Genomic DNA, 53,402 nt, shown 5'->3' with positions numbered 1-53,402 from the left:
AAGCTCATAGTTGTCATGTATTATATGACAACAAAGCATATATATTTTTTGGTCGAAATTCTAATAAAAAGGTTACTGCCTTAGGAAAAATAATTTTTCTTAGATTTTGTTGTCAGAGGATAGGGGTAAAGTTGGGTAATCCAACGAGCACTGATATGTTCTTGTCAAAATACGTACACACTGTGAGATCGGAACATCGATCCAGATGTTCAGGTAAAATGCTATCTTACTTCGATCACTTTATCAAATACCAGACTCTCGAATGGATATACGATGATTTTAACTTCATAGTTGCCTGATTTCATCGTATCAGCAGAACCCTCGATCGAAATAGTATTATTTGTTACGATGTAATTTCCTTTCCCGTTGGTTAATATTGCCGTAATTATCTGGTCGCCAACGCTGAACCCGGTGCTTGAACGCTGGTAATTCGGGGATTCTCCAGCCGGAACAATTGAGATCCACCAGTCCCCAGCCATCAGCGTATCTCCACCCCTGTGCTGGATTTTGATATCCTGAACAGGCGTTTCTGCATTGGATTGGACAGAAATCGAGCATTGCGGCGGTTTTTCATCTGCAGTAGCAAGTCCTGATGATATGGTAAATACTATTATCGAAAGCAGCAGTGCAATTCCAACCATCAGGAGCACTCCCGAGATTGGCGAAACTGCGCTTTCATTTTTTACCGGGCTATCCATCAATCTTATACACAGGTCTGTGATACAATATATTTATGCATATAAATAATAATACTTCTTATGATTATAATCAGATATCATTGGCAGCCATAATGACCGCGACAACATCCGATATTTCGTGATAGCGCACTACCGTTTATAAATCTCTCCGGGATCCAACTAATTATTATTAGGATGCTAATGATCTTCTATCGATATGCCTGATCTTATTGTTTGAATTAGATCACTTGAGTTCGGGTAAAGTTCGGGCAAAGTGATTTAAATATATAAATTCAATAACCTAAGTGGTAAAGAAAAGAATAGGTGGGTTGGGGGGTGGGTTATCTTTCAGGTTGATAATATGAAAATTTCTTGAGATTGAGCAACGACTTCCTTTTATTTTGCTGAAGCCCGCGTCGCTCCCGCCATATCGAAGTAATACTTCAATTTGCAGCTTTGCTCCATCAGCGCCGTAACAAAATAAGCTTCATCCAACTCATTTCCGATCGCGAAGGTGCCGTGCCTGAAAACGATAAGGCCTTTGCGGCCGCGTAAAGCCAGTGCTGTGTTGTCTGCAAGTTCGCAGGTTCCCGGATCACCTCTTACCACAGGGATTTCATGCAGGAAGTGCTGTCCTTCGATATTTATTGGAACGATAACATCTTCTACGAGCAGCGATTCGATAACCGCAAATGGAGGATGGGCATGGATGATCGCAAGCGCCGGGGTATTCTGGTATATAGTTCTGTGCACGACCGTTTCCGATGACGCGATACTGTCAAGGCTTGAAGGCGTCTCAATATTCACCTCCACGACGCTATTTTCGGTTATCTCGTCAAGATCTGCCCCGCTTTTTGTGATGAGCATTTTGCTGCCGGCGCGGAGGCTGATATTCCCGAAATGCGATTCCACAAGCCCGTGATCTACAAGTTTTTTCCCGAATCTGGCTATATCCTGCCACATGTCATTTCCTCTTAAAGAAAAGCCACGAATCCTTACCTCTGAACTTTGTTCTGATCAGCGCATACCTCCCTGCCAGCTTCCTCCCCTTCAATTCAAAGAAAAGTTCTTTCTCCGTCTCTTCATCCATAATGAACTCGCCCTTATCCCAGATGCGCACTGTCCCTGCCCCGTACATCCCTTCGGGTATCGTGCCTTCAAAGTCCGCGTATTCGAGAGGATGATCCTCTGTCTGGATCGCCAGGCGTTTAATTCCTTCTTTATCAGGCGGTTCCTTTGGGACTGTCCATGACCGCAATACCCCGCCTATCGAAAGGCGCAGGTCATAATGCAAATGCCTGGCATCATGTTCGTGCACCACGAAAATATTTTCCGCACTTTCTCTTGCGCTGCCCTTTGGCTCAGGTGTTCTTGCAAAATCCCTCAATTTCCTGTATTCTTCAATCGCCATTGAAAATCACCCAAAAGTAAATGCACTCGGGCAGACCCTGTTCAAAAAGCATATCTCACATCTGGGCTTTTTTGCGACGCATACTTGTCTTCCATGTTGTATGAGCATAAGTGCAAAAATATCCCATTCCATTTTTGGAATTATTTTCATTAAATCTTTTTCGATCTTTTCCGGGTCGGTGTTATTTGTCAGGCCGAGCCTTGCTGCAACCCTTTTCACATGCGTATCCACCGCTATTCCTTCGATTTTACCAAAAGCGCCTGACAATACGATGTTCGCTGTCTTTCTTGCCACACCGGGAAGCGTGACAAGTTCTTCCATGGTCTCTGGAACTCTGGAATTGAAATCATTCACCAGGATCTCACAGAGTTTTTTAATGTTCTTTGACTTGTTCCTGTAAAAACCTGTGGAGTAGATATCTTTTTCAAGCTCTTCCTGCGGGACTTTGATATAATCCAGAGGCGTCCGGTACTTTTTGAATAGCTTCTTTGTGACTTCGTTTACCCTTACATCAGTACACTGGGCAGAAAGAATAGTGGCGATCAAGAGTTCCAGGGGATTTGAATACTCAAGTGCGATTTTTACATCCGAGTAATTCTTTTTTAAGAGTTCAATGATTTCATTAACCTTTTCTTCCACCATATTATACAATTATAAGATGCAAGATAGTTAATACTTTTGACCGGCTGTGGGACAGAATTAAGTGGGGTACAAGTTTAACAAATTATGCCAGAGACCAGTGCAGGTTAAAGCAGTACTAATTCTATCATCCCTTTTTTGTCCCACCGTCCATCCAAACATTCTTTTATCTGCTGAAAATCCTGATTCAGAATTGTTTCTACGAAAATACTGTCCCAGATATGAAAACGTATTATTTACAAAATCTTCCATCGAATCCTTCCATTTCCACGAACCTCTTACCGTGGCATTTTTTCTTGGAATGACATAGACTTTCGCGTCTCCAAATTTATCGACATAAGAAGAAAAGCTATAATATTTGTCAAGCCTCATGCTATCGATTTTTACATCAATCTTCTTTATCATTTCTATAGCTCTATCGAAAGCTTCTTTTTCACTTTTTAAACTCATTCCAAATGCTACATACATCTTTGATTTGAGATCGAGCAACTTGAAAGAATAAACAAAAGCCTTGGTTCCAGAATACTCTTTTACTTTATCTTTTCGTATTTGAGTCTCAGAAGCATAATGCTTTTTTATGGTCAATGAATAACCAGTTCCATCTCCGCATGCATCAATATTCTTAACTCCTTTTTCCCTTAAAATGAGTATGTGAAGATTATGGATCGCCATTTCAACGTCATGATTCGAGTACAATCTTTCTACAGTTTTATAACCGACATCAATTCCTGAAAGGAGAGAAAATAAACCAAGCATTGAAGCCATCATTCTATTGCTTTGTCCTAATAGTTCTTTCAATAAAAGGATAATAACTCTCTGTTTAAGTTCTAAATCTGGAGGTCTTCCTGGGCCTCTATGAATTTCAATATTTATTGATTGATCTATCAATGGTTCAAGATTACGGATTGCTCCTTTAATCCTATTCAACAATTGCTGTTCATAGGTCCGCCAATCTCGTTTATTCTCTACCTTTCTTTCCTTGTATTGCTTTAGTAGAAAATCATCTATGTCTTTTATCCTGTCTCTAATATCATCACTTTTAAGCATAACCCTCTAATGTACCGCAAAGTATATAAGTATTTACATGTATATACTATAACATGAGAGAAATCAAAGCTGTTGCAGGCGGAAAAGTGATAATTAAAGATAATGTTGAAGAAATATATGAGAAAAAAGTTACACCTTATGGAAATGGTGCCAAAATTGATGCTCAAAAAAAGCACATAGGTAAAAGAGTATTTGTTATTGTTCTAAAGGACTAATGGTTCGAATGGAGGGGGTGTCTTTCAATTTTGTCCCACAGCCCTTTTGACCGATATGTATAAATCTCATTAATGCAAGAATTATAATAAAGATAAAGTGGAGGTAAATTAATGGCAAAAAAAGCAAAGTCTAAATCCACTACACCGTCTTCTTCGTGGTGGAAAGAAAGGAGTAAAATAGCGGCAGTGGCAAAAACCACCGGAACAAAACCCCCCAGGGCAAAACCGAAGAAAACCAGGGCAAAGAAGGAAAAGGGTGCGGAAAAAGGTGATATATACTATTGCGAAACATGCGGATGCGAGATGGTATGCATCGAACCCAGCGAGGAAGCGATTGTATGCTGCGGTGAAACGATGTGTGTAACGGTTTAATAATTTTTTTCTAATTTTTTTATTACACCTTTTTTTCTAAAATAGTTTCCAGCTACTCTGAAACTTCAGGCCAGAGAGTTCTTTACATGTAAGTCCCTTCCTCTGTATCAGGATTTTGAAGGTTTCACCCATTTCCATAAGGAGAGTTTTCACAGCAAGCATTTCTTTTATGGAATTCCTTTGGTCGATTTCCTGCAACTTCTTCATGTATTCTTCGATGCCAAGCCCCAATAAGAAATGCACCTGGTCCGTGAATCCACAGAGCTGCAATCCATTCTTATTGCCCCAGCGTGCAAGCGCCGAAAAATTCACATGAGACGTGATATCCTGCTCCCCGATATGCACATATGGATTGTCGCTTGCTGTGTGCCTGTAATAGCACATGAGGGTCCCGGAATTTCTATAATCCTGATACAATTCCCAGGAAGGATAGCCGTAATCAATGGTTATGACAAATCCTTTTGTGAGAATGGAAGCAATTTCTCCGATCCATTTTATCGCATCAAGATTGATCTCGGTCCTGTATCCCTGGGGCAAAACCACACCCATTTCCGCAAGATAATCTTTAAGTTCGCTTGAGGCAGGTCTTAGCGTTTCATAAAAGCGATCGCTATAATCCACGCAGATCTCCATGAGTTCTTCTTCCATCACCACCTGGTGCACGGGAAAAGCATCCACAACTTCATTGGAAAATATGCATCCTCTCATCTTGCCAAGTTCTTCAAGAGAATCAAACCAGCTTACCTTTTCTCCCAATCGCTTCTTCTGTTCTTCCCGCATTGCAGGGCTTTTTTCGATTATGCAATAATTTAAGTCGTGATTCAATTCAGGGTTCTTGCTGAGATAGGTATGAACATCACCTGAAAGGAGCCCTGTTCCTGCCCCCATCTCCACCACAGTGAACTCATTTTTTCCCAATATTTGCCACATCTCCTCGATCTGCCTTCCCAGCATTTCCCCGAAAGCCGGACTCAGGTTGGGACTTGTGTAATAATCTCCGGTCTTTCCTATTTTTTGTCTGGTTGAGGTATAATACCCGAGTCCCGGGTAATATAGGGCCATTTCCATAAAATCGCGGAAGGAAATCGCGCCACTTTGCCGGATTTTTTCTATAATAACCTCTGATAGTGACATTAGCTCGTTATTTATCTGCCGGCATAATAAATCCTGTATATTTTACTAAAACTTAATAGATATATTTTTACATTTATATCTGTGGATATGCTCAAGAAGAAGCTTTCAGGAACGCTTAGAATGAAACCTGGAAGACACCCGAAGATGGATTATTTGGAAAAGTGAACAAAACCCACATTTTATAATTTAACTCTGTTTCTTTTCAACATCTGCGACCTTAATAAACGTCTCAAATGTATTCGTGCCCTCATTTGTGATTTCAATATACGAAGAGCGTCCTTTCCCCTTTTTCACAGCCCATCCCTTTTCTTCGAGTTTCTCAAAAAATTGTCTTTTGGCTTTGGCATATCCTTTTTTAGTGACTTCTTTCCTTTGCCCACGCCCTATTCCAATCGCATCATCTATGAATCCACGTTTCTCAAGCTCGAAGATATACTCTTTCTGGGATATCCGTCCACCTTTATCTGAAAGTATTGCGAGAGCATTGATTAGTTCATCTGGCGGTCTCTCGATAGTGTAGGAAGGTATCTGCAATATCTTATTTACTCCGCTTGTGATACCACAAATTTCTCCACTTTTGATGCCTGGATTCTTAATATTATATTTCTTGGCCTGTGCATAATATGGAATTGCCCCATACATAAGTGAAGCCAATGTACCCGCTATTGCTGATAGTTTACTTCCAGAGGACACATTTATATAGATAAAGTTTCCTGCCAATTTCTCCTTCCTAACAAGTTCACATATTAGAGACATAAGATTTTGAAAATCCCACATAGGGCAACCTATTACCTTGAAATCCTCTACATCTATAATTGTTTTAATTCTGCGTTCGAGTTCTTCAAGATAACGAAGACCAATCTCTTTTTCTTTCTCATCTGTTAGTAAGAATACCTTGTCAGCACCAATCATTTTCAGGGGAAGTTCAATGCGGTCTATCTCAAATCCCATTGGAACAATGTGCACTTTTTTCTGTCCTGTCAATTCCATAATTTATCATATTAGTAACATTATTAACGTTACTAATAAATGTAACGGCGAAAAATTGATTTAGACTGAAAACAATATTTAGTTGAGGGGAAAAAAATAACTGGAAGAAAATTAATATGCCCCCTCTACTTAACTCAAATTTGGATAATAAGGTTTTTAGAATAAGTCGTAAATATATTTTATCAACTATCTGTATAATTTTATCTTTCACTCTATTATTATCTATAATTGGTACTGCTGAAGTTGAAATAAATGCAACTTTAGAGGATAATCTTGTAATTTTGTTGGACTACTCAGGTAGCACTGCTTCGTTGAGACCATATATCCAATCAAACGCCATATATTCCATCCATAATATTGAAGCTGATAGCAATGTTTCGGTTGTGGTTTATGGAGATGGTATTAAAAACTCAAATGTTTATTCTACCAATACTCAAGATAATAGGACAATCCTCGAAAGATTTGTTCGTAATATTACTGGTAAAGAAGGAGATGTAGCCAGAGATAACATTTATGAGGGTTTTGATGAAGCCAGAAAAATACTATATAATTCCACAGGCACGAAACAAATAGTGCTAATTTCTGATGGAAATCTGGATGGAAATACAAGTGGAAAAATATACAACGCTCAATTAATAGAATTAATAAAAGACCTTAAGAAATACAATGTCACAATAAATTTTTATCAAGTCCTTGACACAAATATAAGCCAAACTTTAAAACCAACATGGGTAAGAGAACCCTATAGGGATTTAGGCGATAAAATAAATACTCAAGTTATAGTTCTTAATCAAAGCGAAAAAATACGATTTTTTAAACCAATGGTATATCCTGAAGAATCTCCCGAAGTATCTCCTGAATCATATCGGGGGCAACTTGAAACGGATGAATATCTAAACGAGTTTAACAATAGTGGCGAAACACCTTCAATTACATTTTCGATGAATTATGACCAAAATGAAGCATTGTTTTATGATGGTGAAAGAGATTTGTCTTCTGCACCAAAGATTAATTTTTATTCTTACTGCGACCAAAACCAAACTTGTATTATTATCCCTTTTGATATCCAACAAAGAAAATTTTTTGACAGCCAAACATTGGAGGATGTTTTCAGGAGTAAAAATGCCATTGAATTGGTTAATTCGGGAAACATAACAGAATCAGCCTATATTTTTTCAAATAGTGTTTCTGGTATATTATGCGGTTTTTTTGATTCTGATACTTTCAATGCTGAGAGTACAAATTTATTGGGAAAAGCACTACCATTGATTGAACCAAAAACTACAAAAGCGATAAAAGTATTGAAATGGGGTGGGCTAATATCCGAAGTCGATTATCCAATGTTGTTAGTTTCTGGGGAGTGTAAAATATCAAGTGATGATAAACTTCTTATCGAAATTATTAATGGAGGAAGATATACTTACAGTCTTAAAAAGGGATATGCTTATAATGGTATAACACAAGATTTTCAGATTTACAATAAAGGGATTATGGACGATATTGAGTATAGGAAAAAAGCCTACTTTGGTGTTTTGAGTTTAATATATTTGCTCAATGTAGGTGTTATCGATAATGCAGAACCTATGGTTAAAAACAACAATGTGAAATTGAAACAACTCTTAACCCAAGACTATAAAGAAGATGCAGGATCAGCATCCAACCGAATTAATTACAAATCTGAAGAATCTCAAATTTTTATAAATAACGCCACAAGTGAACTTAATGATTTGAATTCCCAAATCCCTAACTCATTCAGAGAAGTGGTCCTTAATTTTATCGAAGAACCAGAAACGGATTATTCGATGGCGAAATTAAGACAAGAAAAAGCCGATGATTATCTAAATAAAGCAAAAGAAAACCAGGCAGCGTATAAATTTAATAGTGCTAATCAGAATTCAAACTATTCTATGGTTCAATCTAGGGAAGGAATGGTGTTTGCAAATATGGAAAATTCGAAACAAAGGCATCCTAATGAATGGGCATGGCTGTTTGCGGGTACTGCTATTTTATTGATAGTTATCGCAATAATAAAATTGAGTAGTCCGCCATAGCTACATCACCCAGGAAATTATTTCAACTCTACATTTGAAGAATACAGAGCTTGAATAAGACAACAGGAGAACTTGCGGCACATTATTATCGGTATATCTATGAATTTTTGTATGAAATCCTGTATATCTTCCCCGCATTATCATCACTCACAAACAGCGACCCATCCTCCGCAACGACTACATCCACAGGTCTGCCGAGAACGATCCTCCCCTGAAGCCAGCCTGTCGCGAAATCTTTTACTGAAAAGCTGGTCATATTTATGCTCACGATCTTGTAACCAGTAGGTTCCTTGCGGTTCCATGATCCGTGATATGCGACGAAAAGGTTACCTCTGTATTCCTCCGGGAAGCTGTCACCATAATAGAAAGCAAGACCAAGGGGCGCCGAATGTGCCTGGAGGTCTACAAGGCCTGGCATCTCAAATGGTTCCATGCAGGGATTGCGGATATACGTATTCTTATCGAAATCCGCGTCATGGATATTATTGCCGTAGCATATCGGCCAGCCATAGTTTTTACCTTCTTCGATCAGATTGATTTCATCCGGCGGCAGGTCATCGCCAAGCCAATCGCGCCCGTTATCAGTGGCATACAATTTACCCGTAACTGGATGGAAAACAAAACCTACAGCATTTCTCAAACCTTTTGCGAAAACATTGCAGCCGCTTCCGTCAAGGTTGCACCGTGTTATCGTAGCTCTCCTTTCATCCTGTTCAATGCAGACATTGCATGAAGAGCCGATGCTCAAAAATAAGCTGTTATTATGGATTTTGATAGTCCTGGTAAAATGTCCCCCCGTCGGCAGGTTGTCGATAAGGACTTCAAGGGTATTCATGTCAGCGACACTGCCATTTGACTTCACCCGGATCACCCTGTTTTCCTCGGCGATATAAAACCAGCCGTCGAAGTAATCAATTCCATGCGGATTGTTGAGTTTGTCGATAAAAGTAATGACTCCGTCTGCTTTTTTATCATTATTCCTGTCAGGAAGCGCTACAATTCTCCCCTGGTTCGTTATGGTGACAAACAGAACATTATCCTTCAATAACATCATTCTCGGGCCGGGATATGAAACCGGGCTTCCTCCCAGATCACCTGCATAAACATCTATCCTGAATCCCTGCGGCAGGCTGATATTACCTGAAGCACTGGATTTCACGGATGGCTGCAACCCAAAAAGTACGAACACCACGACTAAGAAGATCACAGCAATAAGTCCAGCCAGCATCCATCCAAATCTCATGATCAACTCTTACTGCACATATACCAGTATTGCGATCCGATAACAATTAACGACAACATGACAATCATCTATCCCCCTATGTGATTAAAGGCAGCCCTCTTCTCCCACATCCACCGTTATCGAATCCCCCTCTATCTTAACCGGATATGTCTTTATTCCGCAGGTCTTAATGTGTGACATGAGCATGCCAAGGTACTGAAAATGTTTATTCAGGTCTTCAGGGAATGGTTCATTTCCAAAATTCCGGGGAACCGGCTCACTCAAAACTTCGCCTGTAGTTATATCGAATTGTGAACTGTGCATCGGACAGGTTAAAATATAGCCTTCTAAAGTCCCCATGTCAAGAGGGGCATTCGTATGGCCGCATCTTCTGTTGACGGCATATATTTTTCCATCATAGTTGCACAGAACGATCTCTATTCCATTCAATTCAACAGCCTTCATTCCTGCATGCAATATTTCGCTCATTTTTGCGGCTTTAATGAACATTTGAACCTCTGATCTCATTTAGGGGTATCTGTCTCAGTTCATCAGGATTGGTAACGTCCTTATGTACATAGAGCCCACACCAGCAGCGTTTCATTAAGTCAAAGTGCTCCCGGTGGAAAGGAATGCAGGGACAGACTATTTTCATGTTTTCTTCTCTTTTCCTTGTAAGGCCCTGGCACGGGCAGTATGGGATGCCGTGTTTTCTTTCCAGCAAGACTTCCTGCTCAAGTAAAAAATCAACAAGTTCCCCGTCAGGACTGAATTTATACCCGAGCGGGTCTATTACTCGTTGAAACAGGTATCTTAAGGCCTTCTTTCTTGATTCGGTGTTCATTCCGTTATTTCAACCCCAACAATTCCAGATACTTTTCTGGATTATATCCCACTACTATCATCTCGCCGATTTTTACATACGGAAAAGCGCTGCCCCCGGACCTGGACATTTCATCCATTATTTTCTCCTGCTTTCCCTCATCCTGCAAGTCGTAATCTACATATTCGAATGGAATATTCCTTTCTTTGAAGAACTGTTTTGTTTTCCTGCACCATGGGCATGTGCTGAGAGTATACATGAATATTTTCATAGCTGATTTTCATCTCCTAGTTTTATAAGTATTTTCCCTTCAGACGACTTCCATTCATAGACCGGGATCCTGATTTCCTTTGCATCCAAAAACTCACCTGTTCGGATATCATATCTCCAGTCATGACAGGGACATTCTAATATATAGTCCTTTAATCTGCCACCAGCGAGCGCACAGGCCATATGAGCGCATTTATTAGAGACAGCGTAAATCTCCCCTGCCTTCTTTATAATGAGTATCGGTAACCCTTTCGGAAAAACGGGACTCATGCTATTTTCGTGAAGTTCTTTTTCCTCAATTGCAAATGTCCACATTTTCCCACCCTGGATTAGATTCTTATATCAATTCTTATACTCTATGATATTTAATTATTTGTACGTAATCAGAGGTAAAAATGCCCACAGGAAAAGATTTTGATTTTGAAAGAGCAGGTGATGACGCAAGGGAACTCATCCTTCTCGGCGCCGCCTACAAGGCTGGAATTTTCTCAGCACTTGCTGAGAGCAAGGATATTTCAGCGCTTAAGCAAGAGCTTCGGGCAGATGAGCGCGCCCTGCATATTGTGCTCGAGGCGCTCTGTTCATTGGGATATGTCAATAAGGAAAACAGCAGGTATATCATTGCAGATAAGGCGCGTCCTCTTTTTCTGGAACGCGGCGAGGATTATGTCGGAGGCTACCTTCCTCATTTGATGGACATTCTTGGGACATGGCTTAAACTTCCTGATATTATCAAAGGGATAAAATCTGAAAAAAGTACGCCGCGTGATGTGCCATCTTTTATGCATGCAATGGCGTCCAAGCCTGATGCGTTTGTAGATGAGGTCATAAGCCATTGCCTTGCAAGAAAGAGGGATGCAAAGTACGCTCTTGACTTGGGAGGAGGACCAGGCAAATACGCTAAAGCTTTCATTAACAAAGGCCTGGAGGCAGTCCTCTACGATATGCCGGAAACCATAGATTACGTAGGAAAGGAATTTGGACTTTCCAAAATCCGGAACCTGACACTGAAGAAGGGCGATTTTACAGATAGTGAATTTGTGAAGGATTTTAAGGCAGGATCTTTTGACATCGTTTTCATGGGTAACATATGTCACATCTATTCTGAAGAGGAGAACAGGAAGCTGGTAAGGAATGTCAGGGTGCTTTTAAAAAGGGGAGGGTTGATCGCCATAGAGGATTTCGTGCGCGGAAGGAGCCCGAGGGCAGAATTGTTCGGGGTGAACATGCTGGCGCACACGGAGGAAGGCAATACATGGACCGAGGAACAGTACCGAGCATGGCTTGAAGATGCGGGATTGCACAGCATCGAAGTAGTTGACCTTGATGAGAGGGAAAGCCAGCTTATAACCGGGATAAGATGAGGTTTGCGCTCAAGCTCGCATACCTTGGCACGGGATACCATGGCTTCCAGACCCAACCTGGTGTGCCCACGGTAGAAGGGAAGCTCATGAAAGCGCTGAAGGATAGCGGCGCGGTTAAAAAATCATCAAAAGCAAGATATTCTGCGGCAGGAAGAACAGACCGTGGCGTCCATGCGCTCTGCCAGGTGATAGCATTTGATACGGATAATCCGGAGGCTTCAATGCCCAGGGAGCTGAACAAAGGCCTCAGCGAAATATGGGCATACGCATGGGCGCAGGTGGATCCAAATTTCAATGCAAGGACATCTGCTGTGGAACGGGAGTACAGATATATGCTCTGGGGCAATGGACTTGAGCTTTCTAAAATAAAAGATGCTTCATCGATCTTCCTGGGAAAACACGATTTTCGGAACTTTGCTGATGAAGAGAAAGAAGAATCAACATTTTGCGATATTAGAAGAATCTCGATCCAGGAAAATGGCAGCTGGATTTTTCTTGATATTGCCGCGAACAGGTTCGTGATGCATATGGTCAGGAAAATCGCTATGGGCCTGAAACTAGTCGGAAAGGGTGAAATGGATATAGAAAGGCTTAGAAAAATGCTTGACTGCACTTTGAATGGTAGGCTTGAGCCCCTTGATGCCCGTGGTTTGATTTTGAAAAACGTAGAGTATCCCGGAATAAAATGGAATGTCGATACTCATGCCCGGGACAGGGCGCTGGAGGAGATCCATGATCTTTTTATGAGCCATGAATTGACGGCAAGAATACTGGAGGAAATAGTGGGTGGAATGCGATGAATTCGTTTTAAAAGATTCGTTTAGCGAAGCCAATTGCTCCAGGATTTAAAGCTGTCATATTCGCTGCAGATATTTCCCGGCGGCAAATATCTTGGAAGGCATTTTCTATAGGAAAGAGATAGCTGGAAAAATCAAATATCTCTGCAGATCTAAAAATCCTTATAAAAAGACCAATGGAATCAAAAAGCACCAAATAAGCCTGATCAACACTGCAGTTTGGCCGCTTGCAGCGTATGCTCCATCAGAATCGCTATCGTCATCGGTCCCACGCCACCAGGTACGGGCGATATCAATTTCACCTTCGGCAGAACATCATCAAAATCCACATCCCCGTACACTCTTTCATCCTGCCATGTAATGCCTACATCGAACACGACTGCGCCTTCTTTCACCATATCGGCTTTAATAAGATCGCGCACGCCTGTTGCCACTATGAGAATATCAGCTTCTCTTGTGTGGCTTTTCAGGTCTTTTGTGTAAACATGACAAATCTTTACTGTGGCATTGCGGTTGAGGAGCATGATGGCAGCAGGTTTGCCCACGACGTTGCTGTGACCCACAACCACTACTTCCATCCCCTTTGGGTCGATATTGAATTCTTCCAGGGCCCGAATGATACCTTTGGGTGTGCAAGGCACAAAGCCCTCCCTCCCGATCAGCATCCTTCCCATGTTGAGAGGGTTGAAGCCATCTACGTCTTTCTCGGGAGCTATGCGGGTCATGACGTCGCGCTCATCTATGTGTTTTGGCAGTGGCAATTGAACGAGTATTCCATGTATTTCGGGGCGCCTGTTAAGCTTTTCGATCAGGTCTATTATCTTTTCCTGTTCTGTTTCCTGCGGGAACTTGTGGTCTTCTGACACTATTCCTACGCGTTTGCATGCCCAGTGTTTGAGCTTGACATATAATTTCGAAGGGGGATGTTCTCCCACGAGAATCGTGGCAAGTGCCGGTTTTATTCCATGTTCCTGAATGAACATCCCAACCTGTTTCTTGACTTCTGCCTCAATACCCTGCGCGATTTTCCTGCCATCTATCACGCGGGGATCCGTTACCTCAGGAAGCGGTTCCATAAAAAATCTCACTCGTACGGAATGGGGAACTGACCGCAGAGTTCAAGGATTATTTTTTTGACTTCCTTTAATTTTTCAGCATCATTCATGTTATGGATTATTTCATTTATCGCCCAGGCGATAGTTATCATTTCCGTTTCCTTCATACCGCGTGTGGTCGCGGCAGGAGTACCTATCCTTATGCCGCTTGTAATGAACGGGCTCTTTGTCTCAAAAGGAATGGTATTCTTGTTCAGGATTATTCCGGCCTCACCGAGCCTTGCCTCGGCATCCTTGCCTGTGATGCCAGGTGGGGTAAGGTCAACGAGCATAAGGTGATTATCAGTACCACCGGAGACGAGTTCGTTGCCCCTCGATGTAAGCTCTAACGCGATCTTCTTTGCGTTCTTCACTATTTGCTTCTGGTAATCATTGAAATCGGGGTGCATCGCTTCCTTGAAGGCCACTGCTTTTGCTGCGATAACATGCATTAACGGGCCACCCTGTATTCCCGGAAAAACAGTCTTGTCTATCTGCTTGGCAAATTCCGACCTGCACATTATCATGCCCCCCCGCGGTCCCCTCAGCGTCTTGTGCGTGGTAGTAGTAACAAAATCCGCATAAGGTACAGGGTCGCAATGTATGCCCGCTACGACCAGACCTGCTATATGAGCTATATCTGCCAGCAGAAGTGCATCAACTTCATCCGCAATTTCCCTGAACCTCTTGAAATCAAGCTCTCTTGGATATGCACTTGCACCCGATATTATAAGTTTTGGTCTGTGCTTTTTTGCAAGTTCAGATAGAGTATCGTAGTCTATGGTTCTGGTTTCCCTTGATACCCCATATGGCACGATGTTGTACAGCTTTCCAGAAAAATTGACGGGGCTACCGTGGGAAAGATGTCCCCCGTGCGATAGATCCATGCTCATTATCGTATCCCCGCACTTGAGCATAGCAAGATAAACTGCCATGTTCGCCTGGGAGCCTGAATGGGGCTGAACATTTATGTGTTCCGCTTTGAAAAGTTTTTTCGCGCGTTCTATAGCAAGGTTCTCTGCCGCATCCACGAACTCGCATCCGCCGTAGTACCTTTTTCCAGGATAACCTTCAGCATACTTATTCGTCATCACCGAGCCCTGCGCCTGCAGGACTGCCCGGCTTGCATAATTCTCCGAGGCGATGAGGTTTAATTTATTCCTCTGCCTTTCTATCTCATGTCGCATTACTTCATAAATTTCAGGATCTATTGTTTTTAACGGCATAACGATTCCTTTTTGATAGTTTAAGATTTTATGATTCTCACTTTTCTTCCTTCTATCTGCAATCGATTTTCGACGAATAATTTCACAGCTTCGGGATAAATCTTGTGTTCCAGCGCGAGTATCCTGTTAGCCAGCTTCTCAGCCGTGTCGTCTTCCTTCACTTCAACACATCTCTGAAGGATTATGGGGCCTCCATCGAGAGCCTCATCCACAAAATGCACAGTGCATCCCGATACTTTCACGCCATAATCAAAAGCCTGCTCTTGCGCATGAAGCCCCTGAAAAGCAGGAAGCAGGGCTGGATGGATGTTGAGTATTCGATCCTTGTATGCGTCGAGCAGGGTTTTCCCAATTATCCTCATGTATCCCGCAAGCAGTACAAGGTCAGCGCGATGTTCTTTTATAACCCTGAGGACATCTTCCTCGAACAATTCCTTTGATGCGAATCTCTTTGGATCTATGAAAAAAGATTCAATGCCATGCTTCCGTGCCCTCCCGAGAGCATATGCATATTCATTGTCGCTTATTACTACTGTGATCCGCGCCTTCACATATCCACTATTGATACTATCTATGATCGCCTGAAGATTTGAACCTCTTCCTGACACGAGCACTGCTAGATTCATCACGAGATGCCCTTATACCGCCAGGAATATAATAGGTTTTGGTTTATCTGTGTTTATAAAATTCGGTTAATAGATCATTGGTGCAGCCAATTCGTGCTTTTGCCATCCCCACGGGACAATCGGGTTGGTGTTTGTCACCGCACTGCATGCATGCATTTTCAATGGCTCTTAAATAATCAATTTTAGATGGAATATGTTCGGTCAAACAATTCACCTCTTTGTTTCTTACAACCTGAAAATGAATAAAGTTTTTGTTTTGCAAGATTTTGGAAAAACTGCAATAAACCCGCAAGATTTAATACATACCTCGTTTATTTAGTTTATTGGGAATATGTCCTCTGAACTCAAAAGTGATGAATATACCCTCTCGGCAGTGAATGCAAAGAATGAAGTCATAGATGTCGTGGTCTGTAAGTGCGGGCATTGCAATGAGCACGTCCCCAAAGTGGGGACATGTCCGGACTGCAATACCGAATATGTACACACCAAAACGGTTGAGAATCCGGAAACCGGTTTTCTCCATTTTATTTATGAATGTGGATGCCCCCCCGCAAAAAGGAAAGCCCAGAAGATAATCAAAATAAATGACGGGAACAATAAGGCTTCAAATGAACCATCGTCAACGGATGAACTCAGAAAAGGTTTCTATTAATACCGACATTTGAATACCATAACAGATAGAAAATACGCAGGTGTGTTCAAACAGGACTAATCAATAAATAACGGAAAACGGGACCCTGGAATCAAATGCAATTCCTCAGCCGTCGTTAATAGCTTCTCAACAGCCACTATGCCATCCGCAATGTCCAGCGTATATTCATTCACGTAAAGGCTTATGTGCTGGCCTATCACATCATTCTCCATTTCCTGTGCATTTTTTTTAATATATTCTCGCGTAAGTGGGCGATTCCGGAATGCAAACTCGACACTCTTTTTGAGCAGAAAATCGATTTCACCTATTACTTTTGCGCCCAGCTCTCTTTTTGCGAATATTCCGCCGAGAGGTATAGGCATACCTGTTTCTTTCTCCCACAATTCACCGAGGTCCAGTATCTGCACAAGACCGTATCTGGGGTAAGTGAACCGCCCTTCATGGATGATCAGACCTGCGTCCACCTTTCCCAGACTTACTGCGTTCAGTATGCGATCAAAAGGCATCTCGATCACATTTTTTAAATGTGGCGCAAATAACCTTAAAAGAAAATAAGCCGTGGTCATCTTCCCGGGAATAGCTATAGTTTTCAGGTCAGAGCCCTGATTCCTGGCCACGATCAGCGGCCCGCACCCTCTCCCAAGCGCGCTGCCAGAATGAAGAAGACAGTAATCCTTCCTCAACAGGCCAAAGGCACTAAATGAGGCTTTGGTAACGTCCAGCTTTTTTTGCAGGGCCATCTTGTTCAGGGTTTCGACGTCACGCAGTATTTCTGAAAACTCAATATCCCCTTTCACTTTTTTATGCACCAGCGCATAAAAGATGAACGTGTCATTGGGACACGGAGAATAACCTAATGAGATCTTCTTCATTTTAACCTTTTGACAAATTCAATTACAACCTTATTGCAGTTTGAGACTGCCAGCGGTATATTCCATTTTTTCAGGTCTCTATCCTCGATGATGTTGCTTATACCCCTGATCTCGATCATGGGAATCCTGTAGAGAGCACAAATATGCGCCACGGCAGCTCCTTCCATATTCTCGCATATGCCATCAAAACGCTTCATCAGGAGTTCCCCGCTTTCACGCGTTCCCGAACATTGCGATACAGTTACAAAATTGCCGATCATTGCATTAAAACCTGCCTCTTTAGAGGCTTTGATTGCATGCTCTTTCAGCCCTGCGTCCATAGGAAAAGTATTGTAATATTCTCTTTCATTCTTCAGCAAAGGGAATCCTGTGAATTCCATGGATTTCCAGCCTTCCCTTGTCATTACTCCTTCCTCGCCGTAATTTTCGCTTTCCGCAATGGCAATATCACCAATGCTTTTTGAATATGCTCCCCCGATACCGAAAAGGACCAAACAGCCTATATCGTAATTTTCGAGAATTAAAGTTGTGGAATGCGCTGCATTTACCTTGCCTACCCCGGAATGTGTAAGGATAACAGCTTTTCCATGCAATTTCCCTTCATAAATGACTTTGAGCTCTTCACCTGGTCGGGGTTCAATCTCTCGCCTCAGTTCTTTTGATTCAAGGGGTGTGGGCGTGATCAGTGCAAGATTCATTAATCGTTAATATGTTTCATAGAATAAAGCTTTTATATTCTACCACTTACCAGAGCGTAGTATCGAAAAAAGCAATCCCATCCCCAAAAAACCTGCAAGCAAAAACCCGAAAATCCCGAGCACCGGCACACCCCAGATGCGTGGTGCCATACCAGTCTGAATAATAAGAGATGAACCAACTATAAGCGCAGAAATTATCATACTGAATGAGAGCCTGTTGCTTATTATATCCAGTTCCTCGACATATGTCTCAAGACCCTGGTGTTCCAGTTCAAATTTCAGCATTCCCTTTTCCACTTTAGTAAGTATATGACTGAATTTCTTTGGAAAAATTTTAATTAAATGGATAAGGTCACTTACCACTATTTCAGTTTCTTTCAATATATGAGTAGCTTTGGCCCGCTCTTCAAGCATCCTTTTAACATAAGGCTCGGTCAACTCCCCAAAATTATGTTCGGGGTCAAGTTTGCGGCTGATTTCATCCCTTATGAAAAGCGTTTTTGATAGCAGCATGAGATTTGTGGGTATCTTTCCTCTATTTTTTGCAAACAAATCAATTATATCGCGTAAGAACGCAGTCGGGTCTATGAATTTAGAGGATAGATCGTAATATTTATTCAAAATTTCTTCAAGTCCTATTCTGAGTATTGGGCTTTCACCTCCCTCATCTCTGATCAATCCCATTTCTGCAAGGGCTTCCATGAGGAAATCTACATCATTTATCTTAATTGCTATTATGAGATTGGCAAGGTTTTCATGAAGTACTGGGTCGATGTGACCCGCCATCCCGAAATCGAGGAAGATAACGACTCCCTCCTGGGAGACCAGAATATTGCCAGGGTGGGGGTCGGCATGATAAAAACGGTCTTCGAATATCATTTTTAGATATGCGTTCGCAAGATCCATTGAGATTTTTCTCCTGTCAAGCCCCATTGCCTCGATTTGTTTGATATCAGAGATCTTGATGCCTTCCGAATATTCCTGGGTCATAACGTGTTTTGTTACATAACTCCAGTATACCTTTGGGATTTTGACTGTCGTGCTCCCTTTAAAGTTGACGTAAAACCTTTCCGCATTCTGGGCTTCATGGGCATAATCGATTTCTTGCCTTATTATGCGAGAAAATTCATCCACGAACCCGACTGGATTGAAAAATTTACTTTCTTTTATATGCTTTTCGGCGAATTTTGCAAGGCTCATCAAAATAGCAAGGTCGGTTTGGATGACATCTTCCACGCCAGGGCGCATCACCTTAACTGCAACTTCTTCACCTCCAGCAAGCCTGGCACGATGGACCTGCCCAATCGAAGCCGCAGCAAGAGGTTCTGGATCGAATGATAAAAAAATCTCTTCAATATTTTTCCCAAACTCCCTTTCGATCACTTTTTTTACCTCTGCAAATTCAAAAGGTGGAACACGGTCCTGCAGCTTGGAGAGCTCTTCTATATATTCAGGAGGTATAAGATCATGACGCGTGCTCAGTATCTGCCCGAACTTGATAAATGTGGTCCCGAGCTCTTCTAAAGCAAGACGCAATCGTTCTGCTTCCGATAATACGAGCAACTGTTCTCTGAGAGGCCTTGGCCCGAATACTTTCTCCCGAAACGAGCGGAAAGGACGAAGTCCAAACCTGTCCACGAGATAACCAAAGCCATGCCTTATCAAAACATCGACGATTTCCCGATATCTCTTGGCGTAGGCAACGCCCTTATTCAGAAGGCTCACATCATCCTACTTCCATTATTTTTTTGAGAGGGATTTGACTGTTTTTTCAAGGGAATCGATCTTCCGCTCAAGAGCTTCAAGATCGCTTTTCATTACAACCCCGCTCTTTTCCATTGTCTCTTTGACTTTTGCATTGATCTTATCTTCAAGATCTTTGACCTGCTGTTCCTTCTGGGATAGGACCTCTTTGACGAATTTCTTACCTTCGTCCCTGCTAATTTCCCCTTGTTTTATCATTTCCTGGGTAAATTCTTCGGCTTTTTCCTGTGTCAGGGAAATTACCCCGATGCCGAACAATCCCATTTTCTTAAACATCTCCGACATTTCTGACATTTCATTCCTCCTTAAACAATCCTCGTCGTTGACCGATTGATGATTCCCAGTCCTTTTCAGGCGCAAGATTTAAATAACGCCCCAGTATGAAATTAGTTTATTAACTGATAAATCTTTTTGAAGAAGGAGAAATATGAAATTGATTTTTAGTGGTGTAGTGATCCCGGTGTCGACGATAGACTGGTACGGGAGGTCTGTTACCGTCGTGTTCTTCAACGGATGTAATTTTAAATGCCTTTATTGTTCCAACAATAAATTTATTGAAGTGTCGAACCAGAGACTTGAGCCGCTCTACAAGGGAGGGAACGTAGTCAATATCGAAGAAATTGAGAAAAATATCCTTGATTCAAGACCTTTCATAAGTGCGGTGGTATTCTCAGGGGGTGAACCCACAGCGCATCCTTTGGAACTGGAGCATCTTGCGAAATTCGTGAAGGAACAGGGTCTGCTTGTGGGCATTGAGACAAACGGATACTATCCTGAACGCCTGAGGAGATTGATCGAGGCAAAACTCGTTGATAAGGTTTTCCTCGATATCAAATCCCCGCCTGATGATGTCTTGAGATACAGCATGATCACAGGAGGAATTAAAGACGCAGGTGAACATGCTCTCAAGACTCTGGATCTCAAGGGTGTTGATATTGAGGTCAGGACGACAGTTTTTCGGTCCTTTTGTGAGGTTCCGGGATTTATTTCCGGGATTGCCAGTACTCTTGCAGGACATAGTTGCACTTATGTCATCCAGCAGGGCATCCCCGAATATGCACCGGATGAAAAATTACGCAACGAGAAGCCTATTACCAGGGATGAACTTGAAGCTCTTGCCCGAAAAGTTTCTTTCTTGAAGGATGTAAGGATAAGGACCAGGGAAAAAGGGGAAGAAAAGATAACTTAGTTCCATTTTTCCATAACTTCAAATCCGTTTGAAGTTAAAGATAAGTTTATTTATATATAAGCCTTATTTATGTTCATCATGGCAGGTGAATGAGATGGTAAAGAGAATGCTTTTGGTAGGCATAATGCTGTTTATTAGCGCAGTGGTTTTCACTGGATGCCTGGATAATAAAAAGGTAGACGTTAACGTTACAAAAGATTCTGTTATACAAAATTCAAATACAAAAGTCTTGAACATATCTGGATTTGAGACCACACAGGGTCTTAAAAAATTCTCCTCGGTCCAGGAGATCCGGGATTTTCTCAATACGAACGCTAACAGTCAAAATTATAACACATTTGGAACTGTTCTTGATATACGGGGGAATATGGCTATGGTGACCCCAACACCTGCATTGATGACCGGATATATTAATGGCGTGGCAATACCAGCTGCACCGCCGACCGGAGGAGCAACGCCTATTTCGAAGGAAGCCATATCAGTCCCATCGGCAGGCGGCCAGGGAACAGCCGACTATTCAAAAACGAACATCCAGGTTGAGGGAGTGGACGAGGCTGATTTCGTAAAGAACGATGGCAAGTATATCTATGTTATTTCACAAAATAAACTGGTCATCGTTGATGCATATCCGGCTGAGAAAGCAAGTATTCTTTCCGAGACTGAAATACCGGGAAGGCCCAAAGATCTTTTCATTAATGGAGACAGGCTTGTGGTTTTCACAGAGAACGACCATCAGGTGACGCTTTATCCCGAATATGAATACAGACCTATACAGAGATATACCCAGAATACGAGCGCATTGGTCTATGATATCTCGGACAGGACAAAACCTGAGCAGGTGGAGAGTTATGACATCAATGGGAATTACTTCCAGTCACGGATGATAGGTGATTACGTATATTTCATAGTAAAGGACAGCGTTTATTATTACGCCAACGTCGTTGATGTCCCTGCGATCAGGCAGGGTTCAGGGAGAATTATGATACCTGACGTGTATTATTTCGATAATCCCGAACAGAATTATGTATTCCACACGATCGCATCCATCAACATAAGATCAAAAGGAATTAATGCAAAATCATTCATGATGGGCTATTCTGACAACCTGTATGTTTCCAGCAACAGTATTTACTTGACATACAACAAGAACCTTCCGTATATGTATTACCAGAAGGAGCAGGAGGAGAGGTTCTATAATGTTATCGTGCCGCTGCTTCCAAAAGATGTTCAGGATAAGATTAGAGGAATAAAAGACAGCAAGCTCAATTCCCAGGAAAAGTGGGACAACATCTCATCCATACTGGAAGAAAATTACAACCGCATGTCTGAAATAGAGAAAAATGAATATTTCAGCAATATTGAAAAGGCGGTTGAGGAATATGAAGTAAAACAGGCGCAGGAAAGGGAGAAGACAGTCATCCAGAAGATAAGTATCGATAAGGGGGATATTGAATACAGGGCAAAAGGGGAAGTGCCAGGCAGCCTGCTAAACCAGTTCTCCATGGACGAATCCGGGGATTATTTCAGGGTTGCCACAACAACGCAGTTCTGGACAGGACATGGATCTGTGCAATACAACAATGTTTACGTGATGGATGGAGAACTCAACATAACCGGGAAACTGGAAGAGATAGCGCCGGATGAGAGGATATACTCGACCCGATTCATAGGAAACAGACTTTATATGGTAACCTTTAAGCGGATGGATCCATTGTTCGTAATAGACCTTGCGAACCCTGAAAAACCTGATATACTCGGGAAACTCATGATACCAGGTTTTTCCGACTATTTGCACCCGTACGATGAAAACCATATCATTGGGGTGGGCAAGGAAACAGGAGATAACGAATGGGGCGGAGTATCCATAAAGGGTGTTAAGCTTTCCCTGTTTGATGTTTCAGATGTCAATAATCCAAAGCAGCTTGACAAATACGAGATCGGCACTGCTGGCACTGATTCTGAGGCGCTGAGAGACCACAGGGCATTCCTCTTTGACAGGAAGAAGAACCTGCTCGTGATCCCGATAAGGGAAGTTTCTGAGGATCGCGTATATGGAAAGTATGGCGACTACTACAACAGGCAGAAAGTATGGCAGGGCGCCTATGTTTTCGGGATTACCCCTGAGGACGGGTTCAAGCTGAAAGGCAAAATCTCGCATCTGGATGACTACGAGGACCAGAACTATTACTGGAACTCACCCAGCGCAGTAAGGAGATCGTTATACATGGATGATGTGCTTTACACCATCTCTGCACGAATGATCCTTATGAACAACCTAAGTGACATGAGCAAGATAAAAGGCATTGACCTGCCATTTGAGATCAATAAATACTATAATTACATGTGGAATTGACCTTATTAGGATGCAATGCGTAAAGCATCGTTCGGTAATGGCTTAATGCGTGTTGCATCCACTTTTCAATTTCTTAACCTCTATTCATAGAAAATTTTATTTTTGGAACAGCAATTAATAGCATTATAGTTCCGGACCTCGTTCATTTAATAAAAAGGCGGGAATTAATGTCAAAAATAATCGATGAAATAGTCAAAAACCCAAAGCTTTTAGAGTATTTTAAGAAAAAACCTGAAAATAACCTCGTCAAGATCCAGACTTTAACAGGTTCGACATATGTGGGATATATCAAGGAAAGCGATGAGGATGGCGTCTGGTTCGAACCATTATTCAATGACTTTCACCCCGCCTATATTTTCAAGAGCGATATAAAAAAGATCATCGTACCCACCAATCCAGAAGAAGAAAAAGATTCGATAAGCAGACAGAAATCCTGGTTCAAATAGCGATGAATAATAAAGCCAAGTAAAATCTCTCAATCCTTGTTTTTGTGGATGCGCCTCTTGCATGCTGTTGCTGTTGCAATGCTTGCTCCGTTATGCAATTTATAATCTCGATATACTGAGGCTGCATCAGTTTCGTATCAACACCGCAACAGTTGAAAATATTTAAATCAGGGTTAGCATGATTACGAAATACCCGCATCATTTGTAAACTTTCTTTCTATTCTCAAACGTTTCATGCCCAGATTTCATCAAGCTCGTCAGAACTTCTTATCTCATGTATTCTGCCTGCTTTTACATCATTCCTGGACCGCTTTATCCCATTCATAAGAGTCTTATCATTCATTATTTCAATGGTTTCGATCAGAGCTTCCAGTTCATCTTTTAATTTTTTTAAATTATTAAATGTATCAAAGCTTATGACCATCTCATTTTGTGTCATAGTTTCTGGCATAATTATCAACTATCTGGAATCTGTTTGATGTATATATAAACCAATTGCTTGGCTGGATAAATGTGACGTCTTGAACTCTCCCGCCCCCATCGGCGGGCTTCACACAATAAGTTTCGTACTTTGATTCAACTTATCTTTCACAATCCACTCTGATTTGACACCTATGGCGGAGCCATACATCAAGGGTTGCGCCCCTGAGGATACGCCCTCCCGAGGCATGACTCCGGGCGCCTTCATTTGCGGTTTCTTATTCGTAAACCATATATTTACTTCACAAGCAGCTTCATCAACTTATGCCCCTCAACAAGCCCGAAAACACCCTCTTTCGCCGCAAACTCATCGAACCTGTCCACGTAATCAGCGCTTTCATTCGAAGAATAGAGCGCGAAAGGAACAGGGTCTCTTGTATGCGTCCTGATGGAAAGGGGTGTGGGGTGATCAGGCAAAACAAGGATCCTGTAATCTCCGAACCCGGCAAGTTCATTAAGCATCCCACCAACGACTTTCTCATCGAAATCCTCGATGGCCTTGATCTTCGCTTCTATGTTCCCCATATGCCCCGCCTCATCGGGCGCCTCCACATGAACAAGGACAAAATCGCGCTCCTTAAGGGATTCAAGCGCATATGCAGCTTTACCTGCGAAATTGGTGTCCAGGTATCCTGTAGCGCCGGGAACATCTATGACTTCCAGACCTGCATACTTCCCGATCCCTTTCAACAGGTCCACAGCCGAGATAATCGAACCCGATAATCCATAAAGCTCCCTGAATGTAGGCATATCTGGCGCCTTTCCCTGCCCCCAGGGCCATATAAGGTTCGCCATGTTCTTCCCATTTTTTTTTCTCTTGATGTTTATCTCATGGCTCTCAAGGATGGATTTCGATGCCCTGATAAGGTCGATCAGGATCCCGGAATCTTCACCCCTGGGCAGGACATCATCTACCGGCTGTCCGACCACATCATGGGGCGGGGTACATACAGCCCTCTCCCCCTTTTTCATTACCAGTAAATGCCTGTAACTCACGCCCGGATGAAACTTACAATTTCCTCCAAGTTCATTGTCCACAGCATTGATAAGCACCCGCGCTTCATCACTTGAGATATGGCCTGAACTATAATCCGCCAGCAATCCGTTCTTTTCAGTGATCAGGTTGCATCGGAACGCAATGTCATCCTTTTGAAGATCTACACCTATGCTTGCAGCTTCAAGTGGCCCCCGCCCCGAATAATATCTTTCTGGGTCGTACCCCATTATACACAGGTTAGCCACATCGCTCCCGGGCGGCTTATCATCTGGAACTGTTCTCGCAGTGCCGTTCCTGCCGTGCTTGGCGATAAAATCCATATTCGGCTTGTTGGCAGCCTGTAGGGGTGTGAGATCGCCAAGTTCTGGTATGGCATAATCAGCCATTCCATCGCCAATGAGAATGATGTATTTCATGCCGCCCACTAAAGAGAGATAAATACAAGAAAATATCGGTCAAGTTGCGAGTTCCGGCAAATCTTTAAAGAGATTAAATGGATTTTGAAAAAAGGAAAATTAACCTTTGACAAACAACGCAACCAACAGAACCAGAACGATTACGAACTGCGGCATTATATAATATTTAACCATTTTCTGTATCCCATTTACACGATTGTTTAATTCATTCAATTGCACCGTTAGTTTCACCATGGATTCATCAACTTGCGGTGATGGGACGATTTTGACAGGTTCAGACACTGCCACAACGGCCTGCGGCGTTATAGCCTTCACGGTCTGGGCGGTTCTGATAGTTTGATTGAGCGTATACGTTTTCTTGGGTTTGACGATTACCGGTCTTACCTTCTCGATAGGTTTAAAATTCGGATCTCTTCCTTTTCCCAACGTTTGAAATATTTGATCTTCAGTTACATCCAGGATTGACATATTGTACCCTCGTATATACTATAATGATATAACCCTTATATAATTCTTTTTCTATCATATATGATATTGATGTTGATTTTAGACATCGCCGGCAATCCCAATAATTATTTAATTGCTATATTATGCTCACCAGATATGGTTATCTTTAATTAGACCAGAATCAATTAATGGTCATGATCCATATCCTTGAAAATGTCGAAAAGTGGACATGCGAATACAAAAAATGCGGCGCAAAATGCTGCATACCTGGTATCCAGCTTACCGTGGCAGATATAAAAATGATAAAGGCGCTCGGATATTCGCCGGACGATTTCCTGGATTTTGATGAGGCGAAGCAGGTCTTCAGGATAAAAGAAAAGGATGGCAGGTGCTTTTTCCAGGGCAAAAAACTTGAATGCATGATACGGGAGAATGAGCCCCTTGTCTGCCGTCTGCTCCCCTTCAAGATCATGGAAGTCTCGTATTCCGATGAACCTATAATGCGCCTTAAACCAGTAGTTGACTGTCCAGGTGAGGGACATGGTAAGAAAATAGATAAAAAGAAAATCGAAGCTGATGCAGCCTCGTTCATTCGTGAAAATCAAAAACTTATCAGGGATATGAGGACAAAAGGTAAAAAAGGAGTTATGGTGGAACTCTAATTTCCCGCTGGTCCAGTATATAGTTGATGATGCCGACGCATGCGGAAGCCAGATATGCCTTCTGGCCAATTGAGACTTTTTTCCCGTATCTAAGGACGAATTCTTCATCTTTCCTTGGCAGCCCCACCTGGTCGCCGAGAACAAATACCGGGTCTGTTCCCAGGTCAATAGTTCGTATGCTTTCGCCGGACTCTTCCAGGACAAAGATGTTGCTCTTTTCTTTTACCAATTGCTGCAGGCTTTTCTTCTGGACATGAACCCCAGGATGCGACCTGCCTGAAAGGATATTCCTCAATATGTCTTCCCACGTCCTCTCATCCAGCCTTGCATCTCTCAGATCCCTCCCGTCAACAACAAGTTCAAGAGGTGGTGATGGGGGGCCTCCGAGGATGGCATGGAAAATCACATCCCTCCTGATAGAATGCGACATAAAGAGGGACATCAATATGCACTGATACACTACGTCCAGCCTGCCGGCTTCTATGAGGCTCTTGAATCGAGGACCTGTACTGCCTGTCCTGGAGTAGAGGATGAATTCGCGCATAGGGAATCTGGATAGACCCGTTGGCTTATTTAGATTCTGCTATTTTTTACTCGAAATGCTTTACCTCACCGTTTTGAGCGAATTCTCAAATATTTCAAGACCTTTATCTATCTCATCGCTTGAAATCACGAGGGGAGGCACGAATCTGATAACAGAGTCACCTGCAGGGAGCAGGATCAGCCCTTCATCAAGGGCCTGCTTTACGATCCAGTTGCGCTTTTCGGCAGCTGGGTCCTTATTTTCCTCAACGAATTCCACGCCGATCATAAGGCCGATGCCCCGGACATCCCCAATTATCGGATATTGCTCCTTGAGTTCGTTCAGGCGCTTTACCAGGTAATTTCCTTTCTCAACCGCCTTATCGCCGAGCCTGTTGCTTTCCATGAACTCAAGAGTTGCAAGCCCTCCGGCAGACGCAAGCAGATTGCCCCCAAAGGTATTGGCATGGGCTCCTGAAGGCCAGCTCATTATCTTACTGGTAGATAACGTCGCGCCAAGAGGTATTCCCCCGCCGATGGATTTGGACATGCACACGATATCCGCCCGCACGCCAAAATTCTCAAGTGCCATGAATTTTCCTGTCCTGAAACCGCCGCTTTGGACTTCATCTGCTATCATCAGGATGTTGTTCTCATCGCATATCCTCCTTATCTCCTTATGGAACTCGGCAGGCGGTACGATGAACCCACCCTCCCCCTGTATGGGCTCCGTAACAATGGCTGCGGTGTCCTCGGGCGAGAGTTCTCGCTTGAAGATGGTTCGCTCGATCTCCTTTGCGCAGGATATGCCGCACTGCGGATATTCGAGGTCAAGCGGACATCGGTAGCAGTAAGCATAGTCTGAGTGAATGACCCGCAATGATGGGAAATGCTCCTTATGGCGGATTCTGGAACTTGTCAGCGAGAGCGCGCCGAGCGTCCTTCCATGGAAGGCCCGGTAGAACGCCACCATGCTGTTCCTTTTCGTGTACCAGAATGCAAGTTTCATGGCCGCCTCGACTGACTCAGCGCCTGAATTAGATAGAAATACCTTCTCATATCCCGTCATCCGGCAGAGCTTTTCTGACAGCTTGACCGGAATCTCAGCATTGAAATCGGAGAAACCGCAGTGAACCATTTTTTCCATCTGCCCGCATACCGCTTCTCTGACTTTTTTATTATTATAGCCGATATTCATTACTGCCACGCTTGATGCAAAATCAATGTATTTGTTACCGTCAACATCAAAAATCGTTGAGCCTTCAGCATGGTCGACAACCAATTCATAGGGGCGCGTCAGCGCCGACATGACCTTGGCGTCCCTGTCTATGATATCTCTGGATTTTTTTCCTGGTTTCCTCATGATCCCTCCTACTCTATGTCTATCTGCGCTTTCTGAAGTTTTCCGCTGTAATCGAAATATACTGTTTTTAGCTCCGTGAACTCCTCTATAGCGGTTGTACCGGCTTCACGCGTGCCGTTCCCTGTGGATTTCACACCCCCAAAGGGCAGGTGGATCTCAGAACCTATCGTCGGGGCGTTTACATACGTGATACCAGCTTCGATTTTTTCAATCGCCCTGAATGCGCTTGTCATGTTTTCCGTATAGATGGAAGAAGAGAGACCGTATTCCACCGAGTTGGCGATGTTTATCGCCTCGTCAAGGTCTCCGGCCTTGATCAGAGATACCACAGGTCCAAATATCTCTTCCTGCGCTATCCGCATATCAGGAGCGACATCTGTAAAAATGGTGGGCTCAAAAAAGTATCCCGGCAGTGGCTTTATTGTATTTCCTCCAAGCGCCAGTTTTGCTCCTTCATCTTTTCCGATCGCGACATACTTTGCGATTTTTTGAAGCTGCGAACCATTGATGACCGGCCCGACATCAATATTTTCATCAAGACCATTACCCAGCTTTAGCCGTTTTGTCCTCTGAATGAATCTCTTCTGGAATTCGGGCAGTATTTTTTCATGCACTATAACGCGGCTTGCGGCGGTGCAGCGCTGTCCAGTAGTCCCGAAAGCCCCCCACAGGACGCCATCGATGGCAAGATCGAGGTTGGCATCATCCATCACTATAATAGGATTTTTCCCGCCGAGTTCAAGAGAAACTCTTTTCATATCCTTGCCTGCCTCGCCAAGTATCCATTTGCCTGTCGCAAGCGAGCCCGTGAAAGATACCGCACGGATCTTCCTGTCATGGACGATCGCCCCGCCCACGCTCTTGCCTTCTCCCATCACGAGATTTAAAACGCCCTCCGGAAGTCCTGCTTCAGCAAGAATTTTAACGAGTTCAATTGACAGCAGCGGCGTATCGCTTGCGGGCTTGAACACGATCGTGTTTCCGGATATGAGCGCAGGCATTATTTTCCATGCAGGTATCGCTATTGGAAAATTCCAGGGAGTGATCAGCCCGACCACACCTATCGGTCGGCGAACGGTCATGGCGAATTTGTCAGGTAATTCGGAAGGCGTGGTCTCGCCGAGGAGACGGCGCCCCTCACCAGCTGCATAATATGTTATATCGATGGCTTCCTGGACATCACCCCGTGTTTCCTTCAGGATTTTTCCCATCTCAGCCGTCATGAGACGCGCAAGCTCTTCCTTTCGCTCCTCAAGCATCCTTGCAGCGCTGAAAAGTATCTTCGCACGCCTGGGGGCAGGCGTGCAGCTCCACGCGTCAAAGGCATCCTCCGCGCTGTCAACTGCGCGAGACACGTCCTCCTTTGATGCCTTATGGAGTTTCGCTATCACATCGAGGGTTGCCGGGTTGATATCATCAAAAGTCTCTCCCGTGCTTGATTCTGTCCATTCGCCATTTATGAAAAGTTTATACTCATGCAAACACTTCACCCGGTATTTAAGTTGGAGACTATGCTATTTTAAGGTTTTGTGAGTCATTTTTTCACATGAACCTTATCCCTTTCGGCATCTCCCCTACCTTCTCCATGAACTTATCCGGCCAGTCCTTCTGATCAAATCCTTTCTGTGCAAAGAACGTGCTCGCCCACCTCTCAAGTCCGATGCCGGAGCATCCGCTCCATACCTCCTTTCCTGACTGAGATTTCACATTGAAGCCCTTTGGATACTTATCGCCATTGATGCTCAGGTTCTGGAACTCAAGCCACTCGCCGTCTTTTCCGCGATATGGCAGCGGCGCCTCGAAATCAATGGTACCCACATCCTTTTTCTCGGCAAGCCCGGTAAGCCCTTCCTGGGCCATGAACCAGGGTGTGACCCATGCCATTCTCCATTCAAGGTCAAGTATGTCATTGAAGATTCGCTTGTAGCATTCCTGCATATTCTTTGAATGGGCGGTGACCTGCTCCTGGGTGCCTATGAAAACAAGCTCTATCCTGTGGAATTCATCCACCCTCTCCATGCCATGTATGCCGCCGCTCTCATACCTGTGCGATGTGCCGGAGCGGTCAAAAACCTTAATGGGAAGGGAATCTTCTGCGATGGTCTTTCCCTGAAGGAATGGCCAGAATGACGGGCATTGGGCATAGCACATGGCGCCGAGGGGTTTATCGATCTTCTCGGCGATGAGGTCAAGGGGCACTTCAAGTGTGACCTTGTAAGAATCAATAACCTCCTCCCAGAATGCGGGGTCTCTTGTCTTTGGGGGGCAGACGTAATATATCTCAGGATACACGCCCTTTGCATGACCTGAATGTTTCAATACGTCCCACGGGTCAAGCTTTGGGAATAGCATCTCTGTGTAACCAAGGGGCTCTATCACCTCTTCCAGGACGATCTGCTCAAATGTCCTGAAGATGCGGGTCATCTGAGCCCCGTGTATCCACTGGCCGCGGCCAACTGAGCGCCTTATCCATCCCCTCTTTTCGGCCTCAACCGTCGGGTCTGCTTTGAATTTCATCTCTTTCCTGGGGCTTTCCCACATCAGGCTCCAGTGCTCAGCCTTGCCGCCGAAGCTTTGCGCCGCTATCTTGTCCTCGATGAGAGAGATAATCCTGTCGGGAACCTTGTTCTCAAGTTCGGCTTCCCCGACATCGAGCGAGAGGGTTATCATCCCTTCTTTGAATTCGATTGTTTTCACATGGGGTATTTTTTTGGCCTGCAGCTGCTGTTCGGAAGGCAATGAAACTATGAATTCCTCGATTTCCGCCCCTCTTACTCCTATCCTGTATTCCTTACCAAGTACGCCTGCGAGGGGCTTGCGAAGCCTTATGAAGGCATCATGGGCTCGAAGGTATCGGTCCGATTCTATATCGAAGAACACGCTGTTATCCCTGATGTCCCATTCAAGAATCCTCGCGCCTCTCCCTGCTGGGACGCCTTTTTGCAGTATAGTTGTTTTTGCTTCTTCAATGAACTTTTCGATTTCAGCGCGTGCAGCGGATGCGTCGGCGCTTGTTTTATAACTGCCCTTCAGGTGAAAGTAAGGTTCCATTATATTCATTCCTTGATTTTTGGATACGAGAATATGGTCTTAATTGAGAGGTATGTACAAAAATATATCTTATTTTATTTGAGCACAGCATCCGGTGAATTTCTCATCTCTCTGAACATTTTCTCGAACATGTCCTCTAAAGAAGTAACCAGAAATGAGATTTTATGCGAGGGATGGGATTTGAACCCACGAACCCCTGCGGGATTAGCCCCTGAAGCTAACGCCTTTGACCGGACTGGGCGACCCTCGCATTTTACGCCATACATCGCGTAAGTTATATATCGGATAAATTCCAACGTTTTCTATGCTTTTTTCGTGATTCTTAGTCATAAATCTTATGTTATGTTTCGTATACCCCTGAATCCTACGCCTTTGCCCCCGCAATAAGGGTTAAGACAATAATTTCAGGAGCAGTGCTTTCTGCGTATGCAGCCTGTTCTCTGCCTGGTCAAACACAGCAGAGTTCGGTCCATCGACCACATCCGCAGTGATCTCTTCGCCCCTGTGTGCCGGAAGGCAGTGGAGTACCATCACATCATGCTTGGCCTGTTCTAAAAGCTTACTGTTGATCTGGTATCGCCGCAGGTCATGCATCCTCTTGTCATATTCTTCTTCGTTCCCCATTGAGACCCATACATCTGTGTACAGGATGTCGGCATTCTTGGCGGCTTTCACGGGGTCGCCGATGACATTGATTATTCCACCGAGTTCCTTTGCCTTTTCCACGATCCCGGACTCTGGCTCATATCCCGGGGGACATGCCGCTGTCATTTTCATGCCCATGAGGGCGCAAGCAAGAATGGCAGAATTGCATACATTATTTCCATCCCCGACCCAGGTGAAATTCAGTCCTTTGAATTTTCCTTTGTATTCACGGATCGTCATAAGGTCGGCAAGTAACTGGCAGGGATGTTCAAGGTCAGACAGGCCATTGATAACAGGTATGGTAGCGTGTTTTGAAAGTTCTACGAGGGTCTCATGTTTGTACACACGGCCCATGATGGCATGAACATAGCGCGACATCACACGTGCGGTATCCGGGAGGGATTCCCCCCGCCCGAGCTGCATATCTTTATAATTCAGATAGATCGCATGGCCTCCAAGTTCAGTCATAGCTACCTCGAATGATATGCGGGTGCGGGTAGATGATTTTTCAAAAAGCATACCGAGTGATCTATTTTTCAAGGTGTCCTGGGTTTTTCCCCTTTCCCTTTTTTCCTTCAGGTCAGATGCCGTTTCAAGTATTGAAATAATATCGATATAAGATAAATCTGCAAGAGACAATAAATGAATTGGCAAAATCAGGACACTTCCATTGGTTTGCACTACAATTGTAGATACCTATTTAAATTCCTTTTGATAAACTATCATTTAGATGGTACTGTCAAACCAGAAAAGGGGTGTTGGTCATGAAACTCTATGAATACGCAGCCAAGGATATATTTTTAAAATACGGCATTCCGATACCAAAAGGAAATGTGATTATTGATCCCAATGATGCCAGGGAAAATGCAGTAAAACTTGGTGTTGTAGTCGTAAAAGCGCAGGTCGCCACAGGAGGGCGGGGGAAGGCAGGCGGTATTGCTGTCGCATCAAACCAGGTTGATGCAGTAAAGGAAGCCCGGCGGATTCTTGGCATGTCAATAAAAGGAATGCCTGTAAGAAAAGTCCTTGTCGAGGAATATAAGAAAGCAGAAAAGGAGATGTACCTTGGGATAACCATCGATAGGTCGGCGCGCCGTCCCATCATAATTGTCAGCCAGGAAGGCGGTGTCGATATCGAGGAGATCTCCAGAATTTCACAGGAAAAGATCATGCGGGTACACATTAACCCGCTCACCGGGATACACGATTATCAGGCAAGGAACCTTGCGTCTTTCCTGGACAGGGAAAATTCAGCCGGGATCGCTGAAGTGATTAAAAAGCTGTATCACGTTTTTATAGATAATGATTGCATACTTGCGGAGATCAACCCTCTTGCTTTGACAACTGAAGGGATTTTTGCTCTTGACGCAAAGATGATAGTAGACGATAATGCTCTTTTCAGGCAGGATGTTGAGGGAGAAGAACCTGACGCACTTGCTGCTCTTGCAAAGAAAAACGGGATGAGCTACGTGGGTCTTGATGGGGATATCGGGTGCATAGTCAATGGTGCGGGTCTTGCAATGGCGACCCTGGACATGATCAAGCAGCATGGAGGCGATCCTGCAAATTTCATGGATGTTAGAGCCGGGGCAAATGCTGAACAGGTAAAGACTGCCCTGAGAATCGTATCATCCAATAAGAACGTGAAAACCGTGCTTATCAACATTTTCGGCGGTCTCACCAAATGCGATGAGGTAGCCCGGGGAATTATCGATGCCGGGTCGGAAATCAATCTGCCAATAGTCATCAGGCTCGCCGGGACCAATGAGGAAAAGGGGCGAGCGATGCTTGAAGGGCTCGGAATAACATTTGCGATGTCTACAGAAGAAGCTGCAGGGAGAGTGATTGAACTTGGGAATCCTGATCAATAAAGATACACGGGTCCTGATCCAGGGGATCACAGGCCATGAAGGTTCATTCCAGGCACAACAGATGCTGGAATTTGGCACGAATATTGTCGCCGGGGTCACACCTGGAAAAGGAGGGGAAATGATTCATGGTATCCCTGTTTTTAACTATGTCAAAGAAGCTGCGGACAGCGTAAAACCGAATGCATCTGTTATTTTTGTTCCCCCCAAATTCGCACCCGATGCTATTTTTGAAGCCATTGATAGCAACATAGAACTCATCGTGGCCATAACCGAGGGTATTCCCGTACATGACATGATTCGGATATGCGCTTATCTTGAAGGCTCCTCATCAACACTTCTAGGACCGAATTGCCCCGGCATTACCACCCCGGGAGAATCAAAGGCGGGAATAATGCCGAATAGAATCCACATGCCTGGAAATGTCGGCCTTGTTTCAAGAAGCGGGACGCTTACTTATGAGATAATTGACCTCCTCTCCAGGAACGGTATCGGACAGTCAACTTCCGTGGGAATAGGAGGGGATCAGGTTTCAGGGACTTCGTTCGTGGATATTCTAAAATTATTCGAAGATGACCTGGAGACACACGCCGTTGTACTCGTAGGCGAGATAGGGGGTAGCGCCGAGGAAGATGCTATCGATTTCATAAATAGGATGAGCAAGCCAGTTCTGGCGTATATAGTAGGTGTTTCGGCTCCGCCCGATAAAACTATGGGCCATGCTGGTGCCATTATCTCTGCCGGGAGCGGCACTGCACTTCTGAAAATACAGGCATTTGAGAACGCCGGGATAGCTGTGGGGAAAAGCCCGGCGGATATTGTGCGCCAGATTAATACTATATTAAAAAAATAATATTTTTTTGATTATGCACCATGGAAATCTTTATATATAGCAAGGCTACCTAGTATGTATTGGAGGCTTACATTATGATAATCATTACTATGAATAATAGTTATGATTACTTAGCGGCGTCCGAGCCCGATACCTCCTACGGGTTGCTCTTCTGTCGCTATTAGGGGGTGGAAATCCCCCCTCGGACAATACTTTCATTTTGCAATAACAAAAACTATTAATCTTTCCGAACTATTATGCCGCAAGTATGAAGAAAGTAGTACTTGCATATTCAGGCGGACTTGACACATCTGTGTGTATACCCCTTTTGAAAGAGAATTACGGTTGCGATTACGCGATCACGGTGACCGTGGATGTTGGGCAGCCTGAAAAAGAGATAAAACAAGCAGAGAAAAAAGCAGAACAGATAAGCGATAAACATTATACCATAGATGCCAAAGAAGAGTTTGTAAGAGACTACATCTTCCCTCTGATCAAAGCAAATGGCAGCTACGAAGGTTATGTTCTAGGAACTTCGATAGCACGCCCCTTGATAGCAAGGAAAGTAGTGGACATAGCGCAAAAAGAGAATGCCCAGGCGCTTGCTCATGGCTGCACAGGTAAGGGGAACGACCAGCTGCGGTTCGAGGCAGTATTCCGGGGCACGGATCTTGATGTCATTGCACCGATGAGGGATATGAACCTCACCCGAGAGTGGGAGATAGATTATGCAAAAAAACACGGGATACCCGTGTCTGCCACGAAATCCAAACCCTGGAGCATTGACGAGAACATCTGGAGCCGCAGCATAGAGGGGGGACGGCTTGAAGAACCCGATTATATTCCCCCAGAAGAGATATTCGAATGGACTGTATCGCCGGAAAACGCACCTGAAGCAGAGGTAATTGATATCGGTTTTGAAAATGGTGTGCCGGTATCGTTGAATGGTGACTCGATGGTTGGCGTTCCATTGATACAGGAACTCAACAGGATTGGAGGTTCGCATGGTGTCGGGCGCACGGATATGATCGAGGACAGGGTGCTGGGCCTTAAAGCCAGGGAGAATTATGAACATCCCGCTGCCACGATACTTCTGACCGCTCACAAAGATCTTGAAAAACTTGTTCTCACAAGAGACGAACTGCGTTTCAAGTCAGGTGTTGATGAAACGTGGAGCGAGCTTGCTTATAAAGGTCTGGTGGATGAACCCCTGTATTCCGATCTTAATGCCTTCATTGACAGAACCCAGGAAAGGGTGACCGGGAATGTGAAGATCAGGCTCTACAAAGGCAGCGCAAAGGTCATCGCCAGAGCATCGCCATTTGCCCTCTATTCCGCAGATCTCTCATCCTTTGACAGCAAGACCATAGACCAGAAGGATGCTGAAGGTTATTGCAAGTATCACGGGTTCCAGGCAAGGATGTTCAGGAAGTTATGTTAGGAAAAATGCCTTGTGCATTAAGTAATTTCCACTAATGAGTATAGCGCCTTAAGAGAAAACAATGCTCCTCTTTTAATTTTTTGGTTTTATTCGTGCTCCAACTTCACCGCCACAGGTAAAAGGCTCTATCTCCACCTGTGACCCTTCTTTGAGGCCTAACTTATCACATATCTCTATTGGTATGGTGATTATCAGGCTATTATCGGACTTCCGAAGTTTTACCACTTCACCCATGTTATCACATTTTTTATTAAGGTATTTTAGTATCGCTTTATTATTAGTTAAAACAGAATCAATATGACGCTGCTTTCAGCCTATATATCCCAGATCCTCTTCCTTTCTCTTCTTTTCCTGCGTATCTTTCAAATACTTCTTGAAACCTTCATCAAATTTCTTCGCCTCAATTTCAATCCTGCTCAAATCAATGTCAATAGCAAGAAGCTCGGAGACTTTTTTTATTCCGGCATGACTTGCTTTTATATCCAGTGCCTCTGGAAAGGCGGTCTCACAGAGCAGGGCTATTCCTTTTATTCCTTTTCGCAAGGCATATTCCACCACGAGGCCGTTGACCCCGCTTATTTGAAGGCTGCTATCCGCTATCTTTACCCCTTTGCCTTCTAAGTGTAGCAGAAGTTCAGGCGTGGTCGCAACCCCGAATACTTCCGGATCTTCAACAAATCTTTGTACATGTGTCGCTATTACCGTATAAATAATGTCAACTCCGCAAAGCTGTGCTGCTTCGACTATTTTCTCGGCGAGCTCATTATCCTTTACAGCATAGCCAAACTGGATGTCACCTGAGAAAAATATGATATTTTCTTTCTGCGAGTAGAAGAACTTAAAAGGGCTTATTTCCCTGTCAAACGGTACTACCAGGCCTTTTTCAAAAAAGGCAATGGAAGGTGAAAGATGAGGGATTGGAATATCCGCAAATAATTCAGGCTTCAAGATTTCCATAAAATAATTGACAGTAGTCCTGGCAACCATACCCATACCCGGAAGTCCTACTAGCATGCGAGGTTTTTCCAATTCCGGTTTCTTTAAGAATCTTAATTCCATATCTTTTCCTGATCTAAAAAGCCTCTTTTCATGTCATCATTATTTCATGCTATATAATCATTCCATATAATTCATCTTCCCGAACTCAAGTTATCGCTTGCTTATGGAATATGTGACCATCTTTCTATCCAAACGCAGATCCTTCCTTTTATACTGTTGTATCAAACTCCGAATGGTTGTCAAACATTAAGCTTATCTTCAGTTTTGCCTAAATGAAGGAATTATATACTATTGTGTCTTCTAAAAATAGTGGAAAAGAGATTTTGAAACATGCCGAGAGATGAACATCAAACGCGGATTGAACTCATAAATCCCGCTCTGTGAGATTCCGGGCAAACGAAATAAGAGGCAGAGAATGATCTCAGAAAAAGATAAAGAAATAATCATAAAATATGCCAAAAAATATAAAGTTACATCTATAATATTATTTGGTTCCTCAACAAAAAAAGACAAAGAATTTAATGATATAGATATCGGGGTAAAGGGAATTGAACCGCGCTTATTCTTTGATTTTTATGCAGAGTTATTCAAAAATCTATCAAAACCAGTTGATCTTGTTGACCTGTCCAGAAAAACTCTATTCACTAAACTTGTGGAAGAAAATGGAGTAAGAATTTATGGGTGAATTGCCTGAACAGATTCTTGCTGAAAAAGAGAATATTGAGGCAGCTCTGGATAATCTGAAAACTGCTATGGCAAGAAGTGATAAGACAGTTATTGAATTGGCAGCTATGGCGACTTTTCTCCACAATATGTATAATGGGATTGAAAATATTCTAAAACAAATTCTGCTGATAGAAGATATTGAGGTACCAAAATCTGAAACATGGCATAAAGATCTTCTGAATCGCTCATTATCCGCAGGGATTATTTCAAAAAAGCTGTCAGATCAACTTTATAAGTACTTGACTTTCAGACATTTTTTTGTTCACGCTTACGGATTCATGCTGGATGAGAAACAACTTGAAGGCTTAGCTAATGATATTCCTGATGTCTGGCAGCAATTTCTATTGGAAATAGAGAATTTTTTAAGGGAATAAGATCGTACCGTTAAAATATGACTACTATACAGAATATAAGAGAATGAAAGAATTCCTGAAAGATTTAGATTGAAAACAGATTGAGCCGAAGGTTTTCAATGAGATCAAGGATAAACACATCCATAACTATCTGCGGATATGTCTTGATAAGAACATGAAAAAAGCTGTGCTCGATATTATTCTAACCTCTCCCAGGAATATATTGGATTTGTACTGGAAAATGATTTTGATGATATCAAGCTCATCCGCCTGAATCATCGCTGAAACTGGCTTATGGAATATGTGACCATCTTTCTATCCAACCTTAAATCTTCAGGTTTATCTTCCACATCAAAATGCGGGATGCCATATTCATCGTTCATTTTCGAAACAATGGTTTCAAAGTCCGATCCTTTCATCAGTTCATTGATAAGCACTACTACCGGTCCTATTATCTTGTAATCGCAGAACCATTTATGGAGGATAAGATCAATATTATCACCCACATAGTCGCGGAATGCATCCTTATAATACATCTCACTCTTGCAGCAATCGAGATAGAACAATTGGTATGGTTTTCTGCGTGGGTGATCAAGTCCCTCCTTCATCGTATCCGTAAAATAACTGACATCGTCACTCAGGCTGAGATGCCTGCCATATCCTGCGTGGGTTTTCAGGTATATGAGATCCTCCTGCGCAAGAGATTCGCGCCATAATTCCTGGAGGCTGGCTCGATAGTTTCGCCCGATGACAAGCCGTATCCGCGCTTTTATGCTATTGCTATTGAAACTGAATATTTTCTGGTATTCCTCCAAACCTCGCTTGCCGTCTGTCATCTGCAGCCCGATCAATCTCAATTTCCTCCTTGCCTCAAGGAAAACCTGATAATCAAAATTCTCACCCAGCGGGTCTGGTCCAATAATAAGTGTCCCGTTGAATATGCCTTCATTGAATAGCAGGTCATATCTTGGAGCTATACGGATTGAGGGCATGGCTATTTTTGATATTGATGAAACGTGTATAAATAGTTCAATGCAAGATTACCATGAATATTTACACACCTTCAAACTCAAAAAAATCATTATTATCCCGCGCTCAGAGCCGTTTAAGCATAATTGACATTATTCCCGGCTTGCCATCCATCTTAGGTCCTGATGGAAGAGCAAACATTGGCATATCGGAGCCTCCTAAAAACTCCTTCTCCCACCGCTCAGTTATCTCTTTGAATATCCTCTTGTAGGCAATACAGTGGGGGTCAACACCCTTAATTTTACCTTCATTTGCCACTATGGCATTGTAAGGGCATCCACCCCTACAGAATTTAATGTAGTTGCATTTCCCGCATTCCCTGTTAACATATTCCTTGAACTGGAACATGAGCTTCCATGCGTCAGACCTGGCAAGGTCTTCCATGCCTGGATGGTCTTTGACGTTACCCATAACGTATTCCGGCATGCCAATAAAGCGATAGCAGGGATATATGTTCCCATCAGCTCCCACCGCAAAGGTATCTCCCATACAATCTACGAAAGTGCAGACAGTGCCCCGATTGGTGAACACACATTTACACAGATGGTCGATATTCATGACCTCGATCTTACCAATGTTTTCAAGGTATTTGTCAAGAAGATAAACCAACAATTCTCCATACTCTCTGGGATCTAGCGCCCATTTTTCAGGGTTTTCGTCACGTATAGATGGCAGAGCAGGATGTAATTTAAGATTTAAGCCATTCTCCAGGAAAAAATTGAAAATTTCCTCCCTGAACTTTATGGAATGAGAGGTAAAGGTGCAGATGAAGCTCACCTTGAGACCATTCTCCACCGCGATCTCAAAGCCCTGCAGGGTCTTCTCGTAGTATCCTTTTCCTCTTTGAAAGTCAGTGAGCTCCTCCGGGCCATCTAAACTCGAGCCTATGGGAATATCATACTCTGCCAGGATTTGAGCAAGTTCCGGGGTCATTCTCCAGAGATTTGTCTGCAGGGCAAAAGCGGGTTTCATATGACTTAGACCCTGTGCCAGTAATGGCAAAGCTTCCCGGTAAAAATCAGCCCCGGCCAGGAGCGGCTCCCCGCCATGGAAGGTGAAGGTAACCGGTTCATTCCGGAAATCCTTGAGCCATTTTACCACTTCTTTGATGGTTTCAATGCTCATCACCGGGGATCCTTTCTCGGAACTCCAGCAATAACTGCATTTGGCAGGACAGTTTAAAGTGGGGATAAGCATCACGTGAAAAGCCATAAAACATCAATTTCCATTTCTTCAAACTATTAATAGTTATCCAGTACTTAGAAAGTGGGGACAAAAAGGGATGATAGGATTGGTACTGCTTTGACATGTACTGGGGGCGGGCGCCCATGATGGAAGTGTGCTCATGGAATCGTCAATCCCGCAATTTTTTATTTAATCGGATGGTCATTCTTATCACCGCGACCTATTCCTTTGTATACAAAACCTTCTCCGATAAAATCCTCTGGTTCTATCACATTCCGCCCGTCCACAATGACCGGACGCTCCTTACCCATTAGCCTTTTCAGTGTTCCTGCATCCAATTCGGAATATTCATCATGCCCTGTCAATATAGCCACCGCATCAGCGCCATCAACTGCACCTGACAATTCATGAGAAATACTCACACCAGGATATTCCATGACATACGGGTCGTGGACATCAACAATGCATCCTGACCTGATCAGCAAATTCCTGTACGGCTCAGAAGGCGGGTTCCTGGCATCGTCCGAATTCTTGATAAATGCCCAGCCCAGAATAGCCACTTTCGAACCAGCAGGTTTCTTCCGTGCCCTCGAAAGTGCCTCAACCGTCAGGTTATACATATGCACAGGCATGAAATCATTCACTTTTCGCGCAAGTACGAAAAGAGAATCCATCCCATCCGGGTAATCCAGGTTTCCTCCGGATACCTTTACACCCCTTTCAAGATGATAGGTATCCTTGGTCAGACAATGCCCCCCAACGCCTGCTCCTGGGTACAGCACTGCCCTTGTGATACCCTCGCCTTTCAGGCTGTCCACGCCAGCCCTCACATCATAAACATTGATCCCCATCGCCTCGCAATAGAGAGCAAGCTGGTTGATCGCTGCTATCTGGAGGTCACGGAAAGTATTCTCCGCCGTCTTGGTAGCTTCTGCAGCAGTAGCCGTCATTGGGATTATCTTTCCTGTGGTAAGTACGGGCGAATACAGTTCGATTGCTCGCTCCGTGCTGACTTTGTCAATACCTCCCACGATGCGGTCATGCTCCCGGATATTGCGAAGCAGCCGGCCCACCATTACACGCTCGGGAGCATGAGCCAGGGCAAAGTCCTCCCCGGCGGTGAGACCGGATTCCTCTTCCAATATCTGCCGCGCAAACCCGTTCGTGGTACCGGGAGTGATAGTGGACTCCAATACCACAAGTGTTCCCTCGGTGAGATATTTTCCTGTCAGCCTCAGCCCTTCGATCAATGCGCCAAAATCCGGCTCCAGACTCTCATTACTTAAAAATGGTGTTTGTATGGCCAGGGTTACTGCATCCATCTCGGATATCCTTGAGAAGTCGGGGGTACATTGAAACTTTTTTGCCCGGACGACCTTCTTAATAAGCTCCTCCAGTCCCGGTTCCTCACCTTTTAATGGACTTTCTCCCCGGTTCAGCATTTCTATTTTATAGCCGGATCTGGATGAACTGCGCTGGAATCCTAAAACCAACTCAAAAGCGTCTGAATCTGCAAATAAAACTGCCGCGGGAATGCCCACATATCCCATCCCGACTACCCCGATTTTTTTAATGGGTCCTATCCTATCCATTATTTTCTTAAGTTTGTTGCTCATATGTTCGACTATTTGGTTCAAATTTTTATGGCGATTTTCTACTGTGCTTTTCTTTTTTGATATCAATCTTTTTTCCACATTCACATTCGTAAACGATTTTTTCTACGTTATTATCAATAATATTACATAATTTTTTCCCGCACTGGCAAACAAAACCTCTCAGGCGCGCAGGATTTCCGAATACGAGACCATACGGAGGCACATCTTTGGTTACGACACTTCCCGCCCCGATCATAGCATATTCGCCGACAGTTACTCCACAAATAATAGTTGCATTGGCGCCTATACTTGAACCTTTTTTTATAACTGTTCGAATTATTTTTCCATCTTCCCAGATAAATGCTCTTGGATACATATCATTAGTAAAAACAACTGAAGGCCCGACAAATACGTCTTCTTCGATTTCGACTCCTTTATAGATAGAAACTAAATTCTGGATTTTCACATTATCCCCGATTCTAACCTCTGTATCAACATAAACGCTCTTTCCGATATTGCAGTTCTTCCCGATAATGGCGTCTTCCCTTACATGGACAAAATGCCATATTTTTGACCCATCGCCTATGGCATCGCTTTCAACGATCGCAGTGGGATGCTTATAATATTTCATTCAAAACCCTTTTTGATCTCTTCGCATATCCTGAGGTTATTCAGGGCCTGCTCCGGCGTGATCGGGAACACTTTATTTCTTTTCACGCAGTCAACAAATGTTCTCAACTCCACCTTCAAAGGCTCAACCTTGTTGACCAGAACCTTTTCAATGATATTTTCCTGCGTATATCTTTCGCTTTCCTGCAAATATTTTTCCGGCTTCCTGTAGGCATAGACCTCCTGGTTCATAAAATCACCCTCGATGGTCAGGTCTTCATCCTCGATATACAGGGTGCGTATTTTTTTTGCCCCTCTCCTGCTTGCTGACATGGAGACGACAGAACCATTGAATGTTACCACAACATTACATACATCGAAATTTCCTGCGCTATCGAGCTTATATCTTTCTCCATTGAATAAAACATTAAATATAATATCTATATCATGTATCATCAGGTCTTCGACAACCGAACTATCTGTTATCCTTGATGACCCTGGATTATGCCTTCTCACCTGGACGTAAAATGGATTCTTAAGCATTGTCTCTATCTCATTCACAATGGGATTAAACCGCTCGATATGCCCTACACCAACGACCATGTCTTTATCTTTTAGCAGTTCAACCAGTTCCTCCCCTTCTTTAACTGATAGAGCAATGGGCTTTTCTATGAGGCAGTGGATATCCTTTGCTATCGCCTCCCTTACGACATCGTAATGGTATTTCGTCGGGACACAGATGCTTGCAGCATCAATACTATCCAGCAGTTCTTCCATGGAATCGCAGCTTATTACCCCGAGTTCGGTCAGTTCATCCTGGTTCTCTTTGTTCAGGTCGAAACCATAAACTTCTTCAACGCTTTTAAGCTCGGAATATACTCTTGCATGATTTTTCCCCATTGACCCCGTTCCAATGACGCCGATTTTCATGTTGATTCCCCAAATTTATTTATATTGTCAACGATATGCGCCAGGTTTTCTTCCGTTATAGCCGGATGTACCGGCAGACTCAAAACCTCGTCCGCAAGCTTTTCAGCGACCGGACAGTTAACTCTTTCGCTTGTGTAACCCAGCTCCAGGTACAGAGGCTGTTTGTGTATTGGCAAGGGATAATGGACTGCGCAGCCGATGTTTTTATCGTTCAGATATTCCATGAACTTCTCCCGGCTTATCAAACTGCTATCGATCTTAAGGACATACTGATGATATACATGCTTTACATGCTTTTCTTTATGAGGTTTGGTAATTCCATCCAGCTTTATGTATTTATTGAAATACTCTGCATTATCTATTCTCTTTTTGTTAAATTCATCCAGTTTTTTAAGCTGAACATTGCCTATTGCGGCCTGTATATCAGTCATCCTGTAATTATATCCCAAGATCGTATGGTAATATTTCGAACTCTGCCCATGGTTCCTCAGCAACCGGCATAATTCTGCATTCTTATCATCATTTGTGGTTATCATGCCCCCCTCGCCTGTGGTGATGTTTTTTGTTGGATAGAATGAAAAACATCCGGTACCAAACCCTCCGACCTTCTTGCCTTTGTATTCAGCCCCGTGCGCCTGCGCACAGTCCTCAATAAGCAGTAATTTGTGATCCTCGCATATCTCCGAAATAGCTTTAACATTGAATGGATGTCCAAAAAGGTGCACACCGATTATCGCTTTTGTTCTCCCCGTTATTTTATTAAGTATCGCGCCGGGGTCGATGTTGAAAGTTCTTTCATCCACATCCGCAAAAACGGGTTTAGCCTTCTGAAACAAAATGGAGTTCGCCGTCGCTATGAAGGTGAACGGGGTCGTAATGACTTCATCCCCCTCTTTAATGCCCAGGGACTTGAGCGCCATATCCAGAGCAATCGTGCCGTTTCCAACAGCGATTGCACTTTTCACATCAATGTATTCTGAAAACGATTTTTCAAAATCACCAACGGCTTTCCCTTGAGCCAGCATCCCCGATTTAAGGACTTCTCCAATCGCCTTCAGCTCTTCTTCAGAAATAATTGGTTTTGCTATCGGAATAAATTTTTCCATATATATCATGTTGAGTAAACTTTGTTTCTACTGCCAGTTCTTTTGCCCGGTTTCAACCTTTGAAGCCCAAGCCACCCAGTAACAAGCGTTTTTCGATTTTTCGTTATAATGCCATTCTTTTATGTTCGATAAATATTTAAATACTGCTGAAATTTTAGGATTCATGATGGCTTGATTATCCAAATGTCCAATATATTATAACTATACAATTTAAGTATTATAAGTTTAAAACAAATGTCCCATCTTTGCGTGCTTTGTGCACGTTGCGGTTTGGTTCCATATGCATGCGTCGGCCCTTGTATTGGCCCCACTACTTTATAACCGGCTGTGGGACAGAATTAAGCAGGGTACAGGTTTAACAAATTATGCCAGACGCCAGTGCAGGTTAAAGCAGTGCCAATCCTGTCACCTATTTTTGTTCCACAGCCGGTAACCACCAATTCATAAGGTCGGTATTTGAAACCTAACTGTTTGTCTCAGTGAGCAGGTCTGCTTATTTTGCACTTAAAACCTCATGTACGGTCTTTAACAACCTCTCAGTAGTGAAAGGTTTTGGCAAAAAAGCCCTTGTATAATGAGCAACATTCGCAAGTCTATCTTTCCCCGTTAATCCACTGACTGCAATAATTTTGACATCAGGATTAATTTTGCGAATAGCTCGAATGCTCGTTTGACCATCCATGACTGGCATCATCATGTCCATAAGCACAACTTTGATTTTATCTTCATTTTGGGTATACAATGCTACTGCCTGAGCACCATTCTCTGCTGTGAGCACTTTATATCCGTATGCTTCCAATGTCGAGCGAGTAATCTCACAAATTGAGACTTCATCTTCAGCAACGAGAATAAATTCCCCTTTTCCAACTGGCAATTCAAGCTTCTGCTCTCCTGCTTCTTGTATCTCGGTTTTAATCGCTGGCAAGTAGACCTGTGAAAAAGTCAGTCAACATTATGCCGTCCTCCATAGCATGGCGACATTTCCAATTCAATGATTAGTCGATGTATTCTTACAAATTCAGTCATCATCGTTTTTCATTTAGTTGCGATCTTGAGATGGATAGTAATTCAAGCCAACCTTCGCTTGAACTCAATTTCTTCAGTTGATTTCTGCTCGGATTCTCTTGTTACCCAGATAACCGTTTGTTATCTTAAATTTGACGTTAACAAATGCACTGTGAAAAGTGCATTCATGGAAATTAAGGATCATAAATACAAATATCTCTATATTGGGACAATACGAAAAGAAAGAAAACCAAAAGTACTTCGGGAAAAAAAAATAGCAGATATTATGCAGAAAAAACGTATCCACAGGCTGCTGATGATGGGAAGGGACCTGAGCGAACCCCGCCGGCATAATCAGCGCAAGCGATATTGTTAAGGAAATTGGAAAGGACAGTTTATGGCGGATTTACCGTCTTTGTCCATGTCAACGGCCAATACATTCATTCAGTCAGCACTAACCATTCACATACATCAGGCCACAGGTTCAAATGCGCTTGCCGGCTCACTGAAAGACCAGTATGGGACGAAGGGAAGACGATTTCCTTATAACTCTTTCCAGAATAAACATCCTTCAGCGTTCTAGCGGCCGATAAAGGTACAATATGGTCATATTTAGCGATTATGTTAAGCAGAGGGCTGCGAATTTTTCTCAGGTCGATCACATTGGAATCGATTTTCATCCTGTTATTGATGAGTAAATTTCGCTGATAGCAGTCCTCAATGAATTGAACATATGTTGGGCCAGGTATCATTGGCGTATCAATGAACCATCTGTTCATTCTTAATGCATCCCTCCACGACTCATAAGTTAAAAATTCTCTATTGAATTCCACACTCATCGAAAAAATTGGAAGATAGTACATGAACAAATTGCGGCCAAAAAGGAGGATCAACTCACCTGGAACATTGCCGAAAAGGGACACAATGCTGCGGACATCAAATACCCTTCCCCACAGTATCCTTATATCATCCCATCTGGAAAAATCCACCGGAGTTGCCATCAGGATAAGCTTTTCCACCTTTTCTGGATGTAATGAGGCGTACATGAGCGAAATTATGCCTCCGGTACAATATCCCAGAACCGAAACCTCTTTAATTCCTCTCTCCCTGCAAATAAGATCAACAGCCTTATCCAAATAATCTACATAATTTGAAAAGGAGACCTCTCTTTGTTCCATCCTGGGATAGCCCCAATCTAACATATAAACTGAAAACCCATTATCACAGAACTTTCTCACTACACTGACATCATCGTTGAGATCGAGGATATAGGGTCTGTTTATTATATGTGGAACTAGGAGTAAGGTTCTATTTTTATCCTTTTCCGTTATATATCTAAGGAGCTTAAAATTGAACCGCTTATCCTCATCTACAACTTCAAAAGGTGTTTTTCCCACAGCAGCAGGAGGAAAAATGGTTTCTAATTCATTGAAAAATTCCCTTCTCGTTATCTGGATATGATCCAGGTTAATTGTCATAATTTTCCCCCATCTAATGCCTGACATCTCAATATACGTTTCCAGCATAAAATAAGTTTGTGTAAAGCAGGAATTTGGTCAGACTCGCTCAGGATGACGGACTGCGACCTCCAAAGGAGAGTAGAACTTTCCGCACACCTCCGGCCGTGTGGTCGCATTCCACGACCAGCAGAAGACACATCTCAGGCAACAGCCCACGCAATCCGCTGTCGCTATGCCACCGTAGAACCTCGAAGACCTGAAGCGGTAGTATTTTCTCAGGTTCGCATACTATATTTCTGGTAAGCAGAGCCCTCTCAATAGGATCCAGCATAAGATTTCTGAAGAATTTATAATAATTTTCTATCAAGCCAAATGGCTATGCTCAATAACCCGCTATTGGAAGAATCCAGGACCCGGAAACCGCTGGATCCCAGACCTATCTTAGCGATTCTATGAAATCGTCAACGGGTATTGCCCTGTATGTCGCTGTCCTGATGCTCCCCCGGGATAATATTTCTACAGCTGCCTTGGTGATAGTGGTTTCGTCATCAGCTTCCACGATCGTCAAAAAGTCAAAATCCCCCAGCACTGCATACTGGTCGAGCACATTTACGTCCATGTCTTTCAGTTCCGCATTGACTTCTTTCACCCTGCCGGGGTTCTTCTTGAGAGTCTTTGCACCTTCATCTGTCAGTTTAGAGACAATAATATATTTTGCCATGATTTTTACCTCCAATTCCCAATTATAATTTGGGTCTTTCTTGTATATATACGTAGGCTTTCACAGGAGCAAGAGAGCAATCTTTTATTAATATAAAAAATAACCTGATATTATGTATTTAAGGGATAAGATCTTTGCAGGGGAGGGCAGAACCAAGGCTAACACCGTTTTCAAGAACTGCAGAATTGTAAATGTCAACACAAAAGAGATCACAAAAGGTGATATAGCAATTAGCTCCGGGTTCATTTCAGGCATTGGTGATGTGAAGGCTCTCACCGGCCCAAAGACGCTGGTGCTGGACATAAAAAATGACTGTGTCTGCCCCGGATTGATTGACGGGCATGTGCATTTTGAGTCGAGCATGATAACACTCACGCAATTTGCAAAACAATCCGCTCTCCACGGGACAACCGGCATTGTCATCGATCCACATGAGATCGCCAACATCCTTGGCACGAAAGGCATCAGGCTGGTCATGCGTGAGGCACGAAAACTTCCGATTGATGTTTTTATTACCTTATCATCATGTGTTCCATCCAGTCCTCTTGAGACATCGGGCGCATTGCTGGGTCTTCGGGAAATAAGAAAGTTTCTGGACAAGAAATTCGTGGTAGGTCTTGGCGAAGTAATGGATTATCCCGAAATCCTGCGCGGAAACCCCGAAAAGCTTGCAATGATTTCAGCTTCCCTTGAAAGAAAACTCGTTGTGGATGGACACTCCCCCGGCATGCGAGGCAGTGAGCTGTTCGGTTATATGAGCGCGGGTATCTCAAGCGATCACGAATCCGTAACATATGATGAGGCACTTGAAAAAGCGCGCCTTGGCATGAAGATCATGCTTCGCGAAGGCTCGGCTGCAAAATGCCTGGATGAGTTCATTCCCAGACTGCTTACAGACAGGATCTCCCTCGAAAACTTCTTTTTCGTCACAGACGACAAACTTCCGGGTGACCTTATCGAAGGGCATATGGATGCAGTGGTAAGAAAAGCCATCAAGCTTGGAATCGAGCCTGTCGTAGCGATTTCCATGGCTAGTATCAACACTGCCCGCCATTACAGGATAGACCAGCTCGTTGGTTCGATAAGCATAGGCCGAAGAGCGAACTTTTTAATACTTGAGGATCTGGCCGCTTTCAAGATCAAAGATGTGGTAATACGCGGCAAAATAAAACCAGAAATAACAGGAATAGAATATCCAGAATATGTTCTCAGGACAGTGAAATATAAAAAAATAGACTCGGATCATCTTAAGATATATTCCAGGAAAAAAAGAGTGTCTGCTCACATAATAGAAGTCTTACCGGGCAAACTTCTCACAGGGAGAAGCATAGAGGAATTAAAGACGGATAGAGGGACTGTTCAGCCTGACATCGATCGAGATATACTAGCGATAGCTGTGATAGAACGTCATGGCAAATCCCGGAACGTGGGCAGGGGTTTCGTCCGTGGATTTACCCTGAAGGAGGGTGCTTTCGGGCAGAGCATTGCGCACGACTCGCATAATGTCATTCTTATAGGCACAAATTTTGAGGATATGGCACTCTGTGCGAACAAGATAAGGGAACTGCAGGGAGGAATAGTGATAGCAAATGACAGGGTACTGGATTGCCTTCATCTTCCATTTGCGGGCATTCTCAGCACCGAAAGCGCATACGAAGTGGATAAGAGAATAAAAGATCTGCACAGCCTAGTCAAAAAAATGGGATGCGAACTGGATGTCCCTTTTGTCCAGACATCCTTCCTCTCGCTTCCCGTTATCCCTGAATTGAAGATAACGGATAAAGGGCTAGTTGATGTAAATGCATTCAAGATAATTCCTGCAATTATCCCAGAATGACTTATAGTAAGGCTTTTTGTGGTATGACCACATTATTAGAGGGCAGAAACTCCTACGGTGCAGGTGAAAGGGAAGAAACTTTTCTTAAATAAATTTTTTATGGTAATTATCTAATCTCTTTTCCGCAGGCTCACGAGACCGAAAAACCCAATCATACCTGCTGATGTTAGCGCTACCGTGCTCAGCAAGTTTTACCCAGCGCTGCTTTTTTTTGCAGTCCTGGTTGTTTTATTCTTAGAGACTGTTGGCATAAGGTTCCCCGATTCATTCATATTCGCAGGTATCGGATTCGGTGCTCATCTTTCTGAGGATGTCCTAATAGCGCATACAGCTTTTTCTGGCCAATATCTGCCCAGAAGTTCGGTATGGGTGGATTTCAGGTTTAATTTGCTATTTCCCGTTGCATAATCCTTGATTGAAAGGATCTTGATTCAGATTACGTTTAAGAGAGATAAATGAAATAAAACTTGACCCGAGATGAATTGGAGAAAGCATATAAAAATATTAACAAAAACATCAGCTTAATTCCCATAATCTCTCTATAATACCTCATAATAATAATACTAATAATTATAATAATTATAAAATTCAATGGAAAGTTTTAAGTAGCTTGAATTGGTAGAAAAGAATATCGGTGGTCTCTTTCAGAAAAAAGCATCGATGGAGTTGCCATCGCCCCACCATGGTGATCAGTTGGAAAAATGATATTAGATAAGGTTTATGGAGGGTGCGCCCTTAGAAATAACGGATCATTATTAATGATAGATGATGCGGGATGGATAGTATGACTTTTTTGAAAAACCACAACCTAAAAGAGGGCAAGCAGAGCAGAAAGAACGGCCACATGACGAAAGCTGGGTGGATTTTGATAGCGCTGATGATGATGGCAGCTACGACAGCAGTTGTTGAGATTGCAGGGGGTACCGTTGGAGTAAGTAATCAAGCTCCTTTTGTGGGAGTTCCAATTCTTAGTCCAAATCCAGCTTATCAGGGACAAGCAGTTAGTTTGTCTGCATCTGTAACAGACTCAAATGGGAATGCAGATATCACCACTGTTACAGCTAAAGTTCAAAATGGAGCGGGTTATGTTCTCTCACAATCAACTCTATCATATGACTCAGATACGGCAACCGCAAGCGGTTCAATAACAGCACCATCTCTAATTAGCAACGATTATTATGTAGTAGTTACTGCGACTGATAAAAGCGGATTACAGGGCAGCAATCAAACACAATTAACCGTACAAGAACAATCAACAAGCTGTACGCCACCACCATCTTCATCTTCGCTATCAAGTGCCGATATACCGGCGAATACATCCACATGCGCTAATGGCGGAATCTCCTATGTGGGCAGTGCTAATAATGCAAGCAGTTATTTAGCTAGTAGCATTAATGAAGGCGGATTAAATATTTCAGGTGGGTATAGTCTTTCGAGTAGATATTCAGATAATACTTCTTATCTCTCAGGTTCAGTAGAAAATACGGTTGATGTTACAAATAATGTTACAAGTAATGCATCGACAAATCAAGTCGTAGGGTATGGGTATGGTGTTATATCTAATATATCCACTTATATAACCGCATCATCAAATTATTCTTCTATAATTACTACTAATAGCCGTGATGTCAATTCTTCATATCCATATGATCCGATTTATGAAACGGATTTCTTTAGAACAACAGATACCAGAGCCATGACATGGATTAAATTTACAAATGTATATGCTTCATTAAACGTTACGTGGAAATGGTATGATCCAAATAACAATTATTATACAGAATGTTACACTACTACGCAAGATCCCAAAGCCAGCGGATATGATTATTGGAGTTGGTACAAAGTCTGGTGCGGGGTATCCATCAAAAACTATTCGGCGGCTAATGAACCGGGAAATTGGACTGTTAACATCTATGTAGATGATGGAAGTGGTTATAATGTGGCAGCAACTGAGCATTTCACAATAGGATATATTGTTTCAGAACATAAAACAGCAAAAGATCATCAGTCTTCGAGCCCATACGATCCCATAAACGCAACAAAAGTATTTTCAATTAGAGATACAAAGGCAGAATCGTGGACAAAATTTACAAATGTTTCACAGGCATTTACTCAAAAATGGGAATGGTATGACCCAAACAATACACTATACAATAGTAGCACGACTATCGCCTCCGACCCAGGACAGGATATGTATTATGTATGGTATAAGACCTGGTCATCGATAAATATTAACGGGTACGATGCAGCAAACCGTCCTGGAAATTGGTCAGTAAAATCGTATGTTGATAGCAAATATAACTTCTCAGACACTTTTACAATAAGTTACAATATTGCAGACCATACGATGGAAAAAGACCATGAAAAAACCTCTCCATATAATCCGATTAATAGGACAACAACATTTTCTATAACAGATGAGAAAGCCGAATCATGGCTTAGATTGGGAAATGTTGCTGATAGCCTCACTGTTAAGTGGGAATGGTATACTCCCTCTGGTGTACTATTTAGCACATCCTCCTTTACATCTCCAGACCCAAGAACCCAAGGATATGATTATTGGGACTATAATTTTTGGGATTGGACCTGTATAAATGGATGCTTGGCGTCAGATAAAATTGGACAATGGGAAGTGAAGGTATATATAAATGATAGATATAAATATTCGGAATTTTTTACCATAACTGACGACCTGGCTCCGAGCGTTGGAGCATCGCATTCGCCCCAGAATCCTACGGATCAGGATTCGGTCTCAATAACAGTCAGCGCTAATGACACTGCAGGTTTGAATAAAGTAGAATTGTACTGGAACGATGGGGCTTGGCATAACGAAACATGGAACTCGCCCAGCAATCCATTTTCCAATACCACGAATTTAGGAAAATTTGATGTTGGAAAAATAATTCAATATTATTCGGTTGCAAATGATACAAGTGGAAATACTCAACAGACTTCCACATATTCGTTTACAATTTTAGATAGGACTCAGCCTAACATTTCAGTAGCTCGTTCACCAATTGAGCCAACTGATAAAGACAATGTTATAATTGCCATTAATGCAAGCGATAATGGTATTTTAGGTAAAGTAGAATTGTACTGGAACGATGGGGCTTGGCATAACGAAACATGGAACTCGCCCAGCAATCCATTTTCCAATACCACGAATTTAGGAAAATTTGATGTTGGAAAAA

The 53,402-nt window shown here is 43.1% G+C and carries 56 protein-coding genes and 1 tRNA gene; 17 read left to right on the top strand and 40 right to left on the bottom strand.

The features are described from left to right. Positions 1-221 precede the first annotated feature (221 nt). The 5 genes from O8C65_09830 to O8C65_09810 form a co-directional block, all read right to left on the bottom strand. Positions 222-698 (bottom strand): type IV pilin N-terminal domain-containing protein, encoded by a 477-nt coding sequence (locus O8C65_09830; GenBank protein ID MCZ7357222.1) that lies wholly within the window; start codon positions 696-698, stop codon positions 222-224. Positions 699-1,073: 375 nt separating this feature from the next. Beyond that, on the bottom strand, positions 1,074-1,640 hold the full coding sequence (locus O8C65_09825; protein MCZ7357221.1) for an aldolase: 567 nt from the start codon (positions 1,638-1,640) through the stop codon (positions 1,074-1,076). Position 1,641: 1 nt separating this feature from the next. Then, on the bottom strand, positions 1,642-2,088 hold the full coding sequence (locus tag O8C65_09820; protein MCZ7357220.1) for a 3'-phosphoesterase: 447 nt from the start codon (positions 2,086-2,088) through the stop codon (positions 1,642-1,644). Positions 2,089-2,094: 6 nt separating this feature from the next. Beyond that, the gene (nth, locus tag O8C65_09815) at positions 2,095-2,730 is read right to left on the bottom strand and encodes an endonuclease III (protein MCZ7357219.1); all 636 of its coding nucleotides are present in this window, start codon (positions 2,728-2,730) and stop codon (positions 2,095-2,097) included. Positions 2,731-2,787: 57 nt separating this feature from the next. Continuing rightward, on the bottom strand, positions 2,788-3,774 hold the full coding sequence (locus O8C65_09810; protein ID MCZ7357218.1) for an ISNCY family transposase: 987 nt from the start codon (positions 3,772-3,774) through the stop codon (positions 2,788-2,790). A 53-nt stretch (positions 3,775-3,827) separates the two neighbouring features. On the opposite strand from O8C65_09810, the gene O8C65_09805 reads away from it, so the two are divergent. Continuing rightward, positions 3,828-3,989, top strand: coding sequence for a DUF2080 family transposase-associated protein (locus tag O8C65_09805; protein ID MCZ7357217.1), 162 nt, complete (start codon positions 3,828-3,830; stop codon positions 3,987-3,989). A gap of 111 nt (positions 3,990-4,100) precedes the next feature. Next, positions 4,101-4,361 carry a hypothetical protein gene (locus tag O8C65_09800; GenBank protein ID MCZ7357216.1) on the top strand — a complete coding sequence of 87 codons (261 nt, stop codon included), beginning with the start codon at positions 4,101-4,103 and terminating at the stop codon, positions 4,359-4,361. A gap of 36 nt (positions 4,362-4,397) precedes the next feature. Here the strand turns inward: O8C65_09800 and O8C65_09795 are convergent, their stop codons facing one another. Together O8C65_09795 and O8C65_09790 are read right to left on the bottom strand one after the other, a co-directional pair. Then, positions 4,398-5,495, bottom strand: a complete 1,098-nt coding sequence (locus tag O8C65_09795) for an SAM-dependent methyltransferase (GenBank protein ID MCZ7357215.1) — start codon at positions 5,493-5,495, stop codon at positions 4,398-4,400. 186 nt (positions 5,496-5,681) lie between these two features. Next, on the bottom strand, positions 5,682-6,485 hold the full coding sequence (locus O8C65_09790; GenBank protein ID MCZ7357214.1) for a DUF6293 family protein: 804 nt from the start codon (positions 6,483-6,485) through the stop codon (positions 5,682-5,684). Between the two features lie 140 nt (positions 6,486-6,625). On the opposite strand from O8C65_09790, the gene O8C65_09785 reads away from it, so the two are divergent. Continuing rightward, positions 6,626-8,536 (top strand): VWA domain-containing protein, encoded by a 1,911-nt coding sequence (locus O8C65_09785; GenBank protein ID MCZ7357213.1) that lies wholly within the window; start codon positions 6,626-6,628, stop codon positions 8,534-8,536. Between the two features lie 97 nt (positions 8,537-8,633). Here O8C65_09785 and O8C65_09780 read toward each other — a convergent pair whose 3' ends face one another. The 5 genes from O8C65_09780 to O8C65_09760 all read right to left on the bottom strand — a co-directional run bounded on the left by O8C65_09780 (position 8,634) and on the right by O8C65_09760 (position 11,166). After that, a complete protein-coding gene (locus tag O8C65_09780) occupies positions 8,634-9,779 on the bottom strand; it encodes a PQQ-dependent sugar dehydrogenase (protein ID MCZ7357212.1) in 1,146 nt (381 codons plus the stop codon). An 84-nt stretch (positions 9,780-9,863) separates the two neighbouring features. Continuing rightward, positions 9,864-10,268 (bottom strand): Rieske 2Fe-2S domain-containing protein, encoded by a 405-nt coding sequence (locus tag O8C65_09775; protein MCZ7357211.1) that lies wholly within the window; start codon positions 10,266-10,268, stop codon positions 9,864-9,866. Next, positions 10,258-10,602 carry a ferredoxin:thioredoxin reductase gene (locus O8C65_09770; GenBank protein MCZ7357210.1) on the bottom strand — a complete coding sequence of 115 codons (345 nt, stop codon included), beginning with the start codon at positions 10,600-10,602 and terminating at the stop codon, positions 10,258-10,260. The genes O8C65_09775 and O8C65_09770 overlap by 11 nt, the downstream gene beginning before the upstream one ends. A 4-nt stretch (positions 10,603-10,606) precedes the next feature. After that, positions 10,607-10,852, bottom strand: coding sequence for a glutaredoxin family protein (locus O8C65_09765; protein ID MCZ7357209.1), 246 nt, complete (start codon positions 10,850-10,852; stop codon positions 10,607-10,609). After that, positions 10,849-11,166 carry a Rieske (2Fe-2S) protein gene (locus O8C65_09760; protein ID MCZ7357208.1) on the bottom strand — a complete coding sequence of 106 codons (318 nt, stop codon included), beginning with the start codon at positions 11,164-11,166 and terminating at the stop codon, positions 10,849-10,851. Before O8C65_09760 ends, O8C65_09765 begins: the two co-directional genes overlap by 4 nt. An 80-nt stretch (positions 11,167-11,246) precedes the next feature. Between O8C65_09760 and O8C65_09755 the strand changes: the two genes are divergently transcribed. Both O8C65_09755 and truA read left to right on the top strand, forming a co-directional pair. After that, the gene (locus O8C65_09755) at positions 11,247-12,215 is read left to right on the top strand and encodes a methyltransferase (GenBank protein ID MCZ7357207.1); all 969 of its coding nucleotides are present in this window, start codon (positions 11,247-11,249) and stop codon (positions 12,213-12,215) included. Beyond that, a complete protein-coding gene (gene truA, locus O8C65_09750; protein ID MCZ7357206.1) occupies positions 12,212-13,015 on the top strand; it encodes a tRNA pseudouridine(38-40) synthase TruA in 804 nt (267 codons plus the stop codon). Before O8C65_09755 ends, truA begins: the two co-directional genes overlap by 4 nt. 203 nt (positions 13,016-13,218) lie before the next feature. On the opposite strand, the gene O8C65_09745 is transcribed toward truA, so the two are convergent. The 3 genes from O8C65_09745 to purN are packed head-to-tail and all read right to left on the bottom strand — an operon-like array spanning position 13,219 to position 15,958. Next, positions 13,219-14,088 carry a bifunctional methylenetetrahydrofolate dehydrogenase/methenyltetrahydrofolate cyclohydrolase gene (locus O8C65_09745; GenBank protein ID MCZ7357205.1) on the bottom strand — a complete coding sequence of 290 codons (870 nt, stop codon included), beginning with the start codon at positions 14,086-14,088 and terminating at the stop codon, positions 13,219-13,221. 8 nt (positions 14,089-14,096) lie between these two features. Further along, entirely contained in the window at positions 14,097-15,332 is a 1,236-nt protein-coding gene (locus tag O8C65_09740) for a serine hydroxymethyltransferase (protein MCZ7357204.1), read from the bottom strand. A gap of 20 nt (positions 15,333-15,352) precedes the next feature. Further along, positions 15,353-15,958: a phosphoribosylglycinamide formyltransferase gene (purN, locus tag O8C65_09735; protein ID MCZ7357203.1), complete on the bottom strand. Its 606-nt coding sequence runs from the start codon at positions 15,956-15,958 to the stop codon at positions 15,353-15,355. A 331-nt stretch (positions 15,959-16,289) separates the two neighbouring features. On the opposite strand from purN, the gene O8C65_09730 reads away from it, so the two are divergent. Next, complete coding sequence (locus O8C65_09730) at positions 16,290-16,610, top strand: hypothetical protein (GenBank protein MCZ7357202.1); 321 nt, start codon at positions 16,290-16,292, stop codon at positions 16,608-16,610. Positions 16,611-16,666: 56 nt separating this feature from the next. Here O8C65_09730 and O8C65_09725 read toward each other — a convergent pair whose 3' ends face one another. From O8C65_09725 to O8C65_09710, 4 genes are read right to left on the bottom strand one after another with little or no spacing between them, the layout of a single operon-like run. Next, on the bottom strand, positions 16,667-17,482 hold the full coding sequence (locus tag O8C65_09725; protein ID MCZ7357201.1) for a 1,4-dihydroxy-6-naphthoate synthase: 816 nt from the start codon (positions 17,480-17,482) through the stop codon (positions 16,667-16,669). Beyond that, on the bottom strand, positions 17,479-18,180 hold the full coding sequence (gene mqnB, locus O8C65_09720; GenBank protein MCZ7357200.1) for a futalosine hydrolase: 702 nt from the start codon (positions 18,178-18,180) through the stop codon (positions 17,479-17,481). Before mqnB ends, O8C65_09725 begins: the two co-directional genes overlap by 4 nt. Before the next feature lie 39 nt (positions 18,181-18,219). Beyond that, a complete protein-coding gene (locus O8C65_09715; protein ID MCZ7357199.1) occupies positions 18,220-19,905 on the bottom strand; it encodes an AarF/ABC1/UbiB kinase family protein in 1,686 nt (561 codons plus the stop codon). Between the two features lie 15 nt (positions 19,906-19,920). Then, on the bottom strand, positions 19,921-20,238 hold the full coding sequence (locus O8C65_09710) for a phasin family protein (protein MCZ7357198.1): 318 nt from the start codon (positions 20,236-20,238) through the stop codon (positions 19,921-19,923). A gap of 133 nt (positions 20,239-20,371) precedes the next feature. On the opposite strand from O8C65_09710, the gene O8C65_09705 reads away from it, so the two are divergent. From O8C65_09705 to O8C65_09695, 3 genes are all read left to right on the top strand, one after another. Beyond that, a complete protein-coding gene (locus O8C65_09705; protein ID MCZ7357197.1) occupies positions 20,372-21,133 on the top strand; it encodes an anaerobic ribonucleoside-triphosphate reductase activating protein in 762 nt (253 codons plus the stop codon). A 94-nt stretch (positions 21,134-21,227) separates the two neighbouring features. Further along, a complete protein-coding gene (locus tag O8C65_09700; protein ID MCZ7357196.1) occupies positions 21,228-23,486 on the top strand; it encodes a beta-propeller domain-containing protein in 2,259 nt (752 codons plus the stop codon). A gap of 167 nt (positions 23,487-23,653) precedes the next feature. Continuing rightward, positions 23,654-23,932: a hypothetical protein gene (locus O8C65_09695; protein MCZ7357195.1), complete on the top strand. Its 279-nt coding sequence runs from the start codon at positions 23,654-23,656 to the stop codon at positions 23,930-23,932. Positions 23,933-24,164: 232 nt separating this feature from the next. Here the strand turns inward: O8C65_09695 and O8C65_09690 are convergent, their stop codons facing one another. From O8C65_09690 to O8C65_09675, 4 genes are all read right to left on the bottom strand, one after another. Further along, positions 24,165-24,383: a hypothetical protein gene (locus O8C65_09690; protein MCZ7357194.1), complete on the bottom strand. Its 219-nt coding sequence runs from the start codon at positions 24,381-24,383 to the stop codon at positions 24,165-24,167. Positions 24,384-24,482: 99 nt separating this feature from the next. Continuing rightward, positions 24,483-24,620: a hypothetical protein gene (locus tag O8C65_09685; protein ID MCZ7357193.1), complete on the bottom strand. Its 138-nt coding sequence runs from the start codon at positions 24,618-24,620 to the stop codon at positions 24,483-24,485. A gap of 29 nt (positions 24,621-24,649) precedes the next feature. Beyond that, on the bottom strand, positions 24,650-25,825 hold the full coding sequence (locus tag O8C65_09680; GenBank protein ID MCZ7357192.1) for a cofactor-independent phosphoglycerate mutase: 1,176 nt from the start codon (positions 25,823-25,825) through the stop codon (positions 24,650-24,652). 99 nt (positions 25,826-25,924) lie between these two features. Then, positions 25,925-26,293: a hypothetical protein gene (locus O8C65_09675; protein ID MCZ7357191.1), complete on the bottom strand. Its 369-nt coding sequence runs from the start codon at positions 26,291-26,293 to the stop codon at positions 25,925-25,927. A 167-nt stretch (positions 26,294-26,460) separates the two neighbouring features. Here O8C65_09675 and O8C65_09670 point away from each other — a divergent pair, with 167 nt between their 5' ends. Further along, positions 26,461-26,934, top strand: coding sequence for a YkgJ family cysteine cluster protein (locus tag O8C65_09670; protein MCZ7357190.1), 474 nt, complete (start codon positions 26,461-26,463; stop codon positions 26,932-26,934). Here O8C65_09670 and O8C65_09665 read toward each other — a convergent pair. From O8C65_09665 to argF, 6 genes are all read right to left on the bottom strand, one after another. Next, entirely contained in the window at positions 26,918-27,478 is a 561-nt protein-coding gene (locus O8C65_09665; protein MCZ7357189.1) for a tRNA (pseudouridine(54)-N(1))-methyltransferase TrmY, read from the bottom strand. The two genes, O8C65_09670 and O8C65_09665, sit on opposite strands and share 17 nt — an antisense overlap. A gap of 60 nt (positions 27,479-27,538) precedes the next feature. Then, positions 27,539-28,819, bottom strand: coding sequence for an aminotransferase class III-fold pyridoxal phosphate-dependent enzyme (locus O8C65_09660; protein ID MCZ7357188.1), 1,281 nt, complete (start codon positions 28,817-28,819; stop codon positions 27,539-27,541). Positions 28,820-28,827: 8 nt separating this feature from the next. Then, entirely contained in the window at positions 28,828-30,309 is a 1,482-nt protein-coding gene (locus O8C65_09655) for an aldehyde dehydrogenase family protein (protein ID MCZ7357187.1), read from the bottom strand. Positions 30,310-30,361: 52 nt separating this feature from the next. Then, the gene (locus tag O8C65_09650) at positions 30,362-31,870 is read right to left on the bottom strand and encodes a serine--tRNA ligase (protein ID MCZ7357186.1); all 1,509 of its coding nucleotides are present in this window, start codon (positions 31,868-31,870) and stop codon (positions 30,362-30,364) included. A 165-nt stretch (positions 31,871-32,035) separates the two neighbouring features. Then, positions 32,036-32,120, bottom strand: a tRNA-Leu gene (locus O8C65_09645). Between the two features lie 140 nt (positions 32,121-32,260). After that, positions 32,261-33,169, bottom strand: coding sequence for an ornithine carbamoyltransferase (gene argF / locus O8C65_09640; protein ID MCZ7357185.1), 909 nt, complete (start codon positions 33,167-33,169; stop codon positions 32,261-32,263). A 110-nt stretch (positions 33,170-33,279) separates the two neighbouring features. Here argF and sucC point away from each other — a divergent pair, with 110 nt between their 5' ends. The 3 genes from sucC (at position 33,280) to O8C65_09625 (ending at position 36,656) form a co-directional block, all read left to right on the top strand. Continuing rightward, positions 33,280-34,386 (top strand): ADP-forming succinate--CoA ligase subunit beta, encoded by a 1,107-nt coding sequence (gene sucC, locus O8C65_09635; protein ID MCZ7357184.1) that lies wholly within the window; start codon positions 33,280-33,282, stop codon positions 34,384-34,386. After that, on the top strand, positions 34,361-35,236 hold the full coding sequence (gene sucD / locus O8C65_09630; GenBank protein ID MCZ7357183.1) for a succinate--CoA ligase subunit alpha: 876 nt from the start codon (positions 34,361-34,363) through the stop codon (positions 35,234-35,236). The genes sucC and sucD overlap by 26 nt, the downstream gene beginning before the upstream one ends. Positions 35,237-35,483: 247 nt before the next feature. Further along, entirely contained in the window at positions 35,484-36,656 is a 1,173-nt protein-coding gene (locus O8C65_09625) for an argininosuccinate synthase (protein ID MCZ7357182.1), read from the top strand. 72 nt (positions 36,657-36,728) lie between these two features. On the opposite strand, the gene O8C65_09620 is transcribed toward O8C65_09625, so the two are convergent. Further along, positions 36,729-36,890 (bottom strand): AbrB/MazE/SpoVT family DNA-binding domain-containing protein, encoded by a 162-nt coding sequence (locus O8C65_09620; protein ID MCZ7357181.1) that lies wholly within the window; start codon positions 36,888-36,890, stop codon positions 36,729-36,731. A gap of 75 nt (positions 36,891-36,965) precedes the next feature. After that, positions 36,966-37,715: a PAC2 family protein gene (locus tag O8C65_09615; GenBank protein MCZ7357180.1), complete on the bottom strand. Its 750-nt coding sequence runs from the start codon at positions 37,713-37,715 to the stop codon at positions 36,966-36,968. A gap of 355 nt (positions 37,716-38,070) precedes the next feature. On the opposite strand from O8C65_09615, the gene O8C65_09610 reads away from it, so the two are divergent. Both O8C65_09610 and O8C65_09605 read left to right on the top strand, forming a co-directional pair. Continuing rightward, positions 38,071-38,340, top strand: a complete 270-nt coding sequence (locus O8C65_09610) for a nucleotidyltransferase domain-containing protein (protein MCZ7357179.1) — start codon at positions 38,071-38,073, stop codon at positions 38,338-38,340. After that, the gene (locus tag O8C65_09605; protein MCZ7357178.1) at positions 38,333-38,755 is read left to right on the top strand and encodes a hypothetical protein; all 423 of its coding nucleotides are present in this window, start codon (positions 38,333-38,335) and stop codon (positions 38,753-38,755) included. Before O8C65_09610 ends, O8C65_09605 begins: the two co-directional genes overlap by 8 nt. 254 nt (positions 38,756-39,009) lie before the next feature. On the opposite strand, the gene O8C65_09600 is transcribed toward O8C65_09605, so the two are convergent. The 9 genes from O8C65_09600 to O8C65_09560 all read right to left on the bottom strand — a co-directional run bounded on the left by O8C65_09600 (position 39,010) and on the right by O8C65_09560 (position 48,374). Beyond that, entirely contained in the window at positions 39,010-39,726 is a 717-nt protein-coding gene (locus O8C65_09600) for a hypothetical protein (protein ID MCZ7357177.1), read from the bottom strand. 103 nt (positions 39,727-39,829) lie between these two features. Next, positions 39,830-40,960, bottom strand: a complete 1,131-nt coding sequence (locus tag O8C65_09595) for a TIGR04083 family peptide-modifying radical SAM enzyme (GenBank protein MCZ7357176.1) — start codon at positions 40,958-40,960, stop codon at positions 39,830-39,832. A gap of 173 nt (positions 40,961-41,133) precedes the next feature. Then, positions 41,134-42,564 carry a nucleotide sugar dehydrogenase gene (locus O8C65_09590; protein ID MCZ7357175.1) on the bottom strand — a complete coding sequence of 477 codons (1,431 nt, stop codon included), beginning with the start codon at positions 42,562-42,564 and terminating at the stop codon, positions 41,134-41,136. 25 nt (positions 42,565-42,589) lie between these two features. Beyond that, positions 42,590-43,174: an acyltransferase gene (locus tag O8C65_09585; protein ID MCZ7357174.1), complete on the bottom strand. Its 585-nt coding sequence runs from the start codon at positions 43,172-43,174 to the stop codon at positions 42,590-42,592. Next, positions 43,171-44,082 carry a Gfo/Idh/MocA family oxidoreductase gene (locus tag O8C65_09580; GenBank protein MCZ7357173.1) on the bottom strand — a complete coding sequence of 304 codons (912 nt, stop codon included), beginning with the start codon at positions 44,080-44,082 and terminating at the stop codon, positions 43,171-43,173. The genes O8C65_09585 and O8C65_09580 overlap by 4 nt, the downstream gene beginning before the upstream one ends. Continuing rightward, entirely contained in the window at positions 44,079-45,188 is a 1,110-nt protein-coding gene (locus tag O8C65_09575) for a DegT/DnrJ/EryC1/StrS aminotransferase family protein (GenBank protein MCZ7357172.1), read from the bottom strand. The genes O8C65_09580 and O8C65_09575 overlap by 4 nt, the downstream gene beginning before the upstream one ends. 493 nt (positions 45,189-45,681) lie before the next feature. Next, positions 45,682-46,113: a response regulator gene (locus O8C65_09570; GenBank protein MCZ7357171.1), complete on the bottom strand. Its 432-nt coding sequence runs from the start codon at positions 46,111-46,113 to the stop codon at positions 45,682-45,684. Positions 46,114-46,633: 520 nt separating this feature from the next. Continuing rightward, positions 46,634-47,671 carry an alpha/beta fold hydrolase gene (locus O8C65_09565; protein ID MCZ7357170.1) on the bottom strand — a complete coding sequence of 346 codons (1,038 nt, stop codon included), beginning with the start codon at positions 47,669-47,671 and terminating at the stop codon, positions 46,634-46,636. 418 nt (positions 47,672-48,089) lie between these two features. Next, positions 48,090-48,374, bottom strand: coding sequence for a GYD domain-containing protein (locus O8C65_09560; protein ID MCZ7357169.1), 285 nt, complete (start codon positions 48,372-48,374; stop codon positions 48,090-48,092). A gap of 112 nt (positions 48,375-48,486) precedes the next feature. Here O8C65_09560 and ade point away from each other — a divergent pair, with 112 nt between their 5' ends. After that, positions 48,487-50,211 carry an adenine deaminase gene (gene ade, locus O8C65_09555; GenBank protein ID MCZ7357168.1) on the top strand — a complete coding sequence of 575 codons (1,725 nt, stop codon included), beginning with the start codon at positions 48,487-48,489 and terminating at the stop codon, positions 50,209-50,211. Between the two features lie 784 nt (positions 50,212-50,995). Then, positions 50,996-53,402 (top strand): hypothetical protein (locus O8C65_09550; GenBank protein MCZ7357167.1); only part of this gene is annotated, 2,407 nt, incomplete at its 3' end.

Source organism: Candidatus Methanoperedens sp. (assembly GCA_027460535.1).
Taxonomy (GTDB): Archaea; Halobacteriota; Methanosarcinia; order Methanosarcinales; family Methanoperedenaceae; genus Methanoperedens.
The sequence above is the reverse complement of the archived record's forward strand: the minus strand, read 5'-3'. Positions and strand labels throughout refer to the sequence as shown.

What these genes read in the sequence shown, in the direction of transcription:
- O8C65_09780 (MCZ7357212.1), bottom strand. Translation starts at nt 9,779, where the DNA reads ATGAGATTTGGATGGATGCTGGCTGGACTTATTGCTGTGATCTTCTTA.
- O8C65_09770 (MCZ7357210.1), bottom strand. Translation starts at nt 10,602, where the DNA reads ATGAACACCGAATCAAGAAAGAAGGCCTTAAGATACCTGTTTCAACGA.
- O8C65_09800 (MCZ7357216.1), top strand. Translation starts at nt 4,101, where the DNA reads ATGGCAAAAAAAGCAAAGTCTAAATCCACTACACCGTCTTCTTCGTGG.
- O8C65_09680 (MCZ7357192.1), bottom strand. Translation starts at nt 25,825, where the DNA reads ATGAAATACATCATTCTCATTGGCGATGGAATGGCTGATTATGCCATA.
- O8C65_09805 (MCZ7357217.1), top strand. Translation starts at nt 3,828, where the DNA reads ATGAGAGAAATCAAAGCTGTTGCAGGCGGAAAAGTGATAATTAAAGAT.
- O8C65_09610 (MCZ7357179.1), top strand. Translation starts at nt 38,071, where the DNA reads ATGATCTCAGAAAAAGATAAAGAAATAATCATAAAATATGCCAAAAAA.
- O8C65_09830 (MCZ7357222.1), bottom strand. Translation starts at nt 698, where the DNA reads ATGGATAGCCCGGTAAAAAATGAAAGCGCAGTTTCGCCAATCTCGGGA.
- O8C65_09790 (MCZ7357214.1), bottom strand. Translation starts at nt 6,485, where the DNA reads ATGGAATTGACAGGACAGAAAAAAGTGCACATTGTTCCAATGGGATTT.
- O8C65_09565 (MCZ7357170.1), bottom strand. Translation starts at nt 47,671, where the DNA reads ATGACAATTAACCTGGATCATATCCAGATAACGAGAAGGGAATTTTTC.
- ade (MCZ7357168.1), top strand. Translation starts at nt 48,487, where the DNA reads ATGTATTTAAGGGATAAGATCTTTGCAGGGGAGGGCAGAACCAAGGCT.
- mqnB (MCZ7357200.1), bottom strand. Translation starts at nt 18,180, where the DNA reads ATGAATCTTGCACTGATCACGCCCACACCCCTTGAATCAAAAGAACTG.
- O8C65_09730 (MCZ7357202.1), top strand. Translation starts at nt 16,290, where the DNA reads ATGTCCTCTGAACTCAAAAGTGATGAATATACCCTCTCGGCAGTGAAT.
- O8C65_09575 (MCZ7357172.1), bottom strand. Translation starts at nt 45,188, where the DNA reads ATGGAAAAATTTATTCCGATAGCAAAACCAATTATTTCTGAAGAAGAG.
- O8C65_09580 (MCZ7357173.1), bottom strand. Translation starts at nt 44,082, where the DNA reads ATGAAAATCGGCGTCATTGGAACGGGGTCAATGGGGAAAAATCATGCA.
- O8C65_09590 (MCZ7357175.1), bottom strand. Translation starts at nt 42,564, where the DNA reads ATGAGCAACAAACTTAAGAAAATAATGGATAGGATAGGACCCATTAAA.
- O8C65_09695 (MCZ7357195.1), top strand. Translation starts at nt 23,654, where the DNA reads ATGTCAAAAATAATCGATGAAATAGTCAAAAACCCAAAGCTTTTAGAG.
- O8C65_09825 (MCZ7357221.1), bottom strand. Translation starts at nt 1,640, where the DNA reads ATGTGGCAGGATATAGCCAGATTCGGGAAAAAACTTGTAGATCACGGG.
- O8C65_09595 (MCZ7357176.1), bottom strand. Translation starts at nt 40,960, where the DNA reads ATGCTTATCCCCACTTTAAACTGTCCTGCCAAATGCAGTTATTGCTGG.
- O8C65_09675 (MCZ7357191.1), bottom strand. Translation starts at nt 26,293, where the DNA reads ATGTCAATCCTGGATGTAACTGAAGATCAAATATTTCAAACGTTGGGA.
- O8C65_09560 (MCZ7357169.1), bottom strand. Translation starts at nt 48,374, where the DNA reads ATGGCAAAATATATTATTGTCTCTAAACTGACAGATGAAGGTGCAAAG.
- O8C65_09775 (MCZ7357211.1), bottom strand. Translation starts at nt 10,268, where the DNA reads ATGTTCATTAAAGCCGCAAAAATGAGCGAAATATTGCATGCAGGAATG.
- O8C65_09690 (MCZ7357194.1), bottom strand. Translation starts at nt 24,383, where the DNA reads ATGCCAGAAACTATGACACAAAATGAGATGGTCATAAGCTTTGATACA.
- O8C65_09625 (MCZ7357182.1), top strand. Translation starts at nt 35,484, where the DNA reads ATGAAGAAAGTAGTACTTGCATATTCAGGCGGACTTGACACATCTGTG.
- O8C65_09660 (MCZ7357188.1), bottom strand. Translation starts at nt 28,819, where the DNA reads ATGAGGAAACCAGGAAAAAAATCCAGAGATATCATAGACAGGGACGCC.
- O8C65_09765 (MCZ7357209.1), bottom strand. Translation starts at nt 10,852, where the DNA reads ATGAAAATATTCATGTATACTCTCAGCACATGCCCATGGTGCAGGAAA.
- O8C65_09665 (MCZ7357189.1), bottom strand. Translation starts at nt 27,478, where the DNA reads ATGCGCGAATTCATCCTCTACTCCAGGACAGGCAGTACAGGTCCTCGA.
- O8C65_09725 (MCZ7357201.1), bottom strand. Translation starts at nt 17,482, where the DNA reads ATGAAGAAGATCTCATTAGGTTATTCTCCGTGTCCCAATGACACGTTC.
- O8C65_09700 (MCZ7357196.1), top strand. Translation starts at nt 21,228, where the DNA reads ATGGTAAAGAGAATGCTTTTGGTAGGCATAATGCTGTTTATTAGCGCA.
- O8C65_09745 (MCZ7357205.1), bottom strand. Translation starts at nt 14,088, where the DNA reads ATGGAACCGCTTCCTGAGGTAACGGATCCCCGCGTGATAGATGGCAGG.
- O8C65_09795 (MCZ7357215.1), bottom strand. Translation starts at nt 5,495, where the DNA reads ATGTCACTATCAGAGGTTATTATAGAAAAAATCCGGCAAAGTGGCGCG.
- purN (MCZ7357203.1), bottom strand. Translation starts at nt 15,958, where the DNA reads ATGAATCTAGCAGTGCTCGTGTCAGGAAGAGGTTCAAATCTTCAGGCG.
- truA (MCZ7357206.1), top strand. Translation starts at nt 12,212, where the DNA reads ATGAGGTTTGCGCTCAAGCTCGCATACCTTGGCACGGGATACCATGGC.
- O8C65_09685 (MCZ7357193.1), bottom strand. Translation starts at nt 24,620, where the DNA reads ATGAAGGCGCCCGGAGTCATGCCTCGGGAGGGCGTATCCTCAGGGGCG.
- O8C65_09585 (MCZ7357174.1), bottom strand. Translation starts at nt 43,174, where the DNA reads ATGAAATATTATAAGCATCCCACTGCGATCGTTGAAAGCGATGCCATA.
- O8C65_09650 (MCZ7357186.1), bottom strand. Translation starts at nt 31,870, where the DNA reads ATGGAACCTTACTTTCACCTGAAGGGCAGTTATAAAACAAGCGCCGAC.
- O8C65_09820 (MCZ7357220.1), bottom strand. Translation starts at nt 2,088, where the DNA reads ATGGCGATTGAAGAATACAGGAAATTGAGGGATTTTGCAAGAACACCT.
- sucC (MCZ7357184.1), top strand. Translation starts at nt 33,280, where the DNA reads ATGAAACTCTATGAATACGCAGCCAAGGATATATTTTTAAAATACGGC.
- O8C65_09740 (MCZ7357204.1), bottom strand. Translation starts at nt 15,332, where the DNA reads ATGCCGTTAAAAACAATAGATCCTGAAATTTATGAAGTAATGCGACAT.
- O8C65_09705 (MCZ7357197.1), top strand. Translation starts at nt 20,372, where the DNA reads ATGAAATTGATTTTTAGTGGTGTAGTGATCCCGGTGTCGACGATAGAC.
- O8C65_09615 (MCZ7357180.1), bottom strand. Translation starts at nt 37,715, where the DNA reads ATGGAATTAAGATTCTTAAAGAAACCGGAATTGGAAAAACCTCGCATG.
- O8C65_09605 (MCZ7357178.1), top strand. Translation starts at nt 38,333, where the DNA reads ATGGGTGAATTGCCTGAACAGATTCTTGCTGAAAAAGAGAATATTGAG.
- nth (MCZ7357219.1), bottom strand. Translation starts at nt 2,730, where the DNA reads ATGGTGGAAGAAAAGGTTAATGAAATCATTGAACTCTTAAAAAAGAAT.
- O8C65_09755 (MCZ7357207.1), top strand. Translation starts at nt 11,247, where the DNA reads ATGCCCACAGGAAAAGATTTTGATTTTGAAAGAGCAGGTGATGACGCA.
- O8C65_09600 (MCZ7357177.1), bottom strand. Translation starts at nt 39,726, where the DNA reads ATGCCCTCAATCCGTATAGCTCCAAGATATGACCTGCTATTCAATGAA.
- O8C65_09620 (MCZ7357181.1), bottom strand. Translation starts at nt 36,890, where the DNA reads ATGGGTGAAGTGGTAAAACTTCGGAAGTCCGATAATAGCCTGATAATC.
- O8C65_09710 (MCZ7357198.1), bottom strand. Translation starts at nt 20,238, where the DNA reads ATGTCAGAAATGTCGGAGATGTTTAAGAAAATGGGATTGTTCGGCATC.
- O8C65_09760 (MCZ7357208.1), bottom strand. Translation starts at nt 11,166, where the DNA reads ATGTGGACATTTGCAATTGAGGAAAAAGAACTTCACGAAAATAGCATG.
- O8C65_09670 (MCZ7357190.1), top strand. Translation starts at nt 26,461, where the DNA reads ATGGTCATGATCCATATCCTTGAAAATGTCGAAAAGTGGACATGCGAA.
- O8C65_09810 (MCZ7357218.1), bottom strand. Translation starts at nt 3,774, where the DNA reads ATGCTTAAAAGTGATGATATTAGAGACAGGATAAAAGACATAGATGAT.